This is a genomic window from Pseudoxanthomonas sp. Root65 (assembly GCF_001427635.1).
Classification (GTDB): domain Bacteria; phylum Pseudomonadota; class Gammaproteobacteria; order Xanthomonadales; family Xanthomonadaceae; genus Pseudoxanthomonas_A.
This window is the reverse complement of the sequence record NZ_LMHA01000001.1, coordinates 2,212,593-2,267,952: the sequence shown is the minus strand read 5'-3', so window position 1 is coordinate 2,267,952 and position 55,360 is coordinate 2,212,593. Positions and strand designations below refer to the sequence as shown.

At 69.0% G+C, this 55,360-nt stretch carries 55 protein-coding genes and 1 pseudogene (2 of these 56 only partly in view); 21 read left to right on the top strand and 35 right to left on the bottom strand.

All coding sequences use genetic code 11. The features are described 5' to 3' along the window. On the top strand, positions 1–731 hold the 3' portion of the coding sequence (locus ASD77_RS10105; RefSeq protein WP_055940605.1) for a transaldolase. 235 nt of this gene lie to the left of the window's left edge; only the last 731 of its 966 coding nucleotides appear in the window; its start codon lies beyond the left edge, outside the window; the stop codon is at positions 729–731. Between the two features lie 22 nt (positions 732–753). Beyond that, a complete protein-coding gene (locus ASD77_RS10100; RefSeq protein ID WP_055940601.1) occupies positions 754–1,395 on the top strand; it encodes a hypothetical protein in 642 nt (213 codons plus the stop codon). A gap of 95 nt (positions 1,396–1,490) precedes the next feature. On the opposite strand, the gene msrA is transcribed toward ASD77_RS10100, so the two are convergent. The 3 genes from msrA to ASD77_RS10085 are packed head-to-tail and all read right to left on the bottom strand — an operon-like array spanning position 1,491 to position 3,149. Continuing rightward, positions 1,491–2,141 (bottom strand): peptide-methionine (S)-S-oxide reductase MsrA, encoded by a 651-nt coding sequence (msrA, locus tag ASD77_RS10095; RefSeq protein WP_055940599.1) that lies wholly within the window; start codon positions 2,139–2,141, stop codon positions 1,491–1,493. A 31-nt stretch (positions 2,142–2,172) separates the two neighbouring features. Then, positions 2,173–2,442 (bottom strand): DUF2007 domain-containing protein, encoded by a 270-nt coding sequence (locus tag ASD77_RS10090; protein ID WP_055940595.1) that lies wholly within the window; start codon positions 2,440–2,442, stop codon positions 2,173–2,175. A 38-nt stretch (positions 2,443–2,480) separates the two neighbouring features. Next, positions 2,481–3,149, bottom strand: coding sequence for a glutathione S-transferase family protein (locus ASD77_RS10085; RefSeq protein ID WP_055940592.1), 669 nt, complete (start codon positions 3,147–3,149; stop codon positions 2,481–2,483). 93 nt (positions 3,150–3,242) lie between these two features. On the opposite strand from ASD77_RS10085, the gene ASD77_RS10080 reads away from it, so the two are divergent. The 6 genes from ASD77_RS10080 to ASD77_RS10055 all read left to right on the top strand — a co-directional run bounded on the left by ASD77_RS10080 (position 3,243) and on the right by ASD77_RS10055 (position 8,962). Next, positions 3,243–5,000 (top strand): glutamine--tRNA ligase/YqeY domain fusion protein, encoded by a 1,758-nt coding sequence (locus ASD77_RS10080; RefSeq protein WP_055940589.1) that lies wholly within the window; start codon positions 3,243–3,245, stop codon positions 4,998–5,000. Positions 5,001–5,076: 76 nt separating this feature from the next. Beyond that, positions 5,077–5,496, top strand: coding sequence for a hypothetical protein (locus ASD77_RS10075; protein ID WP_055940587.1), 420 nt, complete (start codon positions 5,077–5,079; stop codon positions 5,494–5,496). After that, positions 5,496–6,056 carry a nucleoside deaminase gene (locus ASD77_RS10070; protein WP_055940584.1) on the top strand — a complete coding sequence of 187 codons (561 nt, stop codon included), beginning with the start codon at positions 5,496–5,498 and terminating at the stop codon, positions 6,054–6,056. The genes ASD77_RS10075 and ASD77_RS10070 overlap by 1 nt, the downstream gene beginning before the upstream one ends. Positions 6,057–6,146: 90 nt before the next feature. Beyond that, positions 6,147–7,199 (top strand): 23S rRNA (cytidine(2498)-2'-O)-methyltransferase RlmM, encoded by a 1,053-nt coding sequence (gene rlmM / locus ASD77_RS10065; protein ID WP_055940580.1) that lies wholly within the window; start codon positions 6,147–6,149, stop codon positions 7,197–7,199. Positions 7,200–7,237: 38 nt separating this feature from the next. After that, positions 7,238–8,167, top strand: a complete 930-nt coding sequence (locus ASD77_RS10060) for an SMP-30/gluconolactonase/LRE family protein (RefSeq protein WP_055940577.1) — start codon at positions 7,238–7,240, stop codon at positions 8,165–8,167. Positions 8,168–8,239: 72 nt separating this feature from the next. Beyond that, positions 8,240–8,962: a hypothetical protein gene (locus tag ASD77_RS10055; RefSeq protein WP_055940574.1), complete on the top strand. Its 723-nt coding sequence runs from the start codon at positions 8,240–8,242 to the stop codon at positions 8,960–8,962. A 6-nt stretch (positions 8,963–8,968) separates the two neighbouring features. On the opposite strand, the gene ASD77_RS10050 is transcribed toward ASD77_RS10055, so the two are convergent. From ASD77_RS10050 to ubiH, 3 genes are read right to left on the bottom strand one after another with little or no spacing between them, the layout of a single operon-like run. Continuing rightward, complete coding sequence (locus tag ASD77_RS10050; RefSeq protein ID WP_055940571.1) at positions 8,969–10,093, bottom strand: Gfo/Idh/MocA family oxidoreductase; 1,125 nt, start codon at positions 10,091–10,093, stop codon at positions 8,969–8,971. Positions 10,094–10,149: 56 nt separating this feature from the next. Further along, on the bottom strand, positions 10,150–11,337 hold the full coding sequence (locus ASD77_RS10045) for a UbiH/UbiF family hydroxylase (protein ID WP_055940568.1): 1,188 nt from the start codon (positions 11,335–11,337) through the stop codon (positions 10,150–10,152). Further along, positions 11,334–12,542 carry a 2-octaprenyl-6-methoxyphenyl hydroxylase gene (gene ubiH / locus ASD77_RS10040; RefSeq protein WP_055940565.1) on the bottom strand — a complete coding sequence of 403 codons (1,209 nt, stop codon included), beginning with the start codon at positions 12,540–12,542 and terminating at the stop codon, positions 11,334–11,336. The genes ASD77_RS10045 and ubiH overlap by 4 nt, the downstream gene beginning before the upstream one ends. Before the next feature lie 97 nt (positions 12,543–12,639). On the opposite strand from ubiH, the gene ASD77_RS10035 reads away from it, so the two are divergent. The 9 genes and pseudogenes from ASD77_RS10035 to ASD77_RS09995 all read left to right on the top strand — a co-directional run bounded on the left by ASD77_RS10035 (position 12,640) and on the right by ASD77_RS09995 (position 22,097). Further along, positions 12,640–13,242, top strand: coding sequence for a hypothetical protein (locus ASD77_RS10035; protein ID WP_055940562.1), 603 nt, complete (start codon positions 12,640–12,642; stop codon positions 13,240–13,242). 16 nt (positions 13,243–13,258) lie between these two features. Then, positions 13,259–13,816: a cob(I)yrinic acid a,c-diamide adenosyltransferase gene (locus tag ASD77_RS10030; protein ID WP_055940559.1), complete on the top strand. Its 558-nt coding sequence runs from the start codon at positions 13,259–13,261 to the stop codon at positions 13,814–13,816. Positions 13,817–14,095: 279 nt separating this feature from the next. Then, positions 14,096–15,004 (top strand): histone deacetylase family protein, encoded by a 909-nt coding sequence (locus ASD77_RS10025; protein WP_055941251.1) that lies wholly within the window; start codon positions 14,096–14,098, stop codon positions 15,002–15,004. 126 nt (positions 15,005–15,130) lie between these two features. Then, complete coding sequence (lptD, locus tag ASD77_RS10020; protein WP_055940556.1) at positions 15,131–17,596, top strand: LPS-assembly protein LptD; 2,466 nt, start codon at positions 15,131–15,133, stop codon at positions 17,594–17,596. Continuing rightward, positions 17,593–18,903, top strand: a pseudogene (locus tag ASD77_RS10015) (peptidylprolyl isomerase); the annotation flags it as partial. The gene lptD and the pseudogene ASD77_RS10015, both read left to right, overlap by 4 nt. Before the next feature lie 19 nt (positions 18,904–18,922). After that, positions 18,923–19,909, top strand: a complete 987-nt coding sequence (gene pdxA / locus ASD77_RS10010; protein ID WP_055940550.1) for a 4-hydroxythreonine-4-phosphate dehydrogenase PdxA — start codon at positions 18,923–18,925, stop codon at positions 19,907–19,909. Between the two features lie 97 nt (positions 19,910–20,006). Further along, positions 20,007–20,792 carry a 16S rRNA (adenine(1518)-N(6)/adenine(1519)-N(6))-dimethyltransferase RsmA gene (gene rsmA / locus ASD77_RS10005; protein ID WP_055940547.1) on the top strand — a complete coding sequence of 262 codons (786 nt, stop codon included), beginning with the start codon at positions 20,007–20,009 and terminating at the stop codon, positions 20,790–20,792. Positions 20,793–20,851: 59 nt separating this feature from the next. After that, positions 20,852–21,232 carry a Co2+/Mg2+ efflux protein ApaG gene (gene apaG, locus ASD77_RS10000; protein WP_055940544.1) on the top strand — a complete coding sequence of 127 codons (381 nt, stop codon included), beginning with the start codon at positions 20,852–20,854 and terminating at the stop codon, positions 21,230–21,232. Between the two features lie 10 nt (positions 21,233–21,242). Next, positions 21,243–22,097, top strand: coding sequence for a symmetrical bis(5'-nucleosyl)-tetraphosphatase (locus tag ASD77_RS09995; RefSeq protein ID WP_082563202.1), 855 nt, complete (start codon positions 21,243–21,245; stop codon positions 22,095–22,097). A gap of 75 nt (positions 22,098–22,172) precedes the next feature. On the opposite strand, the gene ASD77_RS09990 is transcribed toward ASD77_RS09995, so the two are convergent. From ASD77_RS09990 to ASD77_RS09955, 8 genes are all read right to left on the bottom strand, one after another. Continuing rightward, on the bottom strand, positions 22,173–22,667 hold the full coding sequence (locus tag ASD77_RS09990) for a dihydrofolate reductase (protein WP_055940542.1): 495 nt from the start codon (positions 22,665–22,667) through the stop codon (positions 22,173–22,175). 4 nt (positions 22,668–22,671) lie between these two features. Beyond that, positions 22,672–23,466 (bottom strand): thymidylate synthase, encoded by a 795-nt coding sequence (locus ASD77_RS09985; RefSeq protein ID WP_055940539.1) that lies wholly within the window; start codon positions 23,464–23,466, stop codon positions 22,672–22,674. Further along, positions 23,463–24,350 (bottom strand): prolipoprotein diacylglyceryl transferase, encoded by an 888-nt coding sequence (gene lgt, locus ASD77_RS09980; RefSeq protein ID WP_055940536.1) that lies wholly within the window; start codon positions 24,348–24,350, stop codon positions 23,463–23,465. Before lgt ends, ASD77_RS09985 begins: the two co-directional genes overlap by 4 nt. Positions 24,351–24,431: 81 nt before the next feature. Then, on the bottom strand, positions 24,432–24,923 hold the full coding sequence (locus ASD77_RS09975; RefSeq protein WP_055940533.1) for a TPM domain-containing protein: 492 nt from the start codon (positions 24,921–24,923) through the stop codon (positions 24,432–24,434). Then, positions 24,923–25,810, bottom strand: a complete 888-nt coding sequence (locus ASD77_RS09970; protein ID WP_055940530.1) for a TPM domain-containing protein — start codon at positions 25,808–25,810, stop codon at positions 24,923–24,925. Before ASD77_RS09970 ends, ASD77_RS09975 begins: the two co-directional genes overlap by 1 nt. 19 nt (positions 25,811–25,829) lie before the next feature. After that, on the bottom strand, positions 25,830–26,471 hold the full coding sequence (locus ASD77_RS09965) for a LemA family protein (protein ID WP_055940527.1): 642 nt from the start codon (positions 26,469–26,471) through the stop codon (positions 25,830–25,832). A gap of 159 nt (positions 26,472–26,630) precedes the next feature. After that, the gene (locus tag ASD77_RS09960) at positions 26,631–27,365 is read right to left on the bottom strand and encodes a TerC family protein (RefSeq protein WP_055940524.1); all 735 of its coding nucleotides are present in this window, start codon (positions 27,363–27,365) and stop codon (positions 26,631–26,633) included. Between the two features lie 28 nt (positions 27,366–27,393). Next, complete coding sequence (locus ASD77_RS09955) at positions 27,394–27,774, bottom strand: diacylglycerol kinase (RefSeq protein ID WP_055940521.1); 381 nt, start codon at positions 27,772–27,774, stop codon at positions 27,394–27,396. Between the two features lie 259 nt (positions 27,775–28,033). Here ASD77_RS09955 and ASD77_RS09950 point away from each other — a divergent pair, with 259 nt between their 5' ends. Further along, complete coding sequence (locus tag ASD77_RS09950; protein ID WP_055941249.1) at positions 28,034–28,723, top strand: SGNH/GDSL hydrolase family protein; 690 nt, start codon at positions 28,034–28,036, stop codon at positions 28,721–28,723. 48 nt (positions 28,724–28,771) lie between these two features. On the opposite strand, the gene ASD77_RS09945 is transcribed toward ASD77_RS09950, so the two are convergent. The 10 genes from ASD77_RS09945 to ASD77_RS09900 all read right to left on the bottom strand — a co-directional run bounded on the left by ASD77_RS09945 (position 28,772) and on the right by ASD77_RS09900 (position 38,657). Further along, complete coding sequence (locus ASD77_RS09945; RefSeq protein ID WP_055940518.1) at positions 28,772–30,145, bottom strand: S8 family serine peptidase; 1,374 nt, start codon at positions 30,143–30,145, stop codon at positions 28,772–28,774. A gap of 150 nt (positions 30,146–30,295) precedes the next feature. Beyond that, the gene (locus ASD77_RS09940) at positions 30,296–30,778 is read right to left on the bottom strand and encodes a hypothetical protein (RefSeq protein ID WP_235578502.1); all 483 of its coding nucleotides are present in this window, start codon (positions 30,776–30,778) and stop codon (positions 30,296–30,298) included. A gap of 31 nt (positions 30,779–30,809) precedes the next feature. Then, positions 30,810–31,187, bottom strand: coding sequence for a VOC family protein (locus ASD77_RS09935; protein WP_055940512.1), 378 nt, complete (start codon positions 31,185–31,187; stop codon positions 30,810–30,812). Continuing rightward, positions 31,166–31,849, bottom strand: a complete 684-nt coding sequence (locus ASD77_RS09930) for a hypothetical protein (RefSeq protein WP_055940509.1) — start codon at positions 31,847–31,849, stop codon at positions 31,166–31,168. Before ASD77_RS09930 ends, ASD77_RS09935 begins: the two co-directional genes overlap by 22 nt. Before the next feature lie 33 nt (positions 31,850–31,882). After that, on the bottom strand, positions 31,883–32,839 hold the full coding sequence (locus tag ASD77_RS09925) for an isoaspartyl peptidase/L-asparaginase (protein WP_055940506.1): 957 nt from the start codon (positions 32,837–32,839) through the stop codon (positions 31,883–31,885). A 75-nt stretch (positions 32,840–32,914) separates the two neighbouring features. Then, a complete protein-coding gene (locus tag ASD77_RS09920) occupies positions 32,915–34,156 on the bottom strand; it encodes an ABC transporter permease (RefSeq protein ID WP_055940503.1) in 1,242 nt (413 codons plus the stop codon). A gap of 97 nt (positions 34,157–34,253) precedes the next feature. Beyond that, positions 34,254–35,000: an ABC transporter ATP-binding protein gene (locus ASD77_RS09915; RefSeq protein ID WP_235578501.1), complete on the bottom strand. Its 747-nt coding sequence runs from the start codon at positions 34,998–35,000 to the stop codon at positions 34,254–34,256. A gap of 2 nt (positions 35,001–35,002) precedes the next feature. Continuing rightward, positions 35,003–36,538 carry an efflux RND transporter periplasmic adaptor subunit gene (locus ASD77_RS09910; protein ID WP_055940496.1) on the bottom strand — a complete coding sequence of 512 codons (1,536 nt, stop codon included), beginning with the start codon at positions 36,536–36,538 and terminating at the stop codon, positions 35,003–35,005. A 96-nt stretch (positions 36,539–36,634) separates the two neighbouring features. Continuing rightward, positions 36,635–37,906 carry a HAMP domain-containing sensor histidine kinase gene (locus tag ASD77_RS09905; protein ID WP_055940493.1) on the bottom strand — a complete coding sequence of 424 codons (1,272 nt, stop codon included), beginning with the start codon at positions 37,904–37,906 and terminating at the stop codon, positions 36,635–36,637. A gap of 49 nt (positions 37,907–37,955) precedes the next feature. Further along, a complete protein-coding gene (locus ASD77_RS09900; protein WP_055940490.1) occupies positions 37,956–38,657 on the bottom strand; it encodes a response regulator transcription factor in 702 nt (233 codons plus the stop codon). Positions 38,658–38,785: 128 nt separating this feature from the next. Between ASD77_RS09900 and ASD77_RS09895 the strand changes: the two genes are divergently transcribed. Next, positions 38,786–39,124 (top strand): DMT family protein, encoded by a 339-nt coding sequence (locus ASD77_RS09895; RefSeq protein WP_055940487.1) that lies wholly within the window; start codon positions 38,786–38,788, stop codon positions 39,122–39,124. A gap of 59 nt (positions 39,125–39,183) precedes the next feature. On the opposite strand, the gene ASD77_RS09890 is transcribed toward ASD77_RS09895, so the two are convergent. The 5 genes from ASD77_RS09890 to nudE form a co-directional block, all read right to left on the bottom strand. Continuing rightward, entirely contained in the window at positions 39,184–39,486 is a 303-nt protein-coding gene (locus ASD77_RS09890) for a DUF962 domain-containing protein (protein WP_055940484.1), read from the bottom strand. A 16-nt stretch (positions 39,487–39,502) separates the two neighbouring features. Continuing rightward, on the bottom strand, positions 39,503–39,826 hold the full coding sequence (locus ASD77_RS09885; protein WP_055940481.1) for a YnfA family protein: 324 nt from the start codon (positions 39,824–39,826) through the stop codon (positions 39,503–39,505). Positions 39,827–40,099: 273 nt separating this feature from the next. Then, positions 40,100–40,936 carry a nucleoside triphosphate pyrophosphohydrolase gene (gene mazG, locus ASD77_RS09880; protein WP_055940475.1) on the bottom strand — a complete coding sequence of 279 codons (837 nt, stop codon included), beginning with the start codon at positions 40,934–40,936 and terminating at the stop codon, positions 40,100–40,102. Further along, positions 40,920–41,756: a 3'(2'),5'-bisphosphate nucleotidase CysQ gene (gene cysQ, locus ASD77_RS09875; RefSeq protein ID WP_055940472.1), complete on the bottom strand. Its 837-nt coding sequence runs from the start codon at positions 41,754–41,756 to the stop codon at positions 40,920–40,922. The genes mazG and cysQ overlap by 17 nt, the downstream gene beginning before the upstream one ends. Continuing rightward, the gene (nudE, locus tag ASD77_RS09870) at positions 41,753–42,301 is read right to left on the bottom strand and encodes an ADP compounds hydrolase NudE (RefSeq protein ID WP_055940469.1); all 549 of its coding nucleotides are present in this window, start codon (positions 42,299–42,301) and stop codon (positions 41,753–41,755) included. The genes cysQ and nudE overlap by 4 nt, the downstream gene beginning before the upstream one ends. A gap of 74 nt (positions 42,302–42,375) precedes the next feature. Between nudE and bioA the strand changes: the two genes are divergently transcribed. Then, positions 42,376–43,776, top strand: coding sequence for an adenosylmethionine--8-amino-7-oxononanoate transaminase (gene bioA / locus ASD77_RS09865; protein ID WP_055940466.1), 1,401 nt, complete (start codon positions 42,376–42,378; stop codon positions 43,774–43,776). Further along, a complete protein-coding gene (locus tag ASD77_RS09860; RefSeq protein WP_055940464.1) occupies positions 43,767–44,498 on the top strand; it encodes a 16S rRNA (uracil(1498)-N(3))-methyltransferase in 732 nt (243 codons plus the stop codon). The genes bioA and ASD77_RS09860 overlap by 10 nt, the downstream gene beginning before the upstream one ends. 131 nt (positions 44,499–44,629) lie before the next feature. Here ASD77_RS09860 and ASD77_RS09855 read toward each other — a convergent pair whose 3' ends face one another. From ASD77_RS09855 to ASD77_RS09830, 6 genes are all read right to left on the bottom strand, one after another. Beyond that, positions 44,630–45,100, bottom strand: coding sequence for a chemotaxis protein CheW (locus ASD77_RS09855; RefSeq protein ID WP_055940462.1), 471 nt, complete (start codon positions 45,098–45,100; stop codon positions 44,630–44,632). A gap of 10 nt (positions 45,101–45,110) precedes the next feature. Next, positions 45,111–46,346: a chemotaxis protein CheB gene (locus ASD77_RS09850; RefSeq protein ID WP_327194187.1), complete on the bottom strand. Its 1,236-nt coding sequence runs from the start codon at positions 46,344–46,346 to the stop codon at positions 45,111–45,113. Beyond that, positions 46,339–52,476: an Hpt domain-containing protein gene (locus ASD77_RS09845; RefSeq protein WP_055940456.1), complete on the bottom strand. Its 6,138-nt coding sequence runs from the start codon at positions 52,474–52,476 to the stop codon at positions 46,339–46,341. Before ASD77_RS09845 ends, ASD77_RS09850 begins: the two co-directional genes overlap by 8 nt. Before the next feature lie 90 nt (positions 52,477–52,566). Beyond that, positions 52,567–54,603 (bottom strand): methyl-accepting chemotaxis protein, encoded by a 2,037-nt coding sequence (locus tag ASD77_RS09840; protein ID WP_055940452.1) that lies wholly within the window; start codon positions 54,601–54,603, stop codon positions 52,567–52,569. Positions 54,604–54,637: 34 nt separating this feature from the next. Beyond that, the gene (locus ASD77_RS09835; protein WP_055941247.1) at positions 54,638–55,168 is read right to left on the bottom strand and encodes a chemotaxis protein CheW; all 531 of its coding nucleotides are present in this window, start codon (positions 55,166–55,168) and stop codon (positions 54,638–54,640) included. Positions 55,169–55,221: 53 nt separating this feature from the next. Then, on the bottom strand, positions 55,222–55,360 hold the final stretch of the coding sequence (locus ASD77_RS09830) for a response regulator (RefSeq protein WP_055940451.1). It continues 263 nt past the right edge of the window; only the last 139 of its 402 coding nucleotides appear in the window; the start codon falls outside the window, past its right edge; the stop codon is at positions 55,222–55,224.

The following is a 55,360-nucleotide window of genomic DNA, read 5'->3' as shown; positions in this document are numbered from 1 at the left end:
GCCTGACCGTGGGCGTTGGCGTCAAGCTGGCCGGCCTGATTCCCGGTCGCGTCTCCACCGAGGTCGATGCCGACCAGGCCCACGACACCGCCGCCACCGTCGCCAAGGCGCGCAAGTTCGTGCAGATGTATGCCGACCAGGGCGTCGGCCGCGACCGCATCCTGATCAAGGTCGCCTCCACCTGGGAAGGCGTGGAAGCCGCACGCGTCCTGCAGGCCGAAGGCATCGACTGCAACCTGACACTGATCTTCAATCCGACCCAGGCCATCGCCTGCGCCGAAGCCGGGGCGTTCCTGATCTCGCCGTTCGTGGGCCGCATCCTCGACTGGTACGTGGCCAACGGCCAGGCGCCGGCGACCATCGACGAAGATCCCGGCGTGGTGTTCGTGCGCGGCGTGTACGCCGAGTTCAAGCGCCGCGGCTCGCCGACGGTGGTGATGGGCGCGTCCTTCCGTTCCACCGCGCAGATCGAGGCGTTGGCCGGCTGCGACCGCCTGACGATTTCGCCCGACCTGCTGGAGAAGCTGGACCAGGAAACCGGCGAACTGCCGCGCAAGCTCTCGCCCGGCGCCGCCGAAGGCGTGACGGCCGCACCGGTGACGGCGGAGAGCTTCGCCGCCGCGATCGAGGCCGATCCGATGGCGAAGGAGAAGCTGGCCACCGGTATCGATGCCTTCGCCAAGGACCTGCAGGCCCTGCGCGCAACGATCCGCGAGAAGCTGGCAGCCTGAGGCTGCCTTCGCGCGGTCGCGGATGAACCTGCGCGCCCTGCTGGTGATCGCGCTGCTGGCCGGCGTCGCCGGCTGGTGGTTCTCCGATCACCGTCGCAGCCTGCGTGCACCGCCAGCTGCGAGCGGTGAATCGCCTGCCTGTCCGCTGCCGCCTCGCGTGGCAACGGGCGAGCCGCCGCTGCAGAGCGATGTCCCCGACGACCTGCCACCGTTCGCGCTGGAGGCCGCCACGCTCATGCCGCTGGCCGGCTTCAGCCTCGAGGCGCGCGTGCTGTCGCGCAAGGACTACCGCAGCGGGCGAGAAGCAGCGCTGTCGCCCGTCGATCTCGCCCTGGGCTGGCAGCGCATGGAAGAGGACGCCGTGATCGAGGCGCTGGACATCCGCCAGTCCTCGCGCTGGTACCACTACCGCTGGCGCGACCAGCCGCCGCTGCCGACGGACGAGATCCTCGGCAGCAGCGCCAACATGCACATGATTCCCGGCAACGATGGCGTCGCGCAGGCGCTCGCGGATGTACGCAAGGACGAGCGCGTGCGCATCGACGGCTGGCTGGTGGAGGCGAAGGCCGAGGACGGCTGGCGCTGGCGCAGTTCCACCCGCCGCACCGATACCGGCAGCGGGGCCTGCGAACTCGTCTACGTCTGCGGCGTCACGCGGTTGTAGGAAGAAACGCGCCATGAGAGCGACATGAGTCGCGGAGCTGCCACGGCCAGCTCAAAGAGCTTCGCGACTCACGTCACTCCCACAACCACCACTCCTCAGGTTTCCAGCCCGATCGGACAGCTCACGCCGGTGCCGCCGAGTCCGCAGTAACCGTTCGGGTTCTTCGCCAGATATTGCTGGTGGTAGTCCTCGGCGTAGTAGAACGGCGGCGCGGGATAGACGATCTCGGTGGTGATGTCGCCGTAGCCCGCCGCACGCAGCTGCTGCTGGTAGGCCTGCAGGCTGGCCTCGGCGGCGGCCTGCTGCTCCGGTGTGTGGCAATGGATGCCCGAGCGGTACTGCGTGCCCACGTCGTTGCCCTGGCGCATGCCCTGGGTGGGGTCGTGGCTTTCCCAGAACACCTGCAACAGCTGCTCGAACGACACCTGCGCCGGGTCGTAGACCACGCGCACGACTTCGTTGTGGCCGGTCTGGCCGGAGCAGACTTCCTCGTAGGTCGCATTCGGCGTACCGCCGCCGGCGTAGCCGACCGACGTGCTGTACACGCCCGGGACGTTCCAGAACTTGCGTTCCGCGCCCCAGAAGCAGCCCAGGCCGAACTCGGCCTGCTGCAATCCCTCGAACGCATCCTGCAGCGGATGTCCATTGACGAAATGCACGTTGTGCAGCGGCAGCGGCGTGCTGCGTCCCGGCAGCATGTCTTCCGCGCGCGGCATGCGCTGCTTGTAGGCTCCGATACCCAGCATGGTGAACCTCGTGGTCGTGGGGGAAGACGGATCAGGCGGGCAGGAGGCCGGCGCCTTCGTCGTCGCCTTCCAAGATGGGGCCATCGCCGCGCGATTCCAGCCCCAGCGCCTGTACGACGCCTTCCGCCTCGGGGAACGCGGCGTCCGGCACGCACACCCGCAGCACGCCGAACAGCGGCAGTTCGCCCATCCCGCCCAGCAGCGATTCGCCGAACACGAACGCCGGGATCGCCACCTCCTCCAGCGCGTGCTTGACCAGGTGGGCGTCGAACAGGTTGTCGGCCAGGTAGACCACGCGCATGGATGTGTCCTCCGGCTCCAGCCTACACCGCGCGTCCGTTACAGCGGAGCGCGCACGGCATCGGTGGCCGCGACCGATTCAGTTTCCGCCGCGGCCGCCTCGCGCCACTCGCGCAGGGCCGGCAGCGCGAACAGCGCCTGCATGTAGGCGCGCGCGGTGGCGTCCACCTCCACCCCGTAGCCCTCGAAGCGGATCGCCACCGGCGCGTACATCGCGTCGACAATGCCGAACCCGCCGCACAGGAAGTCGCCATCCCCAGCATGTGCCTCACGCAACTGTCGCCACAGGTCCTGCACGCGATCGATGTCGCGCTGGGCGGCGGCGTCCCAGCGGTAGGCGTCGGGCGTGCGCCGGCTGTTCATCGGCAGCTGCGTGCGCAGCGCCACGAAGCCCGAATGCATCTCGGCCGCCGCCGCGCGGGCCAGCGCGCGCGACTCCCGGTCCTGCGGCCATCCCTTGCCGTCCAGCCAGCGCTCGTTGGCGTATTCGCAGATGGCCAGCGAATCCCATACGTGCACCCCGCCATCGTGCAGCGCCGGCACCTTGCCGGTGGGCGAGTGGTGCCGGACCCCGTCGGCGAACCCGGGCGTATCCAGCAACAGCCTGACCTCGTCGAAGGCCACGCCGAAGTGCCGCAGCAGCAGCCAGGGCCGCAGCGACCAGGAGGAGTAGTTCTTGTTGCCGATCACCAGGACAGGAAGGCTCATGCGGGGATCACTGCGGCTCGGGGCGGTTCAGGATAGACCAGCGCGGCCACGGGACCGGCTAAACTTGCGCCTTTCCCCGCCTGTCCGCCCCCGATGTCCGACGACGCTGCCCGCCCCGCCCCTCCTGCTGACGATGCCGCGCCCGAAAAACGGGACTTCATCCGCCAGATCGTGCGCGAGGACCTGGCCAGCGGCCGGCACACGGCGGTGAAGACGCGCTTCCCGCCCGAGCCCAACGGTTACCTGCACATCGGCCACGCCAAGGCGATCTGCCTGGACTTCGGCATCGCCGGCGAATTCGGCGGCGTGTGCAACCTGCGCCTGGACGACACCAATCCGGCCAAGGAAGACCCGGAATACGTGCGCGCCATCCAGGACGATGTGCGCTGGCTGGGCTTCGACTGGCACGACCTGCGCCACGCCTCGGACTACTTCGAGGTGCTGTACCTGGCCGGCGAGAAGCTGATCCGCCAGGGCGACGCCTTCGTCTGCGACCTGAGCGCGGAGGACGTACGCGAATACCGCGGCACGCTGACCGAGCCCGGCCGCAACTCGCCGTACCGCGACCGCAGCGTGGAAGAGAACCTGGACCTGTTCCGTCGCATGCGCGCGGGCGAGTTCGCGGATGGGGCGCGCACCCTGCGCGCGAAGATCGACATGGCCAGCGGCAACATCAACCTGCGCGATCCGGCGCTGTACCGCATCAAGCACGTCGAGCACCAGAACACGGGCAACGAGTGGCCGATCTATCCGATGTACGACTACGCGCACTCGCTGAGCGATGCGGTGGAAGGCATCACCCACTCGCTGTGCACGCTGGAATTCGAAGACCACCGCCCGCTGTACGACTGGTGCGTGGACAAGGTGGACCTGGCGAATTCGCCGGATCTGCTGGCGCCGCTGCTCGTCAAGGGGTTGCCGAAGGAAGCCAGCAAGCCGCGCCAGATCGAGTTCTCGCGCCTGAACTTCAACTACCTGGTGATGAGCAAGCGCAAGCTGCTGGCGATGGTCAACGACAATCTGGTCGATGGCTGGGACGACCCGCGCATGCCGACGCTGCAGGGCATCCGCCGCCGCGGCTACACGCCGTCCGCGCTGCGCCTGATGGTGGATCGCGTGGGCATCAGCAAGCAGAATTCGCTGCTGGACATCTCGATCCTGGAAGGCGCACTGCGCGAGGACCTGGACGCTGCCGCGCCGCGCCGCATGGGTGTGGTCGATCCGGTCAAGCTGGTGCTGGCCAACCTGCCCGAAGGCCACGAGGAAACGCTGACGTTTTCCAACCACCCGAAGGACGAGTCGTTCGGCCAGCGCAGCGTGCCGTTCTCGCGCGAACTGTGGATCGAGCGCGAGGACTTCGAGGAAGTGCCGCCGAAGGGTTTCAAGCGGCTGACCACGGGCGGCGAAGTGCGCCTGCGCGGCGCCGGCATCGTGCGCTGCGATGAAGTGATCAAGAACGACGCCGGCCAGATCGTCGAACTGCGCGGCTGGCTGGACCCGGAGTCGCGTCCCGGCATGGCCGGCGCCGAGCGCAAGATCAAGGGCACCATCCACTGGGTGAGCGCGCAGCACGCCGTCGCCGCGGAAATCCGCCTGTACGACCGGCTGTTCACCGTGCCGAACCCGGATGACGAATCGGAAGGCAAGACCTACCGCGACTACATGAACCCGGACTCCCGCCGCACCGTGACCGGCTACGTGGAGCCGGCGGCGGCCAGCGCCACGCCCGAGCAGTCGTTCCAGTTAGAGCGCACGGGTTACTTCGTCGCGGACCGCTACGACCACACCCCGGAGCGCCCCGTGTTCAACCGCAGCGTCACCCTGCGCGACACTTGGGCGACCAAGGCCTGATGCCGGCACCTTTCACCGCCTCTTGAGGCGGCGGAGGGCAGGCTGGCGCGTACCACCACCGAGGAAGGAGTCCGCCATGTCCCGCATCGCGCTGCGCCTGCTGCCTGCCCTGCTGTCCTGTCTTTTCTTGTTCGCGTTGGCGGGCTGCGCGGCACCCGCGGCCTCCGATGACGGAGCCGGCGATCCGCCCCCCGCATCGACGCCGACGCCCAAGCCGACCGGCGGGAACCTGCCGCCACGCGAGGCCGGTGCGATCGCAGTGGATTACGCCTGCAGGACCAGCGCGGACTGTGCGGTGAAAAACGTCGGCAACTGCTGCGGCGCGATGCCGGCCTGCGTTAACAAGGACAGCCCCACCGATCCGCAGGGCGTACAGGCCCAGTGCGCCGCCAGCGGCCGCATGGGGGTCTGCGGTTTCGCCGACGTGACCGCCTGCCAGTGCGTCAGCGGCCGCTGCGAATCCGATTCCTCTTCCCTGAAAGTTCCCACCCCGTAATGCTCTATCAACAGATCCACCTGACCCTGCCCGCCTGGACGCACGACCTGGTCGATGCGTCGGCGACTTATGCCAGCGACGAAGACAAGGTCGCGCTGGCCATCGACCTGTCGCGTCGCAACGTGGACGCCAACACCGGTGGCCCGTTCGGCGCGGTGGTGTTCGGCCCGGACCATCGCGTCATCGCCCTGGGCGTGAACCGCGTGATGCCGCACACCTGTTCGCTGGCGCATGCCGAGACCATGGCCTACATGCTGGCGCAGCAGCGCCTGCAGACGCCACGCCTCAACGATGTGCTGGCGCCGGTGGTGCTGGCCACCTCGTCGCAGCCGTGCTGCCAGTGCTACGGCGCCACCATCTGGGCCGGCATCGACCGCCTGCTGATCGGCGCGCGCGCCGAGGACGTGATGGAACTGACCGAGTTCGACGAAGGCCCGTTGCCGGCGGACTGGATCGGCGAGCTCACCACGCGCGGCATCGAGGTCGTGCGCGACCTGCGTCGCGACGACGCACGCGCGGTGCTCAAGCAGTACGGCGAATCCGGCGGCGACACGTACTGAGCGACGCGTCGGGAAGCCATCGCACCCGGCTTCTCCTGTACCCTGTCCTCGCGGCTGGAGCCGCAGCCCTCCGCTTCACGCGACCGCGCCATGTCATCGACGACCGGCCTGCTGGCTTATTGCCGCCAGGGATTCGAACCCGAACTTGCTGCCGAACTGACCGAGCGCGCCGCGCTGGCCGGGTTCGCCGGCTATGCGCGCGCGCAGCGCAACGACGGCCATGTCGTGTTGGTCTGCGAACAGGCCGAGGCACTGGATCGTGCGCTGCCCTGGCGCGACCTGATCTTCGCCCGACAGAAGCTGCGCCTGCTCGCCGAACTGCGTGGCATCGACCCGAAGGACCGCATCACGCCGCTGCTCGCCGCGCTGGCCGGTGCCGGACGCTATGGCGACCTGTGGGTGGAGCACCCGGATTCCGACAGCGCCAAGCCGCTGGCCGGCCTGGCGCGCAGTTTCGGCAATGCGCTGCGTCCGGCGCTGCGCAAGGCCGGGTTCCTGAGCGAGAAAGAAGACGCGCGGCTGCCGCGCCTGCATGTGGTGTTCGTGCAGGGCGACCATCTGTTCCTGTGCGTCGCCGACGCGCGCGACAGCGCACCGTGGCAGCTCGGCATCCCGCGATTGAAGCTGCTGCCCGATGCGCCGTCGCGCTCGGCGCTGAAGCTGGAGGAAGCCTTCCTCTCGCTGCTGGACGAACGCCAGCGCGACGCGCTGCTGAAGCCCGGCATGACCGCGGCCGATCTGGGCGCGGCGCCAGGCGGCTGGACCTGGGTGCTGACCCGTCACCACCTGCGCGTGACCAGTGTCGACAACGGTCCGCTGCGCGAGCACGTGCTGGCGACCGGACTGGTGGAACACCTGCGCGCCGACGGCTTCCACTGGAAACCCACGCAGCCACTGGACTGGATGGTCTGCGACATGGTCGAACAGCCGCGCCGCGTGGCCGAGCGCATGGCGCAGTGGTTCCGTGAAGGCTGGTGCCGGCACGCGGTGTTCAACCTCAAGCTGCCGATGAAGAAGCGCTGGGACGAGACCAAGCTGTGCCTGGACCTCTTCGCTGACCAGGCGGGGCGACCGCTCGAAGTCCGCGCGCGCCAGCTTTACCACGACCGCGAAGAGATCACCGTGTTCGCCACGCCCGGCTGACATACCAGGCCACCTGCACGCCACCCGAGGGGAAACGGATGACGCTGTCGAAATCCATCACAACACTGGCCTTGTCCGCCGCACTGACGGGCTGCGTCCACACCGGCGACATCCGGCGTACCGCGTCGGACGAACTGCTGCATGTCGCCCGCGACGTGGTCGGCGACGGCGTCTTCAGTGCCGGCATCGAGGGACCGGCGTTCGGCCCCGATGGCGCGTTGTACGCGGTGAGCTTCGGCCGCGACGGCACCCTCGGGCGGGTGAGCTTCGATGCCGACGGCAACGCCCGCGCGGCGCTGTTCATGACCTTGCCCGAAGGCAGCACCGGCAACGGCATCCGCTTCGATGCCGACGGCTTCATGTACGTGGCCGACTACACCGGACACCAGGTCCTGCGCGTCGATCCGCGCGACCGCTCGGTGGGCGTGTTCGCCACGCTGCCGGGCGCGCACCAGCCCAACGACATCGCGTTCGCGCCCAATGGCATGTTCTACGCCAGCGATCCGGACTGGCGCAGTGGCACCGGCCAGCTGTGGCGCATCCTGCCCTACGGCAAGGCGACCCTGCTGGAAACCGGCATGGGCACCACCAACGGCGTGGAAGTCGGCCCGAAGGGCGACGTGCTGTACGTCAACGAGAGCGTGCAGCGCCGCGTGTGGGCCTACGACCTGGACGGCAGCGGGGAGATCTCCGGCAAACGCCTGCTGATCGCCTTCGACGACCACGGGCTGGACGGCATGCGCACGGACAGCATGGGCAATCTGTACATCGCGCGCTACGGGGCCGGCACGGTGGCGGTGGTGTCGCCGCAGGGCGAACTGCTGCGCGAAGTGAAGCTCAAGGGACAGAAGCCGACCAACGTGGCCTTCGGCGGTCCGGAGGGGCGCACGGTCTTCGTCACCCTGCAGGATCGCGGTGCGATCGAGGCCTTCCGGGTGGCGATCCCCGGGCGCGAAACCGGCCTGTGACGCGGTTCCGCCGGGGTCTCAGGTGCTGACACCCCCGCGTGGCAAGATGCCTGCCTGACACGGAGACCGACCATGCTGCCCCTCGAACTCAAGGACCCTGCCGCCTTCGGCACCGAGTTCCTGCGCCTGACCCTGCTGCAGGGTTTCCAGTCGCTCACCAAGCGCGACCTGGAACTGCTGATCTTCGTGTTGCTGGAGCGCGACGGCGCCATCGGTCGCGACGAATCCAACTTCACCGTCGCCGGCAAGCTGCGGGTGACGCCGGCCAAGATCAAGGCACTGCGCCGCGATGGTTATGCACGCTGGCGTGCGCTGGTGCCGGAGGAGCGCGATGCCGCGCTGCAGCGTATCGTCGCCAGCGCCCTGACCGAGGCCAACCTGAAGTCCGGCGCGAAACACGTCAGCGAGCGCAGCCGCAAGGACGGCTTCCTCGCCATCCGTGTCGAACATCCGGACGACCACCAGCAGTTCGAGCAGGCCATCCTCGATGTCGGCGCGCTGCCGGTCTACGAACGCAACCGCGAAGTCGTGGCGGTGCGCTTCGACACGCTGCTGGCCATCGCCGAGCGCTGGGGTTTCCTGCAGCCCGACCCGGCCGCCATCACCGAGGCCTTGAAGGCGCTGACGCCGACCTCGGAGGAAGTCGCCGACCTGCTGAAGAAGGACGTCACCAAACTGCGTTGGCAGGACGCGCGCAACGCGCTCAACAGCCTCGGCGCCAAAGCCGTGGCCAGTACCGCCGAAGGCGGGCTGAAGGGGCTGCTGAAGATCATGTTTCCGTTCATTCCCGGCTGACCCCGCTCAGCCGGCCGCGATCTCCACACGCGCTCCGTCCGAGCGCGCGGACGCGAAGATCGCATCCAGTACGCGCATGTCGCGCCAGCCTTCCTCGCCGGGAACGCGCGGCGGACGGCCCTCCCGGATCGCCAGCGCATCGGCATCCATCTGCCGCGCCTGTTGTGCAGGCGTCGGGCCGATCATCGTGTCGAAACGGCGCCCGTCGCTGGCTTCGCCACGGACGCCTTCGTAGGCCTGGAACGGGGACAGGTGGTACCAGCCGTCCGCGCATTCGGCGCGCAGCCGGTTGAGGTTGCGGCCGAAGCTGGTTTCGCACTGAGCGACGACGCCCTCCGGGAACTCCAGCCGGAAGTGCATGGTCTCGTCGACGCCACGGAAGATCTCCGGCCGCTGTACCGACGCGGTGGCGGTGACGGCGACCGGTTCGGCACCCGTGGTGTAGCGCGCCGCGTTGAGCGCGTACACGCCCATGTCGTACATCGCACCGCCGCCGCGCGCCGGGTCCAGCCGCCATGGATCGCCGCTCGCATCGTCGAAGCCGCGGAATCCCGCTTCGGCGTGGATGCGCTGCAGACGACCGAACGGCCGGGTCTTGGCCAGCGCGATCACCGCCTGCGTATTGGGTTCGTGCTGCATGCGGTAGCCGATCGTCAGCTGTACCCGGTGCCGTCGGCAGGCGTCGATCATCGTGCGCGCTTCCGCCGCGTCCATCGCCATCGGCTTCTCGCACCACACGTGCTTGCCCGCCGCGGCCGCACGCAGGGTGAACGGCTTGTGCAGGTGGTTGGGCAGCACGATGTAGACGACATCGATATCGGGGTTGTCGGCGATGCGGTCGAAGCCGGCGTAGTCGTAGACGTTGCGGTCCGGGATGGCGTACCGCCGCTGCCATTCTTCCGCCTTGGCCGGGGAGCCGGTGACGATGCCGGCCAGCCGGCAGTGCTTCGTCATCTGCAACGCCGGCGCCAGCAGGTCGCGGCTGTAGTAGCCCAGACCGATCAGGGCCACGCCGAGTGGACGCATTGCACTGGCGCGGGCGGAAGGCATCAGACCGGCCAGGCCGGCCGCACCGAAGGCGCCCAGCAGGCGACGACGCGAGGGATCGGGAGAGGAATGCGGGTCGCTCATCGCAGGCAGCCTCGGGCGGGAACCGCGAGGCTACCGCATGCGGCGCGATGCCGCCGTCAGCGCGCGCGTTGCCCGGCCGCGTGCCGCCAGAAAAAGTCCACCAGCGGCGGCAGCCGGCCGGCCAGACCCAGGAGCGGACCGCGCAGCAGGGTCAGGTGCATCTCGTCGGTGGAGAACACGCGGTTGATGCCCTCGAAGGCGTAGGCGGCGGTCGCGTTCTCGCTGCGGCGCTGGCGTGCCCAGCGTTCCAGACGATGCGGCGCCGCCCAGTCGGCACGCCTGGCCTGGGCGGTGCGGATGCCGTCGCGCAAGGCGGCCACATCGCGCAGGCCGAGGTTGACGCCCTGCCCGGCCAGCGGATGCACCACATGCGCGGCATCGCCGGCGACGATGACGCGGCCGGCGACATAGTCCTTCGCCAGCTGCCGCTTCAACGGGAACGCCACGCGCGGCGAGGCGGCTTCCACCTCACCCAACTGGCCGCCCATGGCCAGCGTGAGTTCGCAGCCGAAGGCGATGTCATCCAACGCCAGCACACGCTGCGCCTCGTCGTCGGGCAGGGTCCAGACGATCGAACTGAGGCCGTCGGCGAACGGCAGGAATGCCAGCGGGCCACTCGGCAGGAAGCGCTGCCACGCCGTCTCCTCGTGCGGGTGCCGGGTGCGCACGAAGGCGACGACGCCACGCTGCGCGTACTCATGCGCGGCGACGTCGAGCCCGGCCAGGCGACGCAGCGTGGAATCGGCGCCATCGGCCGCCACCGCCAGCCGCGCATCGAGGCGCGTGCCGTCGTCCAGCCGCAGCGTCACGCCACTCTCGTCCTGTTCCATCGCCTCCACGCGCGCGGGGCAGCGCACCCGCACGCCGGCCGACGGCAGCGCGGCCCACAGCCGGTCGACCAGCAGCGCGTTCTCGACGATCCAGCCCAGTTGCGTGCGGCCCAGCGCATCAGCATCGAAACGCAGTTCGCCGCCACCGCCGGCATCCCACACCCGCATGCGTCGATACGGATGCGCGCGCGCGTCGCGGATGCTGTTCCATGCACCGGCGTCGTCGAGCAATGCGGCGTTGTCGGGCGCGAACGCATACACGCGCAGGTCCGGCGACGCCGGCGACCAGCGCGGCGGCTCGCGACCTTCGACCAGCGTTACCTCAAGGCCTTCGCGCGCCAGCAACAGCGCGCAGGCGGCACCCACCACGCCGCCGCCGACGACGGCGACATCGATCTGTCCCCGCCGCTTCATGCCGCCTCTCCCCGGCACAGCGCCGGCACATCGCCGCGGAAGCCCATCGCGCCGCCGACCAGGAACGATTGCAGTGAGGGCTGCGCATCCACCGCCAGCAGGCCCAGGCTGCGCAGCGGTTTCAGCAGCGACGACGGATTCGAGGTGAGCCTCGCCAGGCCGTCGGAGAAGGACAGCGTGCGCTCGCGGTCTTCCGTGCGGCGCGCAGCGTAGGCCGCCAGGCTGGCGGCATCGCCCGGGTCGTCACGGCGCGCGATCTCTTCGGCCAGCGTCAAGGCATCGCGCAGGCCCAGGTTGAAGCCCTGCGCGCCGATCGGATGGATGGTCTGTGCGGCATTGCCCAGCACCACCGCACGCTCGGCGACCAGTCGCTGCGCAACGACACGGATGATGGGGTACGCGCTGCGCTCGCCGCTGCCGGTCACCCGGCCGATGCGCCAGCCGATGGCGTGCTGCAAGCGCGCCAGCCAGGCGGCTTCGTCCAGCGCGGCGACGGCATCGGCGTCTTCGCGCGCCACCCCATGGATGACGCCCCAGTGACGATCGCCGCGTGGCAGCAGCGCGGTCGGGCCGCTATCGCACAGGCGCTCGTGGGCGGTGCCGTCCGGCGCCTGGGTGGCGCGCACGCGGGCGACGAACAGGGTCTGGCCATAGTCGTGTTCGTCCACGCCGATACCCAGCGCCTCGCGCACGGCGCTGTGGGTGCCGTCGGCCGCCACCACCAGCCGGGCCTGCAACGCACGCTCGCCCTCGGCATCGGCGATCCGCAGCACGCGGCCACCCGCCTCGTCCGCCGCGAAGCCGACGAAGCGCGCCGGCCGGTAGCGGGTGAGCCGCGGGACCTGGGCCAGCCGGGCTTCCAGCGCTTCGCCGAAGTCGCGCGCCACCACGACCTGGCCGAAGGCGTCACGACCATAGTCCTGCGCGTCGAGCTTCACCCGCCCGAAGTCGCCCTGCCGGCTGATGTGGATGCGCCGGATCGGCCCGGTGGGCGTGCGCAACTGCTGCATCACGCCCAGCGCCGTCAACGCGTTCACCGTCGCAGCGGCGAAGCTGAGGTTGCGCTGGTCGAAGACCGCCGGCATCTGCCCGGGCGGGCTGGCCTCCACCAGCCCCACGTCCAGTCCCTGACGGTCCAGGGCGATGGCCAGGCTGGCGCCCACCAGTCCTCCCCCCACGATCACCACGTCATGCCGTTCTTTCATGCGGTCATGATACCGCTCCGCCCCTCGCGACCCCGTGGACGGCATCGCCCCGGCAAGCTCCGGTAGAATGCGGGGCTGAGTCTCCGGAACCGTGCCGATGAACACCTCTTCCCAACGCGCCCTCGTGCTGACGCTGGTCGCCGCCCTGCTGGTCCTCACCCGCCTGCACCTGCCCACCACGTTCGGCCACATCGGCCCGTTGCCCGATGCCAGCTGGGCCGCGTTCTTCATCGGCGGCTACTACCTGCGCGGCTGGTCGCGCTGGGCGTTCCCGCTGTTCATGGCCGCCGCCGTCGTGGTGGACTACCTCGTCATCAGCGGCCAGGGCATCAACTTCTGGACGCACTACTGCGTGTCGCCGGCGTACTGGTTCCTGCTGCCGGCCTACGGCGCAATGTGGGCCGGCGGCGCGCTGCTGCGCCGCTACCAGACCGCGAACCACGGCCGCACGCTGGCGTTGCTGGTCGGCAGCCTGCTGGCCTCGGTCACCGTCTGCCACCTGCTGAGCCAAGGGAGCTTCTACTGGCTTAGCCCGGTGGTCAGCGAGCCGACGTTCGCCGGCTGGTGGAAGAACTTCTCCGACTGGTATGTGCCGTACCTGCGCGTGGCCGCGATCTACGTGGGCCTGGCGGTGATCGTGCATGTGCTGGTCGAGCAGGTCGTGCGCCTGGCCAGGCCGCACGGCCGCACCGTCGACTGACCGGACCCGCGAACCGATGGGCAACCGCCTCTCGAAGATCTACACCCGCACCGGCGACGACGGCAGCACCGGTCTGGGCGACGGCACCCGCGTGGGCAAGGACTCGGCGCGCGTCACCGCCTACGGCACGGTGGACGAGGCCAACTCCGCCATCGGCGTGCTGCTGGCGGTGCCGAGCGTGGCGGACGACATCCGCGCGCTGCTGACCACGGTGCAGCACCAGTTGTTCGACCTGGGCGGCGAGCTGTGCATCCCCGGCCATGCCGCCATCACTGGCGCCGATGTCGATGCGCTGGAAAAGCAGCTGGACCACTACAACGACGACCTGCCGCCGCTGAAGGATTTCATCCTGCCGGCCGGCGGCGAGGCGGCCTCGCGCTGTCATCTGGCCCGCACCATCGTGCGCCGCGCCGAGCGTGAGACCGTCACTCTGGCGCGGCATGACGCGGTGCGGCCGGAAGCGATCCGCTACCTCAACCGCCTCTCCGACCTGCTGTTCGTACTGGCCCGCGTGCTGGCCCGCGCCGACGGCCAGGGCGAGGTGCTGTGGAAGCACGAACGGCGGCATTCCTGAGCCGTTCCCACGCGGCGCGCCTGCAGAACTCCACGTCGCCGTAGCAGCGGGCCATGCCCGCGATGTCTTCGCGCGACCGGTCCAGAACCGCCTCGCGTCCATGCAGCGCTCCCATGGAAGGTCGGCGGGCCGCGGCGGCGGGGATGTTCGCAACGACGGGCGTCATCCCATGCCGCCCCCGAAGGTCGAATGCCGGCGGCCCGGAGGCCGCGCTTAGAATGGCCCCGACCTCCCACCGCGGAGGGCCCCTTGCGCCACTCTCGGGACGACGCCGGCACCGTGATCATCTATACCCACCCCGCCTGCCTGCTGCACGACCCCGGCCCCGAACATCCGGAGCGGCCCGCCCGTCTGGAAGTGGTGCTGGAGGCCCTGCGCCAGCACCACGCCGACGCCGACTGGCGCGAGGCGCCCATCGCCAAACTCGGCGACCTGCGCCGCGTGCATGACGACGCGATGGTGCACGAGGTGCTGGAAGCGGACGTCGCCGGCTACCGCATGCTCGACCCCGACACCGTGATGTGTCCGGCCTCGCGCGCGGCCGCGCTGCGGGCGGCCGGTGCCGGCGTGGCGGCGGTGGACGCGGTGATGAACGGCGAGGACCGGACCGTCTTCTGCGCCGTGCGCCCGCCGGGCCACCATGCGACCGGCACCGCGGCGATGGGGTTCTGCCTGTTCAACAACATCGCCGTGGCGGCGGCCTACGCCTGCGACAAGCACGGGCTGGAACGGGTGGCGGTGATCGATTTCGACGTCCACCACGGCAACGGCACCCAGGACATCTTCTACAACGACCCGCGCGTGGCCTACTTCAGCAGCCACGAATCGGGCATCTACCCGCACAGCGGCGCGCCCTACGAGCGCGGCGTGGGCAACGTGTTCAATGCCCTGCTGCCGCCCGGCAGCGGCGGTTTCCGCTTCCAGAACACGTGGGCGGACGAACTGCTGCCGGCGCTGGAGGACTTCAGGCCGCAACTGGTCTTCATTTCCGCCGGCTTCGACGCCCACATGCGCGACCCGCTGGCCGACCTGATGCTGGAGACCGAGGACTTCGGCTGGCTGACCCGGCAACTGCGCACCCTCGCCGACCGCCATGCCGGCGGCCGCGTGGTCTCGATGCTCGAGGGCGGCTACGACCTGGACGCCCTGCGCGACTGCGCCAAGGTCCACGTGGACGCGCTGCGCTGACGCCGGAAGGTGCACCGGGCAGTCGCTGAACCCCGACCCACACCGTCCGGAGGCCTTCATTGCCCGCATGCATGGGATGCGGCAAGCTAACGGCCGTTTTTCGTCCGACAGCGAGTCAAGCACCGCGTGCGCACCGCCCTCCGCCTGCTCCCGTTGCCCCTCAGCATCGCCCTGTGCCTGCCCGCCATGGCCGACGATGAGAAGCCTGAAAGCTGGGCGCTCTGCCCGATCCAGGACGTCATCCCGGCCTTCGACGGCGCGGCGCCGCCTGCTGCGTCCGCCACGCCGCAGGTCACGCGCGAACAGCGCGCCGAGCAGCCCACGTCGATCGAAGGCGACAGCCTGGGCGGCACCGAGACCAATCTGGAGTACCAAGGCAACGTGGCCCTGAGTCGCGGCGACCAGTTCCTCGGCGCCGACAACCTGAAGTACGACCAGGAGAACGACACCTACGTCGCCGATGGCCACATCCGTTACCAGGACACCGGCATCCGCCTGATCGCGGACAGCGCGCGCGGCGACCAGGACGCCGATACGCACCAGATCGACAACGTCCGTTACCAGCTGGTCGACCGGCGCGGCAACGGCGGCGCCGACCGCATCGACATGAAGGGGCCGCAGGGCAGCCTGCAGCACTCCACGTATTCCACCTGCGATCCCCAGGACCGCCGCTGGGAACTGCGTTCGCGGCGGATCGACATCAATACCGACGATGGCTGGGGCGTGGCGCGCGGCGCGACGATCCGCCTCGGCAAGGTGCCGGTGCTGTACGTGCCCTACCTGAAGTTTCCGATCGACGACCAGCGCCACACCGGCCTGCTGTACCCGGCGATCGGCCTGTCGGGGCGCAACGGCTTCGACTGGAAGCAACCGATCTACCTGAACCTGGCGCCGAATTACGACGCCACCCTGGAACCGCGCTACATGAGCGAGCGCGGCTTCCAGATGGGCGCCGAGTTCCGCTACCTGTACGAGAACGGACGCGGCGAGATCCAGGGCACCTGGATGACCAAGGACGACTTGGTCCGCGACCGCATGACCGAAGCGGACTATGACCCGCTCAACCCGAACAACCCGGATCCCGACGACGGCCGCGGTTTCATCTCGTACGAAGGCTCCCACCGTTTCAGCCGGAACTGGCAGGCGCGCGCGAACCTGACCTGGCTCAGCGATGCCCGCTACCAGGAAGACTTCGGCAATTCGCTCTATGGCCAGGCGTTCTCGTCTGTGACCAGCACGGCCGGCGTCTACGGGGCGGGCGAGTACTGGACCGCCGGCCTGATGGCCGATCACTGGCAGCTGTCGGACTACCTGAGCCGCGAAAGTTCGTTGCCCTACAACCGCCTGCCACGCGCCTATCTCAACTGGAGCCAGCCCTTGAGCCGCTGGGTCACGGTGGGTGGGCATGCGGAAGCGGTGAAATTCCAGCACGATGAGAAGGCGGGTGGCAGCCGCATCGACATCAAGCCGACGGTTTCCTTCCCAATTCAAGGCGCCGCTTGGTATGTCACGCCCACGCTGTCATATCGCCACACGGAGTACCGGTTGGAAAGCGATCTGGCGCAACAGATTGCGACCGGCCGCGCCGTCGATGCTTTCGGCGTCCCCGCCAACCAGCTTACGCCGGCCCAGATTGCCCAGTTCTACGACCGCTCCCCCAGCCGCAGCCTGCCGATCGGCTCGCTGGATGCCGGCGTGTACTTCGACCGCGAGACCGAGGTCAAGGGCGATCGCTTCCTGCAGACGTTGGAACCGCGGCTGTTCTACCTCAACGCGCCGTACCGCGAGCAGGACGGCCTGCCGATCTTCGACACGCGTCCGTTCAACTTCAGCTACGGTCAGTTGTTCCGCGACAACCGTTACACCGGACCCGACCGCCAGACCGATGCCAATCAGCTGACCCTGGCGCTGACCACGCGCCTGCTGCGGCAGAAGGATGGCTTCGAGCGGCTGTCGGCCAGCCTTGGCCAGATCCGCTACTTCGACGACAGCCGTGTTGTCCTGCCCGGTGAGGTGCCGCTGGAGAGGGGCAAGTCGGCTTGGGTAGCAGACGCCAACTATGCGCCGACCGATCGTTGGACCATCGGCGCGTCGTACCAGTGGGACCCGAAGTTCCGCCGCGAAGACCTGGCCAGCGTGCGCGCGCGCTACCTGCTGCCGGACGACGGCGTAGTCAACCTCAGCTACCGCCGCCGCCGCGACCTGCTGGAGCAGGCCGATTTCTCGTTCCTGTACCCGGTCACGCCGGCATGGAGCGTGGTCGGCCGCTATTACCATTCGTTCTACCGCGACGAAGCACGCGGCATCGAGCCCGGCCTGCTGGAAGGCGTGGCCGGCGTCCAGTGGGACAGCTGCTGCCTGGCGGTGCGTGCGCTGGTGCGCCGTTACGTGCGCAACCGCGAAGGCGACATGAACACCGGCTTCCAGGTCGAGTTCATCCTGAAGGGCCTGGGCTCGGCCGGCCAGGACACGGACCGCACCCTGCGCCGTGCTATCCTCGGCTACTACCGAGACGACCTCTATCTCGTCCCACCGAGCAATATCGCGCCGCGTCCGGACGACTCCACTTACGCTCCGGATCCGATGCCATGACCAAGCCGTTTTCCCGCCTCCTGATCGCCGGCCTGCTGGCCGTCTCGACCGCCGCCACGCCGGTGCTGGCGCAGACGCTGCAGCCGCTCGACCGCATAGCCGCCGTCGTCAACGAGGACGTGGTGCTGCAGAGCGAACTGGACCGTGCCGTGCAGAACGTGCTCGCCCAGTACGCCAACCAGCCCGGCCAGCTGCCGCCGCGTGCGGTGCTGGAACGTCAGGTGCTGGAGCGCCTGGTGCTGGTCAAGCTGCAGGTCGCCCGCGCCGCCGAAACCGGCGTCCGCGTCAATGATGCCGACCTCAACAACGCGGTCAACGCGGTGGCCCAGCAGAACGGCACCACGCCGGATGGCCTGCGCCAGCGGCTCGAAGCCGACGGCATGTCGTTCCCCGAGTTCCGCAATTCGCTGCGCGACGAAATCACCATCCAGCGCCTGAAGCAGAGCTTCGCGCAGAGCCGCATCAATGTCAGCGAAGGCGAAGTCGACGCCGCCCTGGCCGCGCAGGCGGCGAGTGGCACCCAGTACCGTCTGGCGCACATTCTGGTCGGCCTGCCCGACGGCGCCAGTGCCGAGCAGATCAGCACCGGCCAGGGCAAGATCGATGGCGTCAAGGCGCTGGTGGACAAGGGCGAACTGGATTTCGCCGCCGCCGCCGTGCGCTACTCCGACAGCCCCAACGCGCTGGAAGGCGGTGACCTGGGCTGGCGCAGTGTCGACGAGATCCCGACGGCCTTCGTGCAGATGCTCAAGGACATGCAGCCCGGCCAGGTGGTCGGCCCGCTGCGCGGTCCCAGCGGCTTCCAGTTGCTGAAGCTGGTGGAAGTGCGCGATGCCGCGCAGGCCGAGAAGCGTTCCGTCGAGGAATACAACGCGCGCCACATCCTGGTGCGCATCACCCCGACCCAGGACGCGGCCGCCGCCAAGGCCAAAATCGACACCCTGCGCGCGCGCATCGCCGGCGGCGCCGACTTCGTCGCGGTGGCGAAGGAATCCACCGAAGACGCGAACAGCCGCGAGGACGGCGGCGACCTGGGCTGGTTCCCGGCCGATGCGTTCGGCCCGGCCTTCGGCAAGGAAGTCACCGGACTGCAGGATGGCCAGGTCAGCGCGCCGTTCCGCACCGATGCCGGCTGGCACATCGTGCAGCGCGTCGGCAGCCGCCAGACCGATGTGACCGACCAGAACCGCCGCGCCCAGGTGCGCGACACCATCGGCCGCCGCAAGGCCGAGGACGAGTACAACCGCTACCTGCAGGAACTGCGCGGCGAAGCCTACGTGAACTTCCGCAGCGGCGATCGCGCCGAGACCACACCGGGCGGCTGACATGATGCCCCGGCTGGCGCTGGTTCCGGGCGAGCCTGGCGGCATCGGACCCGAGCTGTGCGTGCGGCTGGCACAGCGTCCCCGCAGCGACTGCACCCTGCTCGCCTTCGGCGACGCCATCACGCTGCGTGCGGCCGCCGACGCACTCCGGCTGCCCTTGCGGCTGTTGCAGGAACACGAGGTCGCCACGCTACCCGGCGACCTGCGCCTGCATCCGGTGCCGAACGCGGCGCCGAACATCTTCGGCAAGACCGATCCCCGCAATGCCCGCGCCGTCATCGATGCACTGACGCTGGCGGCCGATGCCTGCCTCCGCGGCGAACTCGATGGCCTGGTGACCGGCCCCGTGCACAAGGCCGCGATCAACGCCGGCGGCATCGCCTACAGCGGCACGACCGAACTGCTGGCGGAACACGCGCGCTGCCCGGTGGTGATGATGCTGGCCAACGACATCGTGCGGGTCGCGCTGGTCACCACGCACCTGCCGCTGCGCGAGGTGCCCGGTGCCATCACGCATGACGCGCTGGCACAGGTGCTGCGCATCACTCATGCCGCGCTTCGCACCGGCTTCGGCATCGCCGATCCCGTCATCGCCGTGCTCGGCCTCAACCCGCATGCGGGCGAGGCCGGGCATCTGGGGCGCGAGGAAATCGACGTCATCGAGCCGCTGCTGCATGAGCTGCGCGCGGACGGCATACGCCTGGAAGGGCCGCTTCCCGCCGATACCGCCTTCCTTCCGCAGAAGCTGCGCGGCTTCGATGCGGTGCTTGCGATGTACCACGACCAGGGCCTTCCGGTGCTCAAGTACAGCGGCTTCGAGCGGGCGGTCAACCTGACCCTGGGCCTGCCGTATCCGCGCGTGGCCGTCGATCATGGCACCGCGCTCGACCTGGCCGGCCGGGGTGTCGCCGATCCGTCCAGCCTGTTCGCCGCCGTCGCCACCTGCGCGCGCATGGCGTTACGGCGAGGAGTGAGTGGAGAGGAGTGAGGAGTGAGGGAGATGTCGCGCCTCCGTCGCTCCCGCCTGCTCTGCTCACTCCTCACTTCTCCACACTCACTTCTGCTCCCAAAGGCTCGCCCCTCCCATGTCCTTCAAGGCTCCTCCCAAGAAGTCCCTCGGCCAGCACTTCCTGACCGACCGCAGCTATATCGACAAGATCGTGATGGCGGTGAACCCGCAGCCCGGCGACCGCCTGGCGGAGATCGGACCGGGCCAGGGCGCGATCACCTTCCCGCTGCTGCGGAAGCACGGCGAACTGACTGCGATCGAATTCGACCGCGACCTGATCACGCCACTGATGGAAGCTTCCGAAGGCATCGGGCGGCTGACCATCATCCACAAGAACGTGCTGGACGTGGACTTCGGCAAGCTGGCCGGCGACACGCAGATCCGCCTGGTCGGCAACCTGCCCTACAACCTGTCCTCGCCGATCCTGTTCCATGCCATCGAACACGCCGCGTCGATCCACGACATGGTCTTCATGCTGCAGAAGGAGGTCGTGGACCGCATGGCCGCCGAACCGGGCAGCAAGGTCTATGGCCGGCTCAGCGTGATGCTGCAGGCGTATTGCCGCGTGGATTCGCTGTTCGTCGTGCCGCCGGGCGCATTCCGGCCGCCGCCGAAGGTGGACTCGGCAGTGGCGCGCCTGGTGCCGCGCGATGCGGCCGCCATCGGCATCGCCGATCCCCGGCGCTTCGAGGAGGTCGTGCGCGCCGCCTTCGGCCAGCGCCGCAAGACCCTGCGCAATGCGCTGGGCGGCACCTGCACGACCGAGCAGATCGAAGCGGCCGGCCTGCGCCCGGATGCACGCGCCGAACAGATCGACGTGGACGGGTTCGTGCGCCTCGCCAACCTGCCGACGGAAGAGTGACCGCGCGACGCCGCATGGCGTTGTTTCCGCTTTTACCTGCGTTTGCATACACTTGCCGCATGGATTCCCCCGACTACGCCATCGACGTGGATGTCGCCACGCGCTTCCTGGACGACCAGTCCGCGCCCGAGGATGGGCGTTACGTGTTCGCGTACACCATCCGCATCCACAACCGGGGCCGCGTGCCGGCACAACTGCTGCGCCGGCACTGGGTCATCACCGACGCCAACGGCAAGGTGGAGGAAGTGGAAGGCGAAGGCGTGGTCGGCGAGCAGCCCTGGCTGAGGCCGGGCGAAGACTTCCGCTACACCTCCGGCGCCGTTCTGGAAACCGCGCTGGGCACCATGCAGGGACGCTACGACATGCTGGCCGACGACGGCACCCGCTTCGACGCCCCCATCGCCACCTTCACCCTGTCCGTTCCGCGGACGCTGCACTGAGCCCGCCGCGATGACGGTCTGGGCCATCGGCGACCTGCAGGGCTGCTACGACGCCACGCAGCGTCTGCTGGAGAAGATCCGCTTCGATCCCGCGCAGGACCGCTTGTGGTTCTGCGGCGACCTGGTCAACCGCGGCGGACAGTCGCTGGAAACGCTGCGGCTGGTGCATTCGCTGCGCGATCACAGCGTCGTGGTGCTGGGCAACCACGACCTGTCGCTGCTCGCGATAGGCGAGCGCTCGCCGGACGAGCAGCGCAAGGTCAATCCCGACCTGCAGCGCGTGGTGCTGGCCGACGACGCGCGCATGCTGCTGGACTGGCTGCGCCTGCAGAAGCTGGTGCACTTGGACCGCGATCTCGGCTGGATGATGGTGCATGCCGGCCTGGCGCCGAAATGGACCACCACGCTCGCCGAGAAGCACGCGCGCGAAGTCGAGCAGCAGTTGCACGGCAACGCCTACCGCAAGCTGTTCCGCAACATGTACGGCGACAAGCCGAACTGGGCGCCGCACCTGTCGGGCCACGACCGCTCGCGCGCCATCATCAACGTGCTCACCCGCATGCGCTACTGCACCCCGCGCGGGCGCATGGCGATCGAGGAAAAGGGCGCACCGGGCCGTCAGGCCCAGGGCCTGTACCCGTGGTACGAAGTGCCGGGGCGCGCCGAGCGCGACCTCAAGATCGTCTGCGGCCACTGGTCCACCCTGGGCCTGATGATTGGCCACGGCGTGCATGCCATCGATACCGGTGCGGTGTGGGGCGGTAAGCTCACCGCGTTGCGGCTGGATACCGACGATATCGAACTGGTGCAGGTGCCCGGTCGCGACGTGCCGCCGCCACCGAAGGGCGAACTGCCGAAGGATTGACGTCGCGTGCGCTGCGCGCACGACCGTATGGATCCGCTACCGCGCACTCGTGCGCACGGCGCACGCCACGTCCGGTCAAACGCGTCGATACTCCACGAAATCGAACGCCAGCGCGTGCTTGGCATCCACCGGATGCGCTTCGCGCGATACCTCGCGCCAGTCCGCGGGATCGAACGCCGGAAAGAACGCATGCGCGCCCTCTACCACGGTGTCGACTTCGGTCAGGTGCAGCACGTCGGCGCGGTCCAGCGTCAGTGCATAGACCTCGCCACCGCCGATCACGCAGAGCTCGTCGCTTCCCTGCTCCGCCGCGATGCTGAGTGCATCGTCGACCGAGGCGACCGCCTGCATGCCCTCGAACGGGACACGACCGCTCCGGGTCAGCACCAGATTGAGTCGGCCCGGCAATGCACGCCCCAGGGATTCGGCCGTCTTGCGCCCCATCAGCACCGGCTTGCCCAGCGTCAGCGCCTTGAAGCGCTTCAGATCGTCGGGCAGGCGCCATGGCAAGTCGTTGTCGCGACCGATGGCGCGGTGGCGGTCGAGGGCGGCGATCAGCGAGACGCGCACAGGTCTAGACCGCCACCGGCGCCTTGATCGCCGGGTGCGGGTCGTAGCCATGGATCTCGATGTCGTTGAAGGTGAAGGCGAACAGGTCGGTGACGTCGGGATTCAGGTGCAGCGTCGGCAGTGCGCGCGGCTCGCGCGAAAGTTGTTCGCGCGCCTGCTCATAGTGGTTCGAGTACAGGTGCGCGTCGCCCAGCGTGTGCACGAAGTCGCCGACGCCCAGTCCCGTGGCCTGCGCCACCATGTGCGTCAGCAGGGCGTAGCTGGCGATGTTGAACGGCACGCCCAGGAAGATGTCGCCGCTGCGCTGGTACAGCTGGCAGCTGAGCCTGCCATCGACCACGTAGAACTGGAACAGCGAGTGGCACGGCATCAGCGCCATCTTCGGCAGTTCGGCCACGTTCCACGCACTGATGACGAGCCGGCGCGAATCGGGATTGCGCTTGATCTCGTCCACCAGCCATTGCATCTGGTCGATGGTCTTGCCGTCGGCGCCTTCCCAGCTGCGCCACTGCTTGCCGTACACCGGGCCCAGCTCGCCGTTCTCGTCGGCCCACTCGTCCCAGATGCCGACCTTGTGGTCCTTGAGGTAGGCGATGTTGGTGTCGCCCTTCAGGAACCACAGCAGCTCGTGGATGATTGAGCGCAGGTGCAGCTTCTTGGTGGTGACCAGCGGGAAGCCTTCGTTGAGGTCGAAGCGCATCTGCCAGCCGAACACGCTGCGCGTGCCGGTGCCGGTGCGGTCGGACTTCTCAGCGCCGTGCTCCAGCACGTGGCGCAGCAGGTCGAGGTATTGCTTCATACGGCTTCCTTGCCGGCGACCGGCGGAGGTGCAACGGGCTGCAGGGTCGGCGCGCGACGCGACCGCCACAGCAGGTAGAGGCCCAGCAGCACCAGCGGCACGCTGAGGATCTGCCCCTTGGTCAGCCAGCCGAAGGCGACATAGACGCCTTCGTCCGGCACGCGCACGAACTCGACGAGGAAGCGGAACACGCCGTACATCAGCGCGAACAGGCCGGAGACTAGGTAGCGCGGGCGTGGCTTGCGCGACACCAGCCACAACACGGTGAACATCACCACGCCTTCGAGGAAGGCCTGGTAGAGCTGCGATGGGTGGCGCGCGAACGGATCGAGCGCGCCCGCGGCGTACTGCGCCTGCAACTGTGCGGCATCCAGCGTGCGCAACGCGGGATCGGTGGGAAAGATCACGCCCCAGCCCGCCTCCGTCGGCTTGCCCCACAACTCGGCGCCGATGAAGTTGCCGAGACGGCCGAACCCCAGCCCGGGCGGCACCAGCGGCGCCACGAAATCCATGGTGTCGAAGAAGTGCAGCCGGTGCTTGCGCGACCACCACAGCGCCGCGGCCATCACGCCGAGCAGCCCGCCATGGAAGCTCATGCCGCCTTCCCACACCTTGAGGATCGACAGCGGGTTGTCCAGGAACGTGCTGAAACCGTAGAACAGCACGTAGCCGATGCGCCCGCCCAGCACCACGCCGAGCATGGCGTAGAACATCAGGTCGGAGAACGCATCGGCATTGATGCCCGGCAGGCGCCCCTGCGACGCGCGCATGCGCCCCAGCCACCAGGCGGTGGCGAACGCGAGCAGGTACATCAGGCCGTACCAGTGCAGCTTGACCGGGCCCAGCGAGAAGATGATCGGATCGATCTGGTGGAGGTAGATCATGCGCCTCGGCGTGGCCGGTGGGGATGGGCTATTTTGCCCCACCCGGTCCGTGCGTGGATGACTGCGCGTGCCCGAGGGCGCCTAATCCAGCAGGTGCGGCCGGTTGGGCAGCTCGTCCTCGTCCGGATGTGCGTCCGATTGCGGCCAGTGCACCGCCAGCAGTTCCGATACCGCGCGGATGCCCTTGATCACGGCCTGCTCGGGATGGCCGGCGCGCATCTCCTCCTCGATCAGCCGGCAGACCCGGCTCCATTCCGCGTCGTCCACCCGGCCCGTCAGTCCGCGATCGGCCACGATCTCGATGCGGTGGTCGGCCAGCAGCAGATAGATCAGCACGCCGTTGTTGGCCTCGGTATCCCAGGTACGCAGGCGGGCGAACACCTCGTGCGCACGCTCGCGCGGCGTCAGCGCCGCCAGCACCGCCGCCGGGGAGAGACTGGCTTCCACCGCGAACATCACCTCGCCGCGATGCAGCCGCTCCCCCGCCGCGATGGCCTGGGTGATGCGCTGCAGGCTGGCCTCCGGGAACAGCCGGCGCGACGAGGAGGCGAACAGATGGCGCAGCAGACGCATCACCAGCTCCCCGAGGCGCCACCGCCTCCCGACATGCCGCCACCGCCGCCCCAGCCGCCTCCGCCGAAGCCTCCCCCGCCGCCGCCGAAACCGCCGCCGCTTCCCCAACCGCCGCCGCCCCAGCCACCCCAGTCGCGGTGGCGCGCATAGCCGCCGCGCGTGGAGACCGACGCCAGTCCGTACAGCAACCCGAACACACCGGCGATGCCGGCCGGGATCAGCGACGACAGCAGCAGCGCGACGCCTGCCGCGGCACTCCCGGTGAACAACCCGCGCAGCCCCGCGGACGACCGCCCGAACAGGCCGCGCACGATCGTTGCCACGATGAAGGCCGCGAACAGCGCGAAGAACCAGTTGCCGCCGCGGCCGCCACCGGGCTCGCGATGGGTGCTCACCGGTGCAGGCAGGGCTTCGCCGTCGATCAGCTTGACCAGCGTCGCCGTGGCGTCGGCGATGCCGCCGCCGAAATCGCCGGCGCGGAACTTCGGCGCCAAGTATTCCTGGATGACGCGGTTGGCGATCGCATCGGGAATGGCGCCCTCCAGTCCGTAGCCGGGCTGGATGCGCACGCGGCGATCGTCCTTGGCCACCAGCAGCAGCACGCCGTCGTCGACGCCCTGGCGGCCCAGCTTCCACTGGTCGAACACGCGCTGCGTGTACTGCTCGATCGTCTCCGGCTGCGTGGTGGACACCATCAACACCTGCAGCTGGCTGCCCTTGCGCTGTTGCAGCGCGAGGGCCTGCTGTTCGAGGCGCTGGGTCTGCGCGGCATCCAGCGTGCCGGTGGTGTCGACCACCGGCGAGTCCAGCGCGGGAATCGCCGCCAACGTCTGCGCCCATGCCGGCGCGACGATCAGCAGCAGGCAGAGCGCCAGCGCGCGCAGCATGGGAGCGCCGGGATGCAGATCAGTTGCCGGGCGACGGCGCAGGCGGTGGCGCCGGGGCCTGCGGCGCGGCCGGTGCCGGCGTACCGAAGTCGACGGCCGGCGCTTCGGAGATCGCGGCTTCGTTCTCGACGGTGAAGTTGGGCTTTTCCTTCGCGCCGGTGATCTTGGCGGTGATCAGCTGCGGGAACTGGCGGATGTAGGTGTTGTAGTCCTGCACGGTCTGGATGTAACGGCCGCGCGCGACGGTGATGCGGTTCTCGGTGCCTTCCAGTTGTGCCTGCAGGTCGCGGAAGGACTGGTCGGACTTGAGGTTGGGATAGTTCTCGGTGACCACCAGCAGCCGCGACAGCGCGCTGGACAACTCTCCCTGCGCTTGCTGGAACTGCTGCAGCGAGGCGGCATCGTCGGCATTGACCTGGATCTGGCCCACCCGCGCACGCGCATTGGTGACGTCGGTCAGCACCTGGCGCTCCTGCTGTGCGTAGCCCTGCACGGTCTTGACCAGGTTGGGAATCAGGTCGGCGCGCCGCTTGTACTGGTTGAGCACCTCGGACCAGCCGGCCTTCACCGCTTCGTCCTTCTGCTGGATGGTGTTGTAGCCGCAGCCGGACAACAGTGCGACGAACACGACGAGCAACCACAGACGCGATACCTGGCGCATGGCACGACACTCCCTTTGACTGGCGCCGATTGCAGCACCTCGCCCGTGACCGCGCAAGCGCGACGCGGCGTGGGGGCCGCGATATGCCGGCTTGTTACCATGCCGTGAAAAACGAAGGGCTCCCGACGGGAGCCCTTCGCACGCGACGCCGCGGCGCAGTTACTCGCGCAGCATGCGCTGGGCGCTGCGCTTCTTCGCCCACAGGTTGAGGCATTCGACCAGCGCGGAGAAGCCCATCGCGCCGTACAGGTAACCCTTCTCGATGTGCAGCTCGAAACCATCCAGCAGCAGGTAGGCACCGACCGCCACGATGAAGGCCAACGCCAGCATCTTGATGGTGGGATTGTTGTCGATGAACTGGCCCAGTGGCTTGGCCGCCAGCAGCATCACCGCCACCGCCAGCAGGATCGCGGCCACCATCACCGGCGTGTGGTTGGCCATGCCGACTGCCGCGATCACCGAGTCCAGCGAGAACACGATGTCGATCACCGCGATCTGCGCGATCACGCCGGCGAACGACACCGCCGGGCGCGTGTGCACGTCTTCGGAGTCCGGCTCGCCCTTCACCAGTTCCAGGATTTCCTTGGTGCCCTTCACCAGCAGGAACAGGCCGCCGAGGATCAATACCAGGTCGCGCACCGAGATGCCCTGGCCGAACAGCATGAACAGGTCGGCCGTCAGCCCCGCCAGCCAGGCCAGCGTCAGCAGCAGCAGGATGCGCGTGATGCATGCCACCGCGATGCCGAACTTGCGCGCCACCTCGCGCTGGTGCGGCGGCAGCTTGCTGACCGCGATGGAGATGAAGACCAGGTTGTCGATGCCCAGCACGATCTCGATCGCGCTCAGCGTCACCAGCGTGATCCACACCTGCGGATCGGTAAGCAGTTCCATCATCGGGGAGTACCTTGGTTCAGATCAGGAGTCAGAGATAGCGGGGCACGAGGATCAGGCCCCAGCAGAGGAGTACGTTCATCATCAGCACGAAGACGGCGGCCGAGCCCATGTCCTTCGCGCGACCGGCGAGTTCGTGGTGTTCGGGGCCGTAACGCTCGATCACCGCTTCCACCGCCGAGTTCAGCAGTTCCGCCGCCAGCACCAGCAGGCAACTGCCGATCATCAGCGCGCGTTCCAGCCCGTCCTGTCCCAGCCACAGCGCTAGCGGCGCCAGCACCACAAGCAGGTAGACCTCCAGGCGGAACGAGGACTCGTGCATCCACGCTGCGCGCAGACCCTGGAAGGACCAGACCGTCGCCTTGAGGATGCGGCCGGGGCCGCGGGGAAGATGTCCGGTTTCGTCAGCCATGGGCAGGTCGATGCGAAGGAGGCCCCGCATCGTCCCCGGCCGGTCAGGCGGGGCCTGGGCCAGCAGGAGGTCGGATCGGGTGGAACCGGCGCGGACGCCGCGCCAAGGGCGCAATTTTGCCACAACGCGCTCCCCGACCGCCCCGTCGCGGTTTGCATCGACTGTCCCCGGCTGCTCCACTAGGGCCCGCCTAAGCCCAAGGAGCCCTTCCCCCGTGTCTTTCCTGAACGCCGTTCGCCCCGCCGTGTTCGCCAGTGCGCTGCTGGCCCTGCTGGCCGCCTGCGCCGGCAGCCCGCCTGCCACGACCGCCCCCGCTGCGGACGCCTCCACGACGGCCGCCCCACGCATCCCGGAGCAGGTATCGAACGCGGCCTGGGAAACCGACATGCAGCGCTTCGCCGCCGAAGACGCGCAGTCGCCGCCGCCGCGCGGGGGCGTGGTGTTCACCGGCAGCTCGTCGATCCGTCTGTGGGAGACCCTGGCGCAGGACTTCCCCGGCGTGCCGGTGATCAACCGCGGCTTCGGCGGTTCGGAGCTGCGCGACAGCACGTGGTATGCGGACCGCACGATCGTCCCGTACGCCCCCCGGCAGGTGCTGATCTACGCCGGCGACAACGACATCAACGCGGGCCGCACGCCGCAGCAGGTGCGCGCGGACTTCATCGCCTTCGTCCAGCGCGTGCGCCGCGACCTGCCGAAGACCAGGATCGGCTACATCAGCACCAAGCCCAGCCCCTCGCGCGCGCACCTGATGCCGGCGCAGCGCGAAGCCAACGCGCTGGTGCAGACCGAAGCGAAGCGGCTCGGCGTGGACTACATCGACATCTTCACGCCCATGCTGGACACCAGCGGGCAACCGAACGAGGCGCTCTTCGTTGAAGACCGCCTGCACATGAACGCCGCCGGCTATGACATCTGGCGGCGCGTGATCGCGCCGTACGTGAAGTAAAAAGAAGCCCGGCGATGCCGAGCTTCTTCGTTGCGTGGCGGGAGTTCGTCAGAATCCGCTGGCGTTGAGGCGCCCGCCGGTCACCGTCTTGCCCTGCAACGACGGCGTCGGCACGGTGGCGTTGAGGATCGCCGCCTTGATCTGCGCCGCCGTCACCCCCGGACGGGTCGAGGCATAGAGGGCCGCTGCGCCGGTCACGTGCGGCGTCGCCATCGAGGTGCCGTTGTAGCTGGCGTAGCCCGATACCACGTTGCCCTTCGATGCCTTGGGTACCGTCGACCAGATGCCATAGCCCGGGGCACCCAGATCCACGGTGGTGGCGCCGTAGTTGTAGACCAGTGCACCGGTGGAGCGGATCGCCGCCACCGAGAGGACGCCTGCGTTCGGATACGACGCCGGATAGCACGCACCCGACGTATTGCCGTCGCAGTTGACGCTGTCGTTGCCGGCCGCCACGACCGTCAGTATCTCGGCCTGGCTGGCACGGTCGATGGCATCGCTCAGGGCTTGCGAGTAACCGCCGCCGCCCCACGAGTTATTGGTTGCCACCAGGTTGAGGCCGTGACGGATCTTCAGGTCGGTGAAGTAGTCGAGTGCCCTGATCGCATTGGCGGTGCTGCCGCCACGACGGCCGAGGAACTTGCCGCTGATCAGCTTCACGCCGCTCCAGCACACACCGGCCACGCCCTTGCCGTTGCCGCCCACGCCGGCAATGGTGCCGGCGACATGTGTGCCGTGGTCGTCGTTGGCGCCGCCCGAATTGATGTTGTTGCTATTGCCGTCGAAGTCCCAACCGCGCACGTCGTCGACGTAGCCATTGCCGTCGTTGTCGACGCCGTCGGCCGGATCGTAGGGGTTGGTCCAGATGTTGGCGGCCAGATCTTCGTGGCTGAAGTAGATGCCTTCGTCGATCACGCCGACCACGACGTTGCCGCAACTGGTGTGTCCGGCAGCCCACGCCTCGGACGCCTGCGAACCGTAGGCGTTGGCGGGACTGCCGGCATCGCCGTACATGCCCCACAACGAACCGTTGCTGGCGTAGGTGTCGTTGGAGACCGCATGGTGCTGATAGGTCCAGTTGGGCTCTGCATACTCGATGGCCGGATCGGCGCTGAGTGCCTGCACGGCGGCAGAAAGATCCACGTTGCCGGGCAGCTTGAGCAGCGCGATTTCGCCGTTGCGACCGTTGCCGCGGCGTACCGTTTCCAGCTTGTGCGCGCCAAGACCCTGCACCACCGCATCGCGATCGGCCGAAGCCGCGCCATCGCGATACTTCACCAGCAGTTCGCCACTGGCGTGGGGCTGCCCTGCCTTCAGTCCCTTGATCACCAGATCGGGCCTGCCACCCGCGCTGGCGGATTGCGTTGCGCCCATCGCCACCAGTACCACACCCACCCACATCGCCATGCGATTCTTCTTCATAAGCCGATCCGACTCCGAGTCTTGTGATGGCTGCGCAGGACAGCGCAGCGAGTCGAATCTAGCTTGTAATTTTCGTTCTAGATACGGATTTTCAGCTCACATTTTTCATGTGCCGTGCGAGCGCCGCGATGGTCACGGGACGGATGCTGATCACCTTCGTCCGTCGTCCGTGATCTCTCCGGATCTCTGCAATCTGGAGCGCCCGAACACCTTCCACTGTCCGTCCTTGCCGAGCACTTCGTCGGTGATGTGCAGGGTGTCCGCTTCGAGGCGATAGGTGGTGCGCCCGCGCTCGGTGGCCGCGTCGCCCCACTCGACTGCCAGCGCGTCGGACTGCGGGGTCGCGCGCAATGGCAGGATCATGCCGCGCGTGTCGTACCAGTGCCCACGACACGGTGGTGCGTCGTGGCAGAGATAGACCGCCTCTGCCGCGAACGGCCATTCCCTGCCATCGGCAGCACGCATGCGGTTGCTGAAGGACAGGCGGTGCGCACTCCCTTCCAGCGCGGGCGCGAAGGTCAACGCCAGCGTGGCGTCCATGCCGCTGACCTGGCCGGTTCCCTGCCAACGTCCGGCCAGACCCTCCCACACGCTGGCGCCGCGCGCCGCATCGGCCGCGCCGGCAGTCAACATCAACACCCACACGCAGCGCGCGATCATCCCGTCATGCCCGCCGTGCGGCACCGGCCGGCTGATGCAGGCTCAGTACGTTGCCATCCGGGTCGAGGAAGTCCAGCGACAGTCCGCCATCGGGCGATTCGCTGACCGGCACCACGATCTCCACGCCCTTGGCGGCCAGCGCTTCGGCATGGTCGTCGATGCCGCCGTCGAGGCTGAAGACGACGACGGGCGATTCGCCCGCGCGTGCGGGCCGCGGAATGAAGACCAGCGTGAGGTCGCCGACGTCGCCCATCGCCCACGGGCCGTCGTGACCGTCCAGCGCATCGATGGGCAGGCCCAGGGTGCCCCGGTAGAAATCCACCGACCGCGCGAGGTCGGAAACAAAGAACACGATGGCGCCTACCTTGCAGTGCGTGAGCATGGGATGTCCTCCTGTGTGATTCCCGTCTGTGGGTTGCCGCGGGAAGGCGAAGTGTGAGCATCGGCGTCGATCAGGATCAGGTGTCCGTCCGGATCGTGCGTGCCCAGCCCTTCGCCGGCCTGCATGGCGGCCTTCAGGGCGCGTCGTGCCAGGCCGAAGGGGATGTCCGCGCTGCGCGACGGATCGCGCAGCTGCGCCAGTGCGATGCCCTCCGCGCGCACCGACGGGGATTGCGCGGCCAGCGCCTTGCGGATGCAGGTCAGGCGCTGTCGGAACGCGGTGGCGGGGATGCGCAGGATCCAGCGGATCTCGTCCGCCGACAGGCCATGCAGCGCGAGCACCGCCAGCCGGCGCGCCGACGGCGGCAGCGTCGCCAGCCATGCGGGCGGTGGCGGGGCATGTTCCGGCGCGAGGCAGGCGAACGGTTCGATGGCGTCATCGGCCTGCATCCCGGCGAGGGCTTCGCGCCGTCGGCGGCGGACACCCGCACGTGCCGCCATCGCCGCCTGGCGCCGAAGCACACCCGACAGCCATGGCATATCGTGGCGACCGGCCAGCACGCCGGCCAGCAGCGTTTCCTGCACCAGATCGTCCGCTTCGTCGGCGCGACGGCACAGGCGAAGCGCCTGCGCACGCAGGGCACGATGATCGGCCAGGGTCAAGGGAGCGACTTGCTCTCCCGGCGACGCGGTCACTCAGGCGTCCTGGTAGATGGCGGTGCCGCGCGTGCCGTCCGGCCCCACCCAGCCGCGGTACATGCCGCGGGTACTGAGCACCAGCGAGACGTTGCCGTCGGTATCGACCGCGATGGCACCGCCGTCGCCGCCATGCTGCGGCACTTCGCCCAGGATGACGTCCTCCACCGCGTCGCGCAGGCGGTCGCCCCGGTAGGCCACGCGGGCGGCGATATCGTGGGCGGCCGCGTTGCGGATGTAGAACTCACCCCAGCCGCTGCACGACACCGCACACCGCGCATCGGCCCAGGTGCCCGCACCGATCACCGGCGAATCGCCCACGCGACCCCAACGCTTGTTGGTCATGCCGCCGGTAGACGTCGCCGCCGCCACATGCCCGCGGCTGTCCAGCGCCACCGCGCCGACCGTGCCGAAGTACTGGCCGCGCAGGTCGTCGTTGCCATGCCACGCCTGCTGTTCGCGCTGTTGCGCATCGCGCAGCTGCGCACGTCGCGCCTCCGTGGAAAACCAGCCGTTCGGCACGCGCTCGATGCCGGGTTGCGTGTCGGCGAACTGTTCAGCGCCGTCGCCGATCAGGAACACGTGCGGCGAGTCCTCCAGCACGCGCCGCGCCAGCCGCACCGGATGACGCACCGTCATGAGCCCTGCGACCGCCCCGGCACGGCGGTGGCGTCCGTCCATGATGGCGGCATCGAGCTCATGCCGACCCTCGGCGGTGAACACCGCGCCGCGTCCGGCGTTGAAGTAAGGCGAATCCTCCAGCACGGTCACCGCAGCTTCCACGGCGTCCAGCGCGCTGCCACCGGTCGCAAGGATGGCGTGGCCCACATCCAGCGCGCGTGCGAGTTCGGCGTGGATCGCGGTTTCGACCTCGGGCGCCAGGCTGCCCCGTTCGATCACGCCGGCGCCTCCATGGATGGCCAGGGCAAGCGGCCGGCGGGACGTAGGCGGGCTCATGGCGCAGGTCCGGTGTGGGCACAACGGGCGTCCAGCATACTCCCGCCGCTGCGCCGCACCAGCCCTGCCGATCGCCTACTGCGAGCGCAGCGCCTCGATCGGATCGAGCTGCGAGGCCTTGCGGGCCGGGTAGTAGCCGAAGAACAGGCCGGTGGCGATCGAGAAGCCGGCGGCCAGCCCGATCACCTGCCCGTTCAACGCCACCGGAAGCTCGCTGAACTGGCCGACCAGCAGCGCGCCGACCACGCCGATGACGATGCCCAGCACGCCACCGCCGAGCGACAGCAGCATGGCTTCGGCGAGGAACTGCCGGCGCACGTCGCCAGGGCCTGCGCCCACCGCCATGCGCAGGCCGATCTCGCGGATACGCTCGGTCACCGACACCAGCATGATGTTCATGATACCGATGCCGCCGACGATCAGCGAAATGGTGGCCACCGCGCCCAGCAGCAGCGACATCAGCTTGGTAGTGGCGGTGCGGGTGGCGACGATCTCGGAGATGTTGCGCACGTTGAAGTCGTCCTCCTCGCCCGGCGCGATCTTGTGCCGCTGGCGCAGCAGCGCTTCCACTTCGCCCTGCACGTAACTCAGGTCCTTGGCGTCTGCCACGGTCAGCGCGACCTGCTGCACGGCGCCCGGTGGCAGGCCCATCGAGCCCATCAGCCGGCGCCGCGCGGTTTCCAGCGGCACCATCATCACGTCGTCCTGGTCCTGGCCGAAACCGCCCTGCCCCTTCGGCGCCAGCGTGCCCACCACGGTGAACGGCACGCGGCCCAGGCGCACGGTCTGGCCGACGCCGCTGTCCTCGCCGAACAGCGTGCGCCGCACGGTCTCGCCGAGGATCACGACCTTGTCGGCGCTCGAATAATCCTGCGCATCGAAGCCTTCGCCGTTGGCGATCACCCAACTGTTGATGTCGAAGAAGTCGGCCTGCACGCCCTGCCAGCTGGTCGACGCATTGTTCTCGGCGAACACGATCTGCGTATTGCCGCGCAGCGCGCCGGCCACGTACTGCACCTCGGGAATCTCGTTGCGGATCGCTTCCACGTCGCCCTCGTTGAGCGTGTAGAAGCTGCTTGAACTCATCCGGACGCCACCACCGCCCGGACCGCGGCCGGCACCCGGACTGATGTCCAGGCGCTGCGAGCCCAGGCCGGACACCAGCTTGTCGATCTCCGCCTGCGTGCCCTGGCCCACCGACACCATCACGATGACGGCGGCGATGCCGATGATCACGCCCAGCGACGTCAGCGCACTGCGCATCCAGTTGCCGCGCAACGCGTGCAGTGCGGTGCGCAGGATGTCGGAGAATTTCATGAGGGAAGGCCGGGAGTGGGGAATCGGGAATCGGGATTCGCAAACGCAACGCCGCACCGCATGAGCGAGGCCACGGCCGGCAAGAAAAGCGGACGGATCACGGGCGCGCTCCTCCGGCTCCCGAATCCCGGTTTCCGAATCCCGGCTCCTCATGCAACTCCCCATCGCGCATCACCAGGATGCGGTCGGCGTGCGCGGCCACTTCGGCGTCGTGGGTGATCAGGATGACGGTGTGGCCGTCGTCGCGCAGGCGCTTGAACAGCGCCAGGATCTCTTCGCCGGTCTTGCTGTCCAGCGCACCGGTCGGTTCGTCGGCCAGCAGGATCGGCGGCTGGTTGATCAGCGCGCGGGCAATCGCCACGCGCTGCTGCTGGCCACCCGACAGTTCGTTGGGCCGATGCCCGGCACGTTCGGCCAGGCCCACGGCGGCCAGCGCCTGGCGTGCGCGTTCGGCGCGTTCCCCCGGCGGCACCTGCGCGTAGCCCAGCGGCATGGCCACGTTGTCCAGCGCGGTCATGCGCGGCAACAGATGGAAGCCCTGGAACACGAAGCCGATCTTCTCACGGCGCAGGATCGCCAGCTCCTCGGCGTCCAGCGTGGCCACGTCGATGCCGTCGCAGAAATAGGTGCCGTCGCTGGGCGTGTCCAGGCAGCCGATCAGGTTCATCAGCGTGGACTTGCCGGAACCCGACGGACCCATGATGGCGACGAAGTCGCCCCGGTCCACGCGCATGTCCACACCGCGCAACGCGACCACTTCCGCCTCGGTGCCGGCGGAATAGACCTTGCCCAGTGCGTGCGTCTGGATGACCGGCACGCGGTCGCCGGCATTCGCGGACGGCATGCTCATTCCCGCGCGCGCTCGCCCACGACCACCACGTCGCCTTCCTTCACCGGCCCGGACACCTCGGTGCTGGTGCCGTCGCTGGCGCCCACGCGCACCTGCACCATCTCCGGCGTGCCATCAGCGAGCTTGTAGATCGGCGCACGCTTGGCGCCGAGCAGGGCGCGCAGTTCACCATCCCAGCGCTGCTTCTGCGCATCGTCGAGGGTGGCGCGGAACGGGGCGAACTCCTGCTGCATGCGATCGGCCATGCGCTGGCGCATCTGCGCCTGCATCGCACCGCCGCCACCGGCGTTGCCACCTGACCGCGGACCCCCGCCCGGACCGCCGAACATGCTGGGGCCTCCGCGCTGCTGCGCCTGCGCCATGCGGGCGGCCTGTCGCTCGCGCATCGCGGCCAGTGCGGTGTCGAACGCGGACTGCTGTTCGGGCTTCAATTGCAGGGTGCCGGCCACGCGCACCAGATCGTCGCTGATGCCACCGCCCCGGTTCTGGCCGCCCTGCGGCACGGCCTGTGCGGTCACGCCCGCCGCGGCCTGTTCGCCGGTCGGCTTGTAGCGCAGCGCCGCGTTGGAGACCTTGAGGATGTTGTCGCGCTTGCTGACCTCGATCTCGGCGTTGACGGTCAGGCCCGGCAATAGCGTGCCATCGCTGTTGTCCACGCTGACCACCACCGGATAGGTCACCACGTTGCTGGTGGTGGTGGCCGATAGGCGCACCTGCTGCACCTGTCCGCGGAACTGACGGTCGGAAAACGCATCGACGGTGAACGACACCGCCTGCCCCACCTTGACCTGGCCGATGTCGGCCTCGTCGACGGCCAGTTCGATCTTCATCTTCGACAGGTCTTCGGCGATGGTGAACAGCTCCGGCGCCTGCAGGCTGGCCGCCACGGTCTGGCCGGGCTCGATGGTGCGGGTCAGCACCACGCCGTCGACCGGCGAGCGGATCACCGTGCGATCAAGATTGACGCGGGTGGTCTGGGTGGACGCGGTCTGCTGGCGGATCGACGCCTGCGCCGCGTTGACCTGCGCGCGCGCTTGGTCGCGCGAGGCACGGGCCAGGTCGACATCGCTCTGCGCGACCAGCTGCTGCCGGCCCAGGTCGGCCTTGCGGGTGTAGTCGATCTCGGCGTTGGCCAGCGTGGCCTGCGCCTGCCGCAGGTTGGCTTGCGCGCTCGCGATCTGCGCATTGCCCTGTTCGATCTGCGCCTCGTAGGTGCTGGGATCGATGCGCGCCAGCACTTCACCCTTCTTCACTTCGCTGTTGTAGTCGACCAGCACGTCGGTGACCTGGCCGGAAATCTGGCTGCCGACAGTGACCGTGGAGATGGCGCTCAGCGTGCCGGTGGCGGAGATCGCCACGCGGATATCGCCGCGCTCGATGGTGGCGGTGCGATAGGCGCTGTCCGCGGCCTCGCCCTTGCGCGCGGTCCAGTACCACGCACCTGCGCCGAGGAGGGCGACGACGGCGACCCCGAGCAGGATCTTGGGAAGCGGAGAAGGCTTGCGGGAAGCAGTGCGTGCAGGCTGGCTCATGCAGTGAGTCGGCTCGGAAGGTGGGGAGTCGGGAAAAGGAACGCGCCGGAGGCCGCGGCGTTGACAGCCCGCGGCCCTGGTCAGTTCCCGTATAGATTACGGAACGAAGCGGATCGTCGCCGTGGTGCCGCGGCCCAGTTCGCTGTCGAGTTCGATCTTCCAGCCGAAGCGGTCGCAGAGGCGGCTGACGATGGACAGGCCCAGGCCGCTGCCGTGGGGGCGCGAGGGATCGGCGCGGTAGAACGGCTCGAACACCCGCTGCATCGATTCGGCCGCCATGCCGATGCCCGTGTCCCGTACGACCACGCGGTCCGGCTCCAGCAGCACGTCGATGCGGCCGCGATCGGTATAGGTGCAGGCGTTGCGCAGCAGGTTGCTGACGACCACCTGGAACACCCGCGGCGGGGCGTGCAGCCGCGGGCGCGCGTGCAGGGTGACTTCCAGGTCGACCGGCTTGTTGAGCAGCAGCGTGCGTGCGTTCTCGGCCTCGTCCATGACGATGTCGGCGACGTCGAAGTCCTCGCTCTGCGGCTCCACTTCGGCTTCTCGCGCCAGGATCAGGAAGGCGTCGATCACCGCCTCCATGTCGCGGCCGGCACGCTGGATGCGCTGCAGGGCGCGCGCCACGCGCGGCGGCGAGTCTTCGGCCATGCCCATGTCGGTGGCCACGCGGATCACCGTCAGCGGCGTGCGCAACTCGTGGCTGGCGTCGCGGGTGAAATCGCGTTCGCGCGCGACATGCGCGCTGACGCGCTGGGCCAGGCCGTGCAACGCCGCGGCCAGTTGCCGGGCTTCGCCCTGCACGTCGCTGGGCAGGCGGTCGGCCGCCAGGGCGCTGACATCGGGGCGGCGCGGATCCCACTCGGAGACCTGCCGCGCCAGCCAGCTCACCGGCGAGACCAGCCGCTTGGACGCGCGGTAGGTCAGCCACGACACCAGGTAGATCGCCACCAGCGTCATGATGATCGGCACGGTGCCGAAATAGAACGCCAGCCGCTCGGCCTGCGACCGCAGGAACACCAGGTACAGGCGGCCCTGCGGTTGCTCGTCGACCAGCACCAGCAGATCGTCGTTCCTCAGTTCGTGGAAGCCGGGCGCGAGATTGCGCAGGTTTTCCGGCAGCACCAGGTTGGAGTGCCCCTTCACCACCAGATAGCCGCGCAGGTTGTGGGTGTTCGGCGGCGGCTGCGCCGTGCTGGCGCTGTAGAGCTCCCAGAAATGCGCGGCTTCTTCCTGCAGCGCGGTGTTCATCAGGCTGTGCTTGATGACCGCCGAGATCAGATACACGCCCAGCACGATGGCCAGGCTGACCATCACGGCCTGCAGGATGAAGGCGATCCTGAGTTTGCGGGGCAGGCCTTGGCGCATGCGGAGTCGTCGGGCGAAGGCAGGAGTATGCCGCGCGCCGACGGCCTGGTCAGCCGATGTCGGCGATGCGGTAGCCCGCGCTCTGCACGGTGTGCAGCAGCGGCTTGTCGAAAGGCTTGTCGATCACCTTGCGCAGGTTGTACAGGTGGCTGCGCAGCGTGTCCGAGTCCGGCAGGCCGTTGCCCCAGATCTCGCGCTCGATCTCCTGACGGGTCACCACGCGCGGCGATTCGCGCATCAGGATGGTCAGCAGGCGCAAGCCGATCGGCGACAGCATCAGTTCGGTGCCGCCCCGGGTGGCGCGCATGCTGACCGGGTCCAACACCAGGTCCGCGACCTTCAGCACTTCGGCACCGACCTGGCGGCGCTCGCGGCGGATCAGGGCACGCAGGCGGGCTTCCAGTTCCTGGATCGCGAAGGGCTTGGTCAGGTAGTCGTCGGCGCCGGAGCTCAGGCCGGTCAGCTTGTCGTCCAGCGTGTCGCGCGCGGTCAGCATCAGCACGGGCGTGGACTTGCGGGCTTCGGTGCGCAGGCGCTTGCAGACTTCCATGCCGTCCAGGCGCGGCAGCATCAGGTCGAGCACCAGCACGTCGTAGCTGTTCTCCACCGCCAGCCGGTAACCGTCCAGGCCGTCGGTGGCGTAGTCGACCTCGAAACCGCGGCCTTCCAGATATTCCCCGATCATCTCGGAAATGTTGCGGTTGTCTTCCACCACCAGCACCAGACCCGCGGTTTCCTGACTGTGTCGCATGACAACTCCTTGAGAGGCTTCAGGTTTGTGAAGCTACCGGCCTGCCGGTAGAGGTGATGTGAAGACCGGGGATCCATTCAGCCTGCAGTTGGGATTACGCTTCGCCTTTCTCTCCCGACGACCCCGCCATGATCGACCGCGTCCTGCCCCTGTTCCTGCTGCTGGCCTCCAACGTCTTCATGACGTTCGCCTGGTACGGCCACCTGAAGTACAAGTCCGCACCGCTGTTCATGGTGATCCTGGCCAGCTGGGGCATCGCCTTCTTCGAGTACACGCTGATGGTGCCGGCCAACCGCATGGGCAGCGCCGTCTACTCGGTGGTGCAGCTGAAGACGATCCAGGAAATCCTGACCCTGCTGGTCTTCGCCGGTTTCAGCACCTGGTACCTGGGCCAGCCGCTGAAATGGAACCACTACGCGGCCTTCGCGCTGATCGTGGGCGCGGCGTTCCTGATGTTCTACGAGTGAGGCAGGAGCCGCTAGTGCTCACTCCTCACTCCTCTCCCCTCTCCCCTCTCCCCTCACTCCTAGAACCGGATCTTCCCGGTCAGGATGTCCTTGAACATCACCCAGTCGCCGGCGAAGGAATAGAACGGGTGCTTGAAGGTGGCGGGGCGGTTCTTCTCGAAGAAGAAGTGGCCTACCCAGGCGAAGCCGTAGCCGCAGAACAGCGCGGCCAGCAGCCACCAGGCGTTGCGGTCGACGATGGCCAGCACCAGCAAGGCAAGCACGCCGCAGCTGCCGATGAAATGCAGGCGCCGCGAGGTGCGATGACTGTGTTCGGCGAGGTAGAACGGATAGAACTCGCGGAAGCTGGCGAAGCGGCTCATGTCCCCTCCCACAGGGTCAGGCGGCGCGTGGCGCGAACATGATCACCGCCATGCCCGTCAGGCACAAGCCGGCGCCCAGCAGGTCCCAGCGCGTCGGCTTCACCGCGTCCACGGCCCACAGCCATGCGATCGCCATGGTCACGTAGACGCCGCCGTAGGCGGCATACACGCGGCCAGAAGCCGTGGGATGCAGGGTCAGCAGCCAGGCGAACAGGGCCAGGCTGGCCGCCGCCGGCACCAGCAGCCAGGCGCTGCCATCCTTGCGCAGCCACAGGTACGGCAGGTAGCAGCCGACGATCTCGGCCAGCGCGGTGACGAGGAACAACAGCAAGGTCTTCATGCCGACAGCGTAGGGCGGGCCTTGGCCCGCCGCCAGCCCGGGGATCCCGGCAACGCAACGCGTCCGCCGATGCGACCGCTGCCGTCTTCGCACGCGAATCACCGCGACGGTTCGGTTCGATGTGGCAAGTCGCTGGGTTCCCGCCTTCGCGGGAATGACGGTCCAACGGTGGTCGGGCAGAACAACCGCCATCCCCCGTAGAGCGGAGCTTGCTCCGCTGCGTATGCCCTCCCTGCCAGGAACGCCGCGACGGCGAGGCCGAGAAGGCTGACGCTACATGCCTTCGCCTTGCTTGACGCGCCCCCACAGCGCTTCCTGCTGCGCCAGCGACAGCGCGGACATCGAGGTGCCATCTGCCGCGGCCAGCGCTTCCATCGCACGGAAACGGCGCTCGAACTTCAGGTTGGCCCGGCGCAGCGCGCCGCCCACGTCCACCTTGGCATGCCGCGCCAGATTGGCGGCGACGAACAACAGGTCGCCGATCTCGTCCTCCAGCCGCGCGTCGCGCTCGGGCGACGGCGCAGCGGCGAGTTCCACGCGGACCTCGTCGATCTCCTCGTGCAGCTTGTCGATGACCGGTCCGGTGTCGGGCCAGTCGAAGCCGACCCGTGCCGCGCGCGACTGCAGCTTGATCGCGCGCTGCCACTCGGGCAGCCCGCGGGCGACGCCGGCCAAGGCCGAGGTGTCGTCTTCGCCCGCAGCCTTGCGCTCGGCCGCCTTGATCGCTTCCCAGTTGACGGTCTGCGCGTCGGCATCGGCGACCGAGGCAGCCTGTCCTGAGCCTGTCGAAGGGTCGAACACATGCGGGTGCCGCCGCACCATCTTGTCGCAGATGGCATCGACGACATCACCGAAGGCGAAGGCGCCCTGCTCGCTCGCCATCTGCGCATGGAAGACGACCTGCAGCAGCAGGTCGCCCAGTTCGTCCTTCAGCGCCGGCAGATCGTGGCGGACGATCGCGTCGGCGACCTCGTAGGCCTCCTCCACCGTGTACGGCGCGATGGTGGAGAAATCCTGTTCCAGGTCCCATGGACACCCTCCGTCGGGATCGCGCAGCTTGGCCATGATGGCCAGCAGCCGCGCGATGCCGCCGTCAGGCGCTGCGGGCATGTCCGTTCGCGCCTTCCTGTGCCTGCGCCAGCCAGGTGCGCCACGGCAGCGTCATGTCGCCCAGCGCCACGAAGTCGCCGTTGAGCAGTGTCTCGCGGCGGTTGTAGCGGAACGCGCGGCCATCCGGCGCCAGCAGAGCACCGCCGGCGGCTTCCAGCACGCACTGCGCGGCGGCCGTGTCCCACTCGCTGGTGGGACCGAAGCGCGGGTAGACGTCCAGCGTGCCCTCGGCGATGCGGCAGAACTTCAGCGACGAGCCGAGCGAGACCTCCTCGATCCCGCCCATGCCGTCGAGAAACGCCTGCGTGCGCGCATCGCGATGCGAGCGGCTGGCCGCGACCTTCAGCGTGCCGGTGGCCGGTGCGCGCGTGCGGATCTGCGCATCCACGTCGCCGACGCGGCGGTAGGCATTGCGGCCCTGGCGCGCGTGCCAGGTCTCCCCGGTCACCGGGGCATGGACGACGCCGAAGATGGGTTCGTTCTGTTCGATCAGCGCGATGTTGACGGTGAACTCGCCGTTGCGCTTGATGAACTCGCGGGTGCCGTCCAGCGGGTCCACCAGCCAGTAGGTCGGCCACTGGCTGCGCTCGGCCCACGGGATGTCGGCGGCTTCTTCCGACAGCACCGGCCACTGCGGGGTCAGCCGGCGCAGGCCGTCGGCGATGACCTGATGGGCCGCCATGTCGGCGGCGGTGAGCGGACTGTCGTCGCTCTTGCGTTGCACGTCGAAGGCGTTCTCGTACACCGCCGTGATGGCGAGGCCCGCTTCGCGGGCGATGACGATGACGGCTTCGTGCAGGTCTGCGGTCATCCGACTCATGTCCGCGCGTTCAACCATTCGCGGGCGATGAACAGAGCCGCCAGCGAACGACCTTCCGAAAAATCCTCGCGCAGCATCAGCTGGTCGAGGTCTTGCAACTTCCAGGGCACTACTTCCAACTCCTCGGGTTCATCCCCCGGCAGGCGCTCGGGGTACAGGTCTCTTGCCACCACCAGCCAAGACTGGTGGCTCATGTAGGTGGGTGCCAGGGTCAGGGCGCGCAGCACGTCGAGGCGGCGCGCGCCGAAGCCGGCTTCTTCCTTCAGTTCGCGGTCGGCGGCCTGCTCGGGCGTCTCGCCGGCGTCGATGCGGCCCTTCACCAGGCCCAGTTCGTAACGGTGCATGCCGGCGGCGTACTCGCGCACCAGCAGCACCGTTTCCTCGTCCTGCATCGGCACCACGACCACCGCGCCATGGCCCTGCGAACGCAGCCGGTGGTAGCGACGACGTTCGCCGTTGCTGAACTCCAGGTCCAGTTCTTCGACATGGCGGTCCGGGCCGTCGGCGCGCTGGGTGATGCCATGGATGGTGGGCAGGCGGCTCATGCGGCGGAGCGTCGTCCGCCCGTACCGCGCGGCGCGCGGCGACGGCAGGGGGCAGTGCCCGATATCATGGGGGGATGCGACAACAGGATCATCAAGCGGGAATGCTAGCAGAGGCAGACGACTGGCGTGCCCGCGATCTGTCCGTGCTGTGGCATCCCTGCACGCAGATGCGTGAACACCCGCACACCTTGCCGCTGGTGCCGATCGCCCGTGGCGAGGGTGCGTGGCTCATCGGCCACGACGGCACGCGCTATCTGGATGCAGTCAGCAGCTGGTGGACCAACCTGTTCGGCCATGCGGAACCACGGATCGGCGCCGCCATCGCCGCGCAGGCGCAGTCGCTGGAACAGGTGATGCTGGCCGGCTTCACCCATGCGCCGGCGGTGGAACTGGCCGAGCGGCTGCTGGCGGTGGCGCCGCGGCAGGCGGGGCGTGCGCCGCTGTCCAAGGTGTTCTACGCCGACAACGGCTCGGCGGGCGTGGAAGTGGCGCTGAAGATGGCGTTCCACTGGTTCCACAACCGCGGCGAGCACGCGCGGACGAAGTTCATCGCGCTGGAGAACGGCTACCACGGCGAAACGCTGGGTGCGCTCGCCGTCGGCGACATCCCGCTGTACCGGCGCGTGTACGCACCGCTGCTGACCGAAGCCTTGTTCGCGCCCTCGCCCGACGCCTATCTGGCGCAGCCCGGCGAATCCCCGGCCGACTGCGCCGCGCGCGCCGCCGATGCGCTGGCCGCGCTGCTGGAACGGCATCCGGGCGAGGTCTGCGCGGTGATCGTCGAGCCGCGCGTGCAGTGCGCCGGCGGCATGCGCATGCACCACGCCGACTACCTGACCCGCGTGCGCGAACTGTGCGACGCCAGCGGCGCGTTCCTGATCGCCGACGAGATCGCGGTCGGTTTCGGCCGCACCGGCACGCTGTTCGCCAGCGAGCAGAGCGGCGTGATGCCCGACCTCTTGTGCCTGTCGAAGGGCCTGACCGGTGGCTTCCTGCCGCTGGCAGCGGTGCTGGCCACGCAGGCGCTGTACGACGGCTTCCTGGACGACTCGCGCGAGCGCGCCTTCCTGCATTCGCACAGCTACACCGGCAATCCGCTGGCCTGCGCAGCGGCATTGGCGTCGCTGGACATCTTCCGCGCCGACGATGTGCTGGCGCGCAATCGCGCCACCGCGCGCGCGATGGCGGCGCTCGCCGAGCCGCTGGCCGCGCACCGCCACGTGGCCGACGTGCGCCAGGCCGGCATGATGCTGGCGTTCGAACTGACCCGCGACGGCGACAAGGCCACGCCCTTCCCCGCCACCGCACGCATCGGCCTGAAAGCCTATCGCGCCGCGCTGGCGCGTGGCGTAGTGCTGCGCCCGCTGGGCGACGTGCTGTACTGGATGCCGCCGTACTGCATCGACGACGACGCCCTGCAACGGCTCGCCGACGTCACCCGCCACGCCATTGACGAGGCCACCGCATGCGCCTGACCCGCTGCCATGTTGACGCGCCGCTGGCCGTCGGCGCGTCCCTCGCCCTGCCAGAGACCGCCGCCAACCACCTGGCCCGCGTGTTGCGCCTGCGCGAAGGCGATGCCTGCGTGGTGTTCAACGGTGACGGCCATGATTACGACGCACGCCTCAGCACGATCAGCAAGCGTGAGGTGCGGGCCGAGATCATCGCCGCACGCAGCGTGGACAACGAGTCACCGCTGCACGTCACCCTGCTGCAGGGCGTCGCGCGCGGCGAGAAGATGGACCTGATCCTGCAGAAGGCCACCGAACTGGGCGTGGCGGCGGTCGTCCCGGTGGTGGCCGAGCGCACCGAGGTGAAGCTGGATGCCGAGCGCGCGGAGAAGCGCGCGGCGCACTGGCGTAGCGTCATCGCGTCGGCCTGCGAACAGAGCGGGCGCGCGCGCCTGCCCACGCTGTCGGCACCGGCCGCGCTGGCCGATGCGGCGCGCGCCGTCGGCGCCGACGCGACGAAGCTGACGCTCGATCCGACCGGCGAGGTCTCGCTGGCCACCGTGCAGATCGCCGGCGGTGCGGTGGTGGTGGCGATCGGCCCGGAAGGCGGCTGGTCGCCGCGCGATCGCGACACCCTGTCGGCGGCCGGATTCATCGGGCTGCGGCTGGGTCCACGCATCCTGCGCACCGAGACCGCCGGCCTGGCGGCCATCGCGGCGCTGCAGTCGAGGTTCGGCGACCTGTAGGGAACGAAGCGTCCCGGGATGTCTGTAGGAGCGGCCCATGGCCGCGATGCTTTTCGACCACGCAACCGGCAGAAGCATCGCGGCCATGGGCCGCTCCTACGGGAAACGGGGTTTGCATGGTCGGCGGGCGATCAAGCCGCGCTGGCCAGCGCCTCGTCGATCATCGTTTCGACCACTTCCAGGTCGGGCAGCACGGCGGCTTCGTCGCCCAGCAGCACGCGGACCTTCACCCCGACCGGGAGATCCTCCTCGGTCGCGTCGGCGAGCAGGCCGTCGCGCGGTACCGAGACCAGCCGCGGGAACGACGGCGTGAGCAGCGCGAAGTACGGGCGATCCTTGTCGCCGCTCAGCGCCTTCAGCACGACGATCTTGCTGTTCAGCGCGACCGGGTCGTTGGCGTTGCCGGTCAGGCGACCGAACGCGACCAGCGGCACCGGCCAGCCGTGCCAGTCGATCCGGCCCGGCAGCCAGTCGGGCATGGCGGCGACCGGCTCGACCGGTGCGCGCGTCAGCACTTCGGCGACGGTGGCATTGGGCAGCAGCAGGCGGTATTCGCCCGCCTGGATCAGGACGCCGCGGATTTCGTCATTGGAATGGGCCATCGTGTGTTCCTCAGAACCAGCGGTCGGTCAGGCGCTGCGCGATCTGCGCGGGCGAGCCCAGTTCGGCGCCACGCGCCGTGAGGGCCTTCGGTGCGGCCGGGTCGTAGCAGCCTTCCTGCGACTGGCCCATGACCAGCGCGCCGGCGTTGCCCAGTTCGGCGGCGGCCTCCACCAGCGCCGTGTCGCTGCCGCTGAGCAGCAGCACCGCGCTGTCGGCCGGCGGCAATTGCGGAATGACCGTGTGGATCACCGCGCCGGGGCGGAAACCCACGGTGCCGTCGTCGACGAACGGGACCACGTCGCCGGGCATCACATACACATGCCCCGCCTCGGCGGGCTTGCCGGCTTCGGCCAGCAGCACCGGCATGTGCGCCACGCGCTCCATCTGCCGGACCAGGTTGTCGTAGCGGCCACCATCGAGGCGAAGGTGCACCATCACCGGCTTCGGGAACCCGGTGGGCAAGTCGGCCAGCAACTTGCGCACGGCGTCCGGGCCGCCGATGCCGGCGAACACCAGCACCGCACCCTGCGTTCGCGCGGCGGCTGCCACGCCACCGCCTTCCAGCGGCTCCAGTTCCAGCGACGAGAGATCGAAGCTGGCCTTGGGCGTGGGCAGCGGCGGCGGCTCGGCCACCGGCGGTGCGGCGGGAAGCGGCGGCGGCAGCGACGCCGACTCCGCCTGCTCCGACGCCGACCGCAGCCACGCATCGGCATCGACGACCTGCTCGTCGGCGGCGCGCGGCTGGAAGCCGCCGGTGTAGGCGAAGTCGTCGCTGGGCAGTTCCAGCGCCATGCCCGCCACCGATTCCAGGTAGTCGGACACCTGTTCGCCTGCATGCAGCTGCGCCGGCGTCACCGGCAGGCCGGGTTCCAATTGCAGGCCCACGTCTTCTTCGCGACCGGGCGGCAGCACGTCCTGGTGGCCGTGCAGCTTGGCGGCCAGGTGGCGCGCCCAGCGCTGGGCGTCCCATCCCTGGCGACGCGCGGCCAGGTCGGCCTCGTCGAAGATCACCGCCACCGCGGGATCGTGCAGCACGCTGTCGAAGCGTTCCAGGCTGTCCTCGATGGCCGGCTCCAGCGCCACCAGCACCACCTGCGGCGCGCTGCTGCCGAGGGCATCGGCGTCGAGCGTGTTGGGGTCGTCTTCCAGCACGATCTCGGCGCCGGCCTCATGCAGCGCCACGCGCAGGCGTTCGCGCGCCTCGCCCGGGCGCGCCAGCAGGGCAACGCGTTTGGCTTCACTCACGGACACGGGCGATTCCCAGCAGGTCGTACACGTTGCGCATCAGGTCGAGCTCCTGGTACGGCTTGCCCAGGTAGCGCTGCACGCCGATGTCGAAGGCGCGCTGGCGATGCTTGTCGCCGGTACGCGAGGTGATCATCACGATCGGCACGTCCCTGAAGCGCGGATCGGCCTTCATCGCCGTGGCCAGCTCGTACCCGTCCATGCGCGGCATTTCGATGTCGAGCAGCATCAGGTCGGGCACGCGCTCTTCCAGTTTCTCCAGCGCCTCGACGCCGTCGCGCGCGGCGCTGACTTCGAAGTTGTGGCGCTCCAGCACACGGCTGGTCACCTTGCGCATGGTCAGCGAATCGTCCACCACCATCACCAGCGGCACGCGACGCTGCTCGACCACGGGGGCCTGCTGCGTGGGCTCCTGCGGCTGCGCCAGGTGGCGACGCACCAGGGGTGCGGCGTCCAGGATCACCACCACGCTGCCGTCGCCGGTGATCGTGGCACCGTAGATGCCGGGGATCGAGGCGATCTGCGGACCGACCGGCTTGACCACGATCTCGCGGTTGCCGAGCACCTGGTCGACCGCCACCGCAGCGCGCAGGTCGCCCGAACGCACCAGCAGCAACGGCACCTGAGGCTGGCCTTCGGCCTTGGCGGCGCCCTGCCCGACCAGGTGGCCGAGGTTGTAGAGCGGATAGTCTTCGCCGGCGTAGTGGTAACTGCCCGCACCCGCACTGAAGCGGGCGTGGCTGATGCGGCCGATACCGCTGACCGCCGCCACCGGCACCGCGAACTGGGTTTCGCCGATCTGCACGAACACCGCCTGGCTGACCGCCAGCGTCTGCGGCAGGCGCAGCGTGAAGGTCGCGCCCTTGCCGGGCACCGAGCTGATTTCCAGCGAACCGCCCAGCTGGCGCACTTCGTTGTAGACCACGTCCATGCCCACGCCACGGCCGGCCAGCTGGCTGACCTTGTCGGCGGTACTGAAACCGGGCTCCAGGATCAGGCGGTCCAGCGCGCTGTCGGGCAGCACGGCACCCGGCTGCAGCAGGCCGCGCTGCTCGGCGCGCTTGCGGATGGCATCGCGGTTCAGGCCGGCGCCGTCGTCGGACACCTCCAGCACCATTTCCGAGCCTTCGCGGCGCAGGGCCACGTGCACGGTGCCTTCCTCCGGCTTGCCCGCCTTGCGGCGTTCCTTCGGCGTTTCCAGGCCGTGCGCGACGGAATTGCGCAGCAGATGCTCCAGCGGCGCGGTCATGCGGTCCAGCACGTTGCGGTCCATTTCGCCGTGCGTGCCGGAGAACTGCAGGCTGACCTGCTTGTGCGTCTCGGTCGCCGCCTGGCGCAGCACGCGGCGCAGGCGCGGCACGATGCCCTCGAACGGCAGCATGCGTGCACGCATCAGGCCATCCTGGAGTTCCGAGCTCACGCGCGACTGCTGCTGCAGCAGGCTGTCGTACTGGCGCGCCAGGTCGTCCAGCACGCCCTGCAGGCCGCTGATGTCGGCGGCCGATTCGGCCAGCGCGCGGCTGAGCTGCTGCAGCGTGGAGAAGCGGTCCAGTTCCAGCGGATCGAAGGTCGGATCCTGCTTGTCGTGCTCGCGCTGGTAACGGGCGACGATCTGCGCCTCCGTTTCCAGATCGAGGCGGCGCAGCTGGTCGTGCATGCGGATGTTGGTGCGGTCCAGTTCCGCCATCGCGCCGCGGAACGCGCCCAGCTGCTGTTCGAGGCGGGCACGGTAGATCGCGACTTCGCCGGCGTTGTTGACCAGGCGGTCGAGCAGGTCGGCGCGCACGCGCACCTGTTCCTGCTGGCCGACCGGGAAGAACTCCTCCTCGACCGGCGCCGCAGCGGCGTCGGTGTCGATCGGCGCCGACAGCGGCGCCAGTTCGATCGGTCCGGCAGGCATGTCGGCGGCGACGGGCGCGTCGGGCAGCACGATGCCGCGGGCATGCGCGTTGAACTCGGCGATCATGCCGTCCGGAATGGCGACGGCACGGCGCGCGGTGACGCGGGCCAGCTGCGCGTGCAGCGCATCGAAACCGCGCTCCAGCAACTGGACGGCGCGACGGTCGAGCTCGGTGCGCTGGCCGGCGATCGACTCCAGCATCGATTCGATCGCGTGGCCGAGGTCGCCCACGGCGTGGATGCCCGCCATGCGTGCGCCACCCTTCAGCGTGTGCAGGTCGCGCTGCAGGCTGGTGATGAGCGTGCGGTCTTCCGGCGTTTCGCGCAGCTTGGCGATCAGGTCGTCCGAGTGATCGAGCAGGTCGTTGCCTTCTTCGATGAAGATCTCGACCAGGTCCAGGTCGAGCCCGGTGACGTCGAGCGCGTCTTCCGGCTCCGGCATGTCGGCGGGTGCACTGGTCACGGCAGACTCCTCGACTTCGACGGAGGCAACGGCTTCGACATCCTGCAACGCGGTCTCTTCCGCCTCCGGGGCAACCACGACGTCGGTGGTATCCGCGGCGTCGACGAGCTCGGCCGCTGCCGGCGCAGCCGCATCGACGGCGATGTCGTTGACGAACAACGCAGTATCGACAGTGGCGCCAGCGGTGTCGTCGGATCCGGCGTCGGATCCGGCGTCGGATCCGGCGTCGGCCAGCGATGCGTCATCCGCGGCAACGAGCGTGGTTGCCTCGGCGGTCGGCGCTTCGTCTTCCACCGTTTCCGGCAGCGTTTCGAGGCTGTCCACGGCATCGTGGCCGGCGACCTCGTCCTCGAGCGTGATCTCTTCGATCTCTTCGGCGGTGTCCACGATTTCTGGCTGCGCTTCCGTACCGGTGTCGGTTGCGTCCACGGACACCACCTCGTCCGACGCGGCGATCTCGTCGACCACGGACAGACTTTCTTCGACGACCGACTCGTCAGCGTCTGCCGGCGTCGCGGCGTCGGTCTCGACGAGGAACGCCGGCAGGTCGCCATCGACCACCAGCGCATCGTCCTCGACGAGGGAAACCGCGTCGTCGGTGGCTTGCCCGGCGGCGTCCGCCGCGGAAAGCACGACCGTCTCGTCGGTGGTCGTCGAGACGGCGTCGACATGATCGGCCACGCCGGCGTCGGCCTCGATGTCGGCGATGACGATGTCTTCAGCGGCGGCTTCTTCTGCGGGAGCCAGCGCGTCGGCATCGTGCGCGGCTTCGCCCGATGGGGCGGCAACGCCCGCCTCGGTCGCCGGCGTGCGCGGCGTGATGCGGTAATCGATGTCGTAGAAGGTGACGCTCCGGTCGACCGGCGCCGGCGTTTCCGGCACGGCGGGCGTTTCGGTCGGTGCCACGGTGGCGTCCACGGCACTGGCGGTCTCTTCGACCGCCGACGTCGCGGCATCGGCCGGGCCGGCATCCTGGACGGGAGCGACGGTGTCGAAGCCGCCGGCGCCGTTGGCCGCCTCGGCATCGAGGTAGGCCGACAGATCCATCGCCAACAGCTCGACGTCGGACGGACCGACCGGCGAGGCGATCGGCGTCTGGCCGACATAGGTGCCTTGCCGGGTGTCGTCGACGATCTGCGCACCTTGGCGCAGGTCGGGCAGGCTGTCGCCCAGCGCGCGCAACTGGCCCGCCAATGCGGCGAACACCGGAATACGCGGCGACGGCGCCTGCAGGGCCGCCACGCTGCGGCGGATCGCCTGCGCGGTATCGGCCAGGGCGGCAACGCCTTCCGGCGTGGGCGTTTCGCCCGCGGCCAGCAGCCGCTTGACGTACTGCTCGGCCGGCGAAGTGACGTGGGTGATTTCCGGCACGTCGGCCATCGCCAGCGCGCCGTTCATCGTGTGGATGGCGCGCAGCAGTTCCTCGGTGACCGGCGTGGCCTCCACCTGTGCCTTCTGCAACCAGTGGTCGACCGTGTCGAGGTGGTTGTCGACCTCGGCTTCCAGGATCTCGCGCAGTACTGCATCAACGGAGGCGGGCGTGCCTTCGGTTTCCGGCTCGAACACGGCCGGCGCATCGTCGAAGGAGGCCGGCGCGACGGAGGCGGGCTCGGCGAAGTCGGCCTCTTCGTCCAGCACCACCGGCTCGGCGCTGTAGTACGCGTCCTCGCCTGCGGCCAGGCGATCGGCGACGTCCTGCAGGCCGGCGAGGTCGGCGGTGACGCTGCCCTGGCCTCGCAATGCGGCGTTGAGCTGCGGCAGCGTCTCGCAGGCCTGCTCCAGCAGGACCTCCACGGCGTGGCTGGGCGCGCGCGTGCGGTCGAGCACGCGGTTGAGCATGTTCTCGACCTTCCAGCTGAACTCGCCGAGCGTCTTGGCGCCGACCAGGCGGCCGCTGCCCTTCAGCGTGTGGAAGACGCGGCGGATCGGCCGCAGGCGTTCCAGGTCTTCGGTATTGCTGCGCCATGCCGGCAGCAGCTGCCGCAGGTTGACGATTTCCTCGTCGAACTCCTCGAGGAACACCTCGCGGATGTCGTCGTCGATGTCGGTGCTGTCGCCATCGAAGCCACCCATGACGGTCGACGGTACGGCCGCGGCGGCAGCGGCGATCTCGTGTCGCAGGTCGGGCAGCGCGTCGGTTTCGGTCGCCACCACCGGCGCAGGCGCTTCCGCGACGGCGGCTTCGACCGGCATGTCGACCGGCGTGCTGTGGACCGGCGCGATATCGCCGGCCTCGACCGGCGGCTCAGGCGCGCGCGTCTGCGCCTCGAACGGCACCGGCGCTTCGCCGCCATCGGCTTCCTCGAAGCCGACCGGATCGAACGGATTGGCGCCGCCCGGTGCCGAGACGGACGGTGCGGCATCGAGGGGCTCGAGCGAGAGCGCACCGAACGACACCGGTGCGGGTGCAGCGGCCTCGACGTCGGGTTGCGGTGCGGCGGGCGCTTCGACAACCGGGGTCGGCGTCGGCGTGACGACGGGCGCCTCGACAACGGGCGCTTCCGCGGCTGCGGTGGCTTCGGCCGGCAGCGGCCAGTAGCGCAACGTCTCCAGGCTGCCGCGGGTGATCTCGAGGATGTCCTCGCGATTGGGACGCCGCTCGCGCAGCGCCTCCAGGTAGTACTCCAGGCTGGCCATCGCGTCGGCCAGCGTGTCCAGTTGCTGGCCGCCGGGCACGCGCTTCTTGCCGATCAGCTCGCCGCTGACGTAGCGCTTCACGCCGACCACGTAGTCGCCGGCCTGGCCGAGTTCGAGCATGCGCAGGGCGCCGGCCACTTCGTCCAGCAGGCGCGGGACGTCCGCCAGTTCGGCGTGGTCCCAGTTGGTTTCGATGAAGGCGACGAAGCGCTCGCGTGCGCCGGCGAAGTTGATGATGGCTTCCTGCGCCAGCACCTCGACCGTGCGCTGCGACTCGGCCGCGCTCGGGTCCGGCGCGGCGTCGCCGCCGCTGCCCAGCCGCGCGACCTGGTCGTCCAGCGACGCATCGACGTACAGCAGCGCGCCGGCGATATCCAGCAGGGTGCCCTCATCGGCCGGCCGCGTGCCGGCCACCACTTCGCGCAGCGTGTCGCGCTGCTGCATCACCACGTCGCGCGCCACGCCCAGGCCCATCATGCCGAGGGTATCGGCGACGTTGCCCAGTTCGGTGACCTGCGACTCCAGTTCGTGCGCATCGCTGCCGGTCCGCAGGTGCAGGTCCAGCGCGTCCTTCACCCGCAGCAGTTCTTCCTTGACCGCGTTGCCGACGGTGTCGAGCAGTTCGCGGTTGCGGCCGCTGAGGCTGCTGCGCGCATGGTCGATCTCGGCCTCGCTCGGCGTCGCTTCCTCGCGGCTGCCGGGCGGGAACAGCATGCTTTCGTTGAGGCCCGACGCACCGCGCGCCGCGCGGATTTCGTTGAGCAGCGGCAGCAGCACGATCGGGATGTCGCGATGGCCTTCCTGCAGCCGCTCCAGGTAATCCGGCAGCAGCACCGCACCGCGCATCAGCGTGGCGCAGGCTTCGTCGCGGTCGCCCGCGCCGCCGTCCTGCAGGGCCTTGGCCAGCAGTTCCAGTTCTTCGGCCACCATCGCCGGCGCATACAGTTCCACCATGCGCAGCGTGCCCTGCACCTGGTGCAGGTAGCCGGCGCAGAAGCGCATGCGGCTGGTGTCGGCGGGCGCCTCGACGAAGGCCTCGATTTCCTGGCGGACCAGGCGCAGCGTTTCGTCCAGTTCGGGCTTCACCCAGCCGAGCACGGCGTGGCTCATGGCTTCGCGCAGCGCACTCATGGGCGTGCTCCCGCGGCGACGGCGGAACCGTCAGCCTCGCGCTGCAGGCGGGCGGGATGGCGTAGGAAGTTCATGCAGTGCGTCCCGTCCTCAGCCCGGCAGCTTGAAGTCGGCGACCGAGCGGCGCAGGTCCGCGGCCAACTGCGCAAGGTGGCCGATGGACTCGGCGGTCTGCCCGGCACCCAACGAGGTCTGCGAGGTGATCTGGCGGATCACGCCCATCGTCTGGGTGATGTCCAGGGCGGCCGACGACTGCTGCTGCGCGGCACTGGAGATGCCCTTGATGAGGTTGTTCAGGTCGTTCGACACGCGCTCGATCTCGCCCAGCGCGGTACCTGCGTCCTCGGCCAGTCGCGCACCGGACACCACTTCGGCGGTGGTCTGCTCCATCGAGCTGACCGCTTCGTTGGTGTCGGCCTGGATGGTCTGCACCAGCGATTCGATGCGGCGCGTCGCGCCCGAGGTGCGCTCGGCGAGGCGCTGCACTTCGTCGGCCACGACCGCGAAACCGCGGCCCGCTTCACCGGCCGAAGCCGCCTGCACGGCCGCGTTGAGCGCCAGGATGTTGGTCTGTTCGGAAATGTCGTTGATCAGTTCCACCACCGAGCCGATTTCCTGCGAGGACTCGCCCAGGCGCTTGATGCGCTTGGAGGTTTCCTGGATCTGGTCGCGGATCTGGTCCATGCCGCGGATCGTCTCGCGCACCACGCCGGCGCCCTCGGTGGCGATCTGCACCGAGCGCTGCGCCACTTCGGCCGACTCGGTGGAGTTCTTCGACACCTGGTCGATGCTGGTCGCGATTTCGCTGATGCGGTCGGAGGCGGTGGTGATCTGGTCGGCCTGGTGGCCGGCGGCTTCCGCCAGTTGCAGTGCGGTAGCCTGGGTTTCCTGGGTCGACGCCGCCACCTGCACCGAGGTGTCGTTGATGGTGGTCACCAGGTTGCGCAGTTCGTCCACGGCGTAGTTGATGGCGTCCGCGATGGCGCCGGTCATGTCCTCGGTCACCGAGGCCTTCACCGTCAGGTCGCCCTCACCCAGCGAGCTGATTTCGTCCAGCAGCCGCATGATCGCCTGCTGGTTGCGGCTGTTGTATTCCACCTGCGTCTGGTAGCGCATTTCCTGCTCGCGCTGGCGGGTGCGGTACAGCGACCACAACAGGCCGATGATCGACACCAGCGCCGCGATGCCCGAGGCGATGCCGAGCCAGAAGTTGGGGAACAGGCGCGTGTCGCGCACCGAACCGAAGGCCGAGAACGCCTGGAACAGGTTGGTGCTGTCCTGGAGCATCTGGCCCGAGCCGTTGGTCAGCGCGGCGGCGGCCGACTGCGCGGCGAACAGGTTGCGCGAGCTTGCCAGGATCGCGTCCAGGTCCTTCTTCATCGCGGTCCACAGGGTCTGCGAATTCTGCAGCGCGGACAGGGCGGCGGCGTTGCGGACCGGGGCGATGCCCAGGTCCGGGTTGCCGTCGCGCAGGCCGTCCAGCACCTGGCCGAACAGCACGGCGTCGCGGCCCAGCGCGTCGCCGGCGGTGGCTGCGCCCGGGCCACCGGCACGGATTTCGGTCACGCGGCGGGCCATGGTGCCGGCCAGCACGACCTGCTGCAGCGCGCTGTAGATCTGCGAGGACGGCGCGCCGCTGGCGGACATGGCGCGCACCACTTCGTTGAGCTGCGCCTGCAGGTTGGGCACCTGGGTGGCGAAGCGGTCGGCGTTGCCGGCCAGGGCCAGCACGGCCGATTCGGACGCGACGATCTGGTCGGCGTTCTTGCCCAGCGGCGCCCAGGTGGCGCTCAGCTTGGCCAGCGGACCGGAGATGGCGCCTTCGTTGCCGAAGCGGCTCTGCAGGTCGGATACGGTGGACTCGACCGACCGCTTGGTCTCCTTGAACGCCTTGAAGGCCTCGGCGTTGCCGGCGACCGCCTCCCGGCCCTGGTTGGTCAGCTGCTGCGACAGCACGCGCATGTCGGATGCGCCGGTGCTGGCGCCGGACAGGCGGCTGCCCTGGTAGGTGGCCACGCCGGTGTTGGCACCAAAGACCAGCACCGACAGCGCCAGCAGCAGCAACCAGAAGTTGTTGCCGAAACTGCCGACCTTGCCGGCGCTAGGAGAATCCGTCGCAGTGCTCATCGTTCAACCCCTGGATAGTGCTTGTCGTGCGCGCTCAGAGCGCGGTCTGGCGGAATTCGGGCGTGCGCGCAAGCAACCCCAGCGCAAAGACGCCCCACCGCTGATCGTCGCTGGCGAAAGCGCGATCGATGAAATGTCCGTAGCGGCCGTCCGCCAGATCCCCCGGCTCGACCTGCTGCGACTGGTGGAAGCTGCGCTGGCCGTACAGTTCGTCGATGGTCAGCGCGACATCGCCACCGGCCTGGCGCATGACCAGCACGCGCTGGCCTTCGTGCAGCACGGTGCGCTCGCCTTCGAGGAACTGCTTCAGGTCCACCACCGGAAACAGGTTGCCGCGCAGGTTGCCGATGCCCAGCAGCCACGGGTGCGCCCCCGGCACCGGCGTCACGGGCGGCATCTGCACGATTTCCACAACTTCCCCGAAGTTGGAGATCAGCCGGCGCTTGCCCACGCGGTAACCCACGCCGCGGTACTGGTCCTGCGCGATCTCGCGCGCCGGCTGCAGCACGGCATGCGCCAGACTGCGCCGCTCGTATTCGGCCAGCGTATCGAACGGTGTGCGGATCATCGCCCGCCCCCTGTGCCTTCAGTGCGAATGGTCGCCATGGCGCCAGCCCCTCAGGTGCTGACGTGGGCGCGGATGGCGTCGAGGAGTTCCTCGCGCGTGAACGGCTTGGTCAGGTACTGCTCCGAGCCGACGATGCGCCCGCGCGCCTTGTCGAACAGGCTGTCCTTGGACGACAGCATGATGACCGGC

What these genes read in the sequence shown, in the direction of transcription:
- ASD77_RS10100 (WP_055940601.1), top strand. Translation starts at nt 754, where the DNA reads ATGAACCTGCGCGCCCTGCTGGTGATCGCGCTGCTGGCCGGCGTCGCC.
- msrA (WP_055940599.1), bottom strand. Translation starts at nt 2,141, where the DNA reads ATGCTGGGTATCGGAGCCTACAAGCAGCGCATGCCGCGCGCGGAAGAC.
- ASD77_RS10090 (WP_055940595.1), bottom strand. Translation starts at nt 2,442, where the DNA reads ATGCGCGTGGTCTACCTGGCCGACAACCTGTTCGACGCCCACCTGGTC.
- ASD77_RS10085 (WP_055940592.1), bottom strand. Translation starts at nt 3,149, where the DNA reads ATGAGCCTTCCTGTCCTGGTGATCGGCAACAAGAACTACTCCTCCTGG.
- ASD77_RS10080 (WP_055940589.1), top strand. Translation starts at nt 3,243, where the DNA reads ATGTCCGACGACGCTGCCCGCCCCGCCCCTCCTGCTGACGATGCCGCG.
- ASD77_RS10075 (WP_055940587.1), top strand. Translation starts at nt 5,077, where the DNA reads ATGTCCCGCATCGCGCTGCGCCTGCTGCCTGCCCTGCTGTCCTGTCTT.
- ASD77_RS10070 (WP_055940584.1), top strand. Translation starts at nt 5,496, where the DNA reads ATGCTCTATCAACAGATCCACCTGACCCTGCCCGCCTGGACGCACGAC.
- rlmM (WP_055940580.1), top strand. Translation starts at nt 6,147, where the DNA reads ATGTCATCGACGACCGGCCTGCTGGCTTATTGCCGCCAGGGATTCGAA.
- ASD77_RS10060 (WP_055940577.1), top strand. Translation starts at nt 7,238, where the DNA reads ATGACGCTGTCGAAATCCATCACAACACTGGCCTTGTCCGCCGCACTG.
- ASD77_RS10055 (WP_055940574.1), top strand. Translation starts at nt 8,240, where the DNA reads ATGCTGCCCCTCGAACTCAAGGACCCTGCCGCCTTCGGCACCGAGTTC.
- ASD77_RS10050 (WP_055940571.1), bottom strand. Translation starts at nt 10,093, where the DNA reads ATGAGCGACCCGCATTCCTCTCCCGATCCCTCGCGTCGTCGCCTGCTG.
- ASD77_RS10045 (WP_055940568.1), bottom strand. Translation starts at nt 11,337, where the DNA reads ATGAAGCGGCGGGGACAGATCGATGTCGCCGTCGTCGGCGGCGGCGTG.
- ubiH (WP_055940565.1), bottom strand. Translation starts at nt 12,542, where the DNA reads ATGAAAGAACGGCATGACGTGGTGATCGTGGGGGGAGGACTGGTGGGC.
- ASD77_RS10035 (WP_055940562.1), top strand. Translation starts at nt 12,640, where the DNA reads ATGAACACCTCTTCCCAACGCGCCCTCGTGCTGACGCTGGTCGCCGCC.
- ASD77_RS10030 (WP_055940559.1), top strand. Translation starts at nt 13,259, where the DNA reads ATGGGCAACCGCCTCTCGAAGATCTACACCCGCACCGGCGACGACGGC.
- pdxA (WP_055940550.1), top strand. Translation starts at nt 18,923, where the DNA reads ATGATGCCCCGGCTGGCGCTGGTTCCGGGCGAGCCTGGCGGCATCGGA.
- rsmA (WP_055940547.1), top strand. Translation starts at nt 20,007, where the DNA reads ATGTCCTTCAAGGCTCCTCCCAAGAAGTCCCTCGGCCAGCACTTCCTG.
- apaG (WP_055940544.1), top strand. Translation starts at nt 20,852, where the DNA reads ATGGATTCCCCCGACTACGCCATCGACGTGGATGTCGCCACGCGCTTC.
- ASD77_RS09995 (WP_082563202.1), top strand. Translation starts at nt 21,243, where the DNA reads ATGACGGTCTGGGCCATCGGCGACCTGCAGGGCTGCTACGACGCCACG.
- ASD77_RS09985 (WP_055940539.1), bottom strand. Translation starts at nt 23,466, where the DNA reads ATGAAGCAATACCTCGACCTGCTGCGCCACGTGCTGGAGCACGGCGCT.
- lgt (WP_055940536.1), bottom strand. Translation starts at nt 24,350, where the DNA reads ATGATCTACCTCCACCAGATCGATCCGATCATCTTCTCGCTGGGCCCG.
- ASD77_RS09975 (WP_055940533.1), bottom strand. Translation starts at nt 24,923, where the DNA reads ATGCGTCTGCTGCGCCATCTGTTCGCCTCCTCGTCGCGCCGGCTGTTC.
- ASD77_RS09970 (WP_055940530.1), bottom strand. Translation starts at nt 25,810, where the DNA reads ATGCTGCGCGCGCTGGCGCTCTGCCTGCTGCTGATCGTCGCGCCGGCA.
- ASD77_RS09965 (WP_055940527.1), bottom strand. Translation starts at nt 26,471, where the DNA reads ATGCGCCAGGTATCGCGTCTGTGGTTGCTCGTCGTGTTCGTCGCACTG.
- ASD77_RS09960 (WP_055940524.1), bottom strand. Translation starts at nt 27,365, where the DNA reads ATGATGGAACTGCTTACCGATCCGCAGGTGTGGATCACGCTGGTGACG.
- ASD77_RS09955 (WP_055940521.1), bottom strand. Translation starts at nt 27,774, where the DNA reads ATGGCTGACGAAACCGGACATCTTCCCCGCGGCCCCGGCCGCATCCTC.
- ASD77_RS09945 (WP_055940518.1), bottom strand. Translation starts at nt 30,145, where the DNA reads ATGAAGAAGAATCGCATGGCGATGTGGGTGGGTGTGGTACTGGTGGCG.
- ASD77_RS09940 (WP_235578502.1), bottom strand. Translation starts at nt 30,778, where the DNA reads ATGTTGACTGCCGGCGCGGCCGATGCGGCGCGCGGCGCCAGCGTGTGG.
- ASD77_RS09935 (WP_055940512.1), bottom strand. Translation starts at nt 31,187, where the DNA reads ATGCTCACGCACTGCAAGGTAGGCGCCATCGTGTTCTTTGTTTCCGAC.
- ASD77_RS09925 (WP_055940506.1), bottom strand. Translation starts at nt 32,839, where the DNA reads ATGAGCCCGCCTACGTCCCGCCGGCCGCTTGCCCTGGCCATCCATGGA.
- ASD77_RS09920 (WP_055940503.1), bottom strand. Translation starts at nt 34,156, where the DNA reads ATGAAATTCTCCGACATCCTGCGCACCGCACTGCACGCGTTGCGCGGC.
- ASD77_RS09915 (WP_235578501.1), bottom strand. Translation starts at nt 35,000, where the DNA reads ATGCCGTCCGCGAATGCCGGCGACCGCGTGCCGGTCATCCAGACGCAC.
- ASD77_RS09910 (WP_055940496.1), bottom strand. Translation starts at nt 36,538, where the DNA reads ATGAGCCAGCCTGCACGCACTGCTTCCCGCAAGCCTTCTCCGCTTCCC.
- ASD77_RS09905 (WP_055940493.1), bottom strand. Translation starts at nt 37,906, where the DNA reads ATGCGCCAAGGCCTGCCCCGCAAACTCAGGATCGCCTTCATCCTGCAG.
- ASD77_RS09900 (WP_055940490.1), bottom strand. Translation starts at nt 38,657, where the DNA reads ATGCGACACAGTCAGGAAACCGCGGGTCTGGTGCTGGTGGTGGAAGAC.
- ASD77_RS09895 (WP_055940487.1), top strand. Translation starts at nt 38,786, where the DNA reads ATGATCGACCGCGTCCTGCCCCTGTTCCTGCTGCTGGCCTCCAACGTC.
- ASD77_RS09890 (WP_055940484.1), bottom strand. Translation starts at nt 39,486, where the DNA reads ATGAGCCGCTTCGCCAGCTTCCGCGAGTTCTATCCGTTCTACCTCGCC.
- ASD77_RS09885 (WP_055940481.1), bottom strand. Translation starts at nt 39,826, where the DNA reads ATGAAGACCTTGCTGTTGTTCCTCGTCACCGCGCTGGCCGAGATCGTC.
- mazG (WP_055940475.1), bottom strand. Translation starts at nt 40,936, where the DNA reads ATGCCCGCAGCGCCTGACGGCGGCATCGCGCGGCTGCTGGCCATCATG.
- cysQ (WP_055940472.1), bottom strand. Translation starts at nt 41,756, where the DNA reads ATGAGTCGGATGACCGCAGACCTGCACGAAGCCGTCATCGTCATCGCC.
- nudE (WP_055940469.1), bottom strand. Translation starts at nt 42,301, where the DNA reads ATGAGCCGCCTGCCCACCATCCATGGCATCACCCAGCGCGCCGACGGC.
- bioA (WP_055940466.1), top strand. Translation starts at nt 42,376, where the DNA reads ATGCGACAACAGGATCATCAAGCGGGAATGCTAGCAGAGGCAGACGAC.
- ASD77_RS09860 (WP_055940464.1), top strand. Translation starts at nt 43,767, where the DNA reads ATGCGCCTGACCCGCTGCCATGTTGACGCGCCGCTGGCCGTCGGCGCG.
- ASD77_RS09855 (WP_055940462.1), bottom strand. Translation starts at nt 45,100, where the DNA reads ATGGCCCATTCCAATGACGAAATCCGCGGCGTCCTGATCCAGGCGGGC.
- ASD77_RS09845 (WP_055940456.1), bottom strand. Translation starts at nt 52,476, where the DNA reads ATGAGTGCGCTGCGCGAAGCCATGAGCCACGCCGTGCTCGGCTGGGTG.
- ASD77_RS09840 (WP_055940452.1), bottom strand. Translation starts at nt 54,603, where the DNA reads ATGAGCACTGCGACGGATTCTCCTAGCGCCGGCAAGGTCGGCAGTTTC.